Raw genomic sequence first — 40,938 nt, 5'->3', positions numbered from 1 at the left:
CCGGCCCGCGCATCCGGGGCGTAGCTCAGCTTGGCTAGAGCGCCCGCTTTGGGAGCGGGAGGTCGCAGGTTCGAATCCTGTCGCCCCGACCACGATTCTCATCGTGAAGACCTCGACCCGTGACGACCGGTTGCACGGCGCCGACACCAACCAGCACAGGAGATCCCCTCACGTGAAGACCACGGTAGAAAAGCTGAGCCCGACCCGCGTGAAGCTCGCGATTTCGGTCACCCCCGACGAGCTCGGCCCCAGCATCACGCACGCCTACGGCCACATCGCCGAGCAGATCAACGTCCCCGGCTTCCGCAAGGGCAAGGTCCCGCCGGCGATCGTCGACCAGCGCGTCGGCAAGGCCGCCGTGCTCGAGCACGCGGTCAACGAAGGCCTCGACGGCTTCTACCGCGAGGCCGTCCGCGAGACCGAGGTGCGCCCCCTGGGGCGCCCGCAGGCCGACATCGTGGCCTGGCCGAGCGACAAGGACTTCACCGGCGACCTCGAGCTCGCCATCGAGGTCGACGTCCGCCCCGAGGTCGACGTGCCCGACTACGAGGGCATCGAGCTCACGGTCGACGCGGCCGAGGTCACCGACGCCGACGTCGACGCCGAGCTGGACCGCCTGCGCAGCCGCTTCGGCACGCTCGTGACGGTCGACCGTCCCGCGAAGACGGGCGACTTCGCTCAGATCGACCTGATCGCGACCATCGACGGCGTCGAGGTCGACACCGCCAACGCGATCTCCTACGAGCTCGGCTCCGGCGAGCTGATCGAGGGCATCGACGAGGCGCTCGACTCGCTGACCGCCGGCGAGAGCACCACTTTCACCGCTCCTCTCCTGGGCGGCGACCACGCCGGCGAGCAGGCCGAGATCGCCGTCACCCTCACCGCCGTCAAGGAGCGCGAGCTCCCCGACGCCGACGACGACTTCGCGCAGATCGCCAGCGAGTTCGACACGATCGCGGAGCTCCGCGAGTCGCTCAAGGATCAGGCCGCTCAGCAGAAGACCTTCGGCCAGGGCGGCCAGGCGCGCGAGAAGCTCGTCGACGCCCTGCTCGCCCTCGTCGAGGTGCCGGTCCCCGCGTCGCTCGTCGAGGACGAGGTGCACCGCCACCTCGAGGGCGAGAACCGCCTCGAGGACGACGAGCACCGCGCCGAGGTCACCGAGGCGAGCGAGAAGACCTTCAAGACCCAGATCCTCCTCGACCACGTCGTCGAGCAGGAGAAGGTCCAGGTCAGCCAGGACGAGCTCACCCAGTACCTCATCCAGGGTGCTGCGCAGTACGGCATGGAGCCGAACGAGTTCATCAAGATCCTGTCCGAGAACAACCAGATCGGCCAGATGGTCGGCGAGGTCGCCCGCAACAAGGCGCTCGCCATCGTCCTGGGCAAGGCGAAGGTCGTCGACACCGACGGCAAGGCCGTCGACCTGACCGCCTTCACCGCCGTCCCCGGCGGCGAGGACGAGACGGACGACGCCGCCGTGGAGGCGCCCGCCGACGAGACCCCGGCGGCCGACGAGGCTCCCGTCGTCGACGAGGCCCCCGCCGCCGAGGACGCGCCCGTCGCCGACGAGCCCGCCGAGGAGCCCGCTCCGGCGCCCAAGAAGAAGCGCGCCCCCGCCAAGAAGAAGGTCGCCGCTCCCGCCGAGGAGACCCCGGCCGCCGAGTAGCACCCGCTGCAGCAGCACAGGAGCCGCCCCCGATCCGTCGGGGGCGGCTCCTGTCGTTCCCGGGGAGGCGCGCCGTCCGGTCCGCCCCCGGCGAACACCGCCCCCTCCCGCTCCGCCCCCGGCGAACACGGCGGAGTCGGCAGGGGAGCGTCCGATAGATTCGCCTCCGAAGCGACAACTGAAACGGAGCAATACATGGCCGACATGGTTATGCCCAACAGTGTTTTCGACCGCCTGCTCAAGGACCGGATCATCTGGCTCGGTTCCGAGGTGCGCGACGAGAACGCGAACGAGATCGCCGCGAAGCTCCTGCTCCTCGCGGCCGAGGACGCAGAGAAGGACATCTTCCTGTACATCAACTCGCCCGGCGGCTCCATCACCGCGGGCATGGCGATCTACGACACGATGCAGTTCGTCCCGAACGACATCGTGACCGTGGGCATCGGGATGGCGGCCTCCATGGGCCAGCTCCTCCTGACCGCCGGAACCCAGGGCAAGCGGTACATCACGCCGAACGCCCGCGTCCTCCTGCACCAGCCGCACGGCGGGTTCGGCGGCACCGCCTCCGACATCCAGACCCAGGCGCAGCTGATCCTCGACATGAAGAAGCGACTCGCCGAGATCACCGCCAAGGCGACCGGCAAGACGGTCGAGCAGGTCAACGAGGACGGCGACCGCGACCGCTGGTTCAGCGCCGAGGAGGCCCTGGCCTACGGCTTCGTCGACCACATCCGCGCCTCAGCGACGGACGTCGCCGGCGGCGGCGGAACCGCCACCGAGTGAGCCTTCCAGACGCGCCGAGAGATCAGGAACAGACAATGAACGCACCCACCTTCGGCGGAACGGCCTTCGGCTCCGGAGCCGCGCCGTCCTCGCGCTACATCCTCCCCACCTTCGAGGAGCGCACGGCCTACGGCTACAAGCGCCAGGACCCGTACGCGAAGCTCTTCGAGGACCGCATCATCTTCCTCGGCGTGCAGGTCGACGACGCCTCGGCGGACGACATCATGGCGCAGCTCCTTGTGCTCGAGAGCCAGGATCCGGACCGCGACATCGTCATGTACATCAACTCGCCCGGTGGCTCGTTCACCGCGATGACGGCGATCTACGACACGATGCAGTACATCCGCCCGCACATCCAGACCGTCGTGCTCGGTCAGGCGGCCTCCGCCGCCGCCGTGCTGACCGCTGCGGGCACGCCGGGCAAGCGCCTCGCGCTCCCCAACGCGCGCATCCTCATCCACCAGCCCGCCGTGCAGCAGGGCGGCGGACAGGCCTCGGACATCGAGATCCAGGCGGCCGAGATCATGCGCATGCGCGAGTGGCTGGAGGAGACGCTCTCGAAGCACTCCAACCGCTCCATCGAGCAGGTCAAGAAGGACATCGACCGCGACAAGATCCTCGGCGCGGACGATGCGCTCGAGTACGGGCTGATCGACCAGATCCTGACCAGCCGCAAGAGCCTCCCGGCTCTCACGGCCTGATCGACCCGGAGGGGCCGGAGCGGAGCAGTCCGCGTCCGGCCCTTCCGTGCATCCGGCTCCGGGCCGAGCCGATGCACGGCACCGGCTCGTAGCGGATCGACACGACCGGGACAACGGTGGCCAATCCCGGCCCGCCTGCCGGCCCCTTGCGGCGCAACGGCTAGGCTCGGGAGGGAGATCACCGGTCCCCGCACGGCCGCTCGTGATCTCGACCGGCGCCCGAGGGCGTCACGCGGACCCCTGCGGTCCGTGCGAACAGGCACCATCAGGCACGACACGACCGACGCACGACAAGGAAGTGGGGCATCCCCGTGGCACGTATTGGCGAAAGCGCCGACCTGCTCAAGTGCTCGTTCTGCGGCAAGAGCCAGAAGCAGGTCCAGCAGCTCATCGCCGGGCCCGGCGTCTACATCTGCGACGAGTGCGTGGAGCTCTGCAACGAGATCATCGAGGAGCGCCTCTCCGAGTCGAGCGAGGAGACGAGCCACGAGTTCGACCTGCCGAAGCCGAAGGAGATCTTCGGCTTCCTCGAGGAGTACGTCATCGGCCAGGAGCAGGCCAAGCGCGCCCTCGCGGTCGCGGTCTACAACCACTACAAGCGCGTGCGCGTGCGCAACACGATCACGTCTGCCGACGCGATCCACGACGAGATCGAGATCGCGAAGAGCAACATCCTGCTCATCGGGCCGACCGGCTGCGGCAAGACCTACCTCGCCCAGACCCTGGCGAAGCGCCTGAACGTCCCGTTCGCGGTCGCCGATGCGACGGCGCTCACCGAGGCGGGCTACGTCGGCGAGGACGTCGAGAACATCCTGCTCAAGCTGATCCAGGCCGCGGACTACGACGTCAAGCGGGCCGAGACCGGCATCATCTACATCGACGAGGTCGACAAGATCGCGCGCAAGGCCGAGAACCCCTCGATCACGCGCGACGTCTCGGGCGAGGGCGTGCAGCAGGCGCTGCTCAAGATCCTCGAGGGCACGGTCGCGTCGGTCCCGCCGCAGGGCGGCCGGAAGCACCCGCACCAGGAGTTCATCCAGATCGATACGACGAACGTGCTCTTCATCGTCGCGGGAGCGTTCGCCGGGCTCGAGGACATCATCTCGTCGCGCGCGGGCAAGCGCGGCATCGGCTTCGGCGCTCCGCTGCACAGCAAGGGCGACGAGATCAACATCTTCAGCGAGGTCCTCCCCGAGGATCTGCACAAGTTCGGGCTCATCCCCGAGTTCATCGGGCGCCTCCCCGTCGTGACCACGGTCACTCAGCTCGACCAGGACGCGCTGATGCAGATCCTGACGGAGCCGCGCAACGCCCTCGTGAAGCAGTACCAGCGCATGTTCGAGCTGGACGGCGTCGAGCTCGAGTTCGACCGCGGCGCCCTCGAGGCCATCGCCGACCTCGCTGTGCTCCGGCAGACCGGCGCCCGCGGGCTCCGGGCGATCCTCGAGGAGGTGCTCGGCCCGATCATGTTCGAGGTGCCCTCGTCCGACGAGGTCGCCCGGGTCGTGGTCACCCGGGCCGCCGTGCTCGACAACGCCGCTCCGACGATCGTGCCGCACGCTCCCCGTCGCCAGGAGAAGAGCGCCTGACACCGCCCTCCGCCCCCGTCGCGCCAGTTCAGCAGGATTGGCACGGCGGGGGCGTCGTCGTGCCCGCTCGCGTTCCCTAACCTGGCGGAGCGCGTCGTGGACGCGCCGCCCGGCTCGTCCCGGCGCCCGCGACCGGAGGAACCGTCATCGTCCAGCCTCTGCTCGCCGGGATCGTCGCCGCCCTGACCGGCTTCTCCAGCTCGTTCGCGATCGTCCTCGCCGGTGTCGTCGCCGTCGGAGCGACCGACAGGCAGGCCGCCTCGGGACTTCTTGCCGTGTGCGTGCTGCAGGGGCTGCTCTGCATCCTCCTCAGCCTCCGCTACCGGGTGCCCCTGACGTTCGCCTGGAGTACTCCGGGAGCGGCTCTGCTGGCGGCCACCGCCTCATCACCCGGCGGTTTCGACCGGGCGGTGGGCGCGTTCCTGGTCGCGTCGCTGCTGCTCGTGATCACCGGACTGTGGCCGGCGCTGGGGCGCCTCGTCTCCCGCATCCCGCGACCGCTCGCGAACGGGATGCTCGCCGGCATCCTGTTCCCGCTCGTCCTCGCACCTGTCCGCGCGGCGGTCGAGATCCCGGCGCTCGCCCTCCCGGTGATCCTCCTCTGGCTCCTGCTCGTGCGGCTGCTCCCGCGCTGGGCGGTGCCCGCGGCGATCGCACTGGCGATCGCGCTGCTGCTCGCGACCGACGGGGCGGCCCTCGCGGTCGCGCCGCTGCTGCCGACTCCGGAGTTCGTCGCGCCGGTGTTCGAGATCGGCGCCGTGGTCGGCATCGGGCTGCCTCTCTACGTGGTGACGATGGCGGGCCAGAACATCCCCGGCATCGCCGTGCTCTCCAGCTTCGGCTTCCCCTCGCACTCGCGACCGGCCATCGTCTCCTCCGGTGCGCTCTCGGGCGTCGCCGCCCTCTTCGGCGGCGTGCCGATCAACCTCGCGGCGCTGAGCGCGGCGCTGACCGCGGGTCCCGAGGCGTCCCCTCGGCCCGAGCGGCGCTGGATCGCCTCGGTGTCGGCCGGTGCGTCGTACCTGGTCCTCGGCCTCGTGGCGGGCGCGGCCGCCGCGCTCGTCTCCTCCGCGAGCCCGCTCCTGATCGAGGCCGTCGCGGGCCTGGCCCTGCTGGGAGTCTTCGTCTCGGCCGTCCAGGCGGTCGTGGAGGAGAGCCGGTTGAGGCTCCCCGCGGCAGCCACGCTGCTCGTGACGGCCTCCGGCACGAGTGTCGCCGGGATCGGCTCGGCCTTCTGGGGCCTGGTGGTCGGTCTCGTCGTGCTCGTGTGGCTGGTTCCACGGCGAGCGGTCCCTCCCGCTGACGCCGTGGCAGGGTCTCAGGCGCGGGGGAGCAGTCCTCGGCGACGCAGCAGCGGCTCGGTCCGCGCGTCCCGCCCTCGGAAGACGCGGTAGGCGTCGAGCGGGTCGCGCGACCCGCCGATCCCGAGGATCCCGCGCCGGAAGCGCTCTCCGGCTGCGCGGTCCAGGCCGCCGTTCTCGTCGAACCACTCGACGGTGTCGGCGTCGAGGATCTCGCTCCAGATGTAGGAGTAGTAGCCGGCCGAGTACCCGCCCGAGAAGACGTGAGCGAAGTAGGTGCTGCCGTACCGGGGCGGGATCGCGGTGATGAGGAGGCCGGCCCGGCGCAGGGTGTCCTGCTCGAAGGCGAGCACGTCCGTGCGCTCCGCCCCGTCCTCCCGCTCGTGCCAGGCGAGGTCGAGCAGCGCCGCCGCGAGGTACTCGGTCGTGGCGAAGCCCTCACCCCAGAGCGAGGACGCCTCGAGCCGCGCGAGGACCTCGGGAGCGAGCGGCTCACCGGTGTCCACGTGACGGGCGTACTCGGACAGGAGCTCGGGCCGCAGGACCCACATCTCGTTGACCTGGCTCGGGAACTCCACGAAGTCGCGGTAGACGCTCGTCCCACCGAACCGCGGGTAGCGGACCGCCGCCAGGAGGCCGTGCAGTGCGTGGCCGAACTCGTGGAAGAGCGTGCCGACCTCGTCCAGGCTCAGCAGGGCGGGCTCGTCCTCACCGGGTGCCGAGAGGTTCAGGTTGTTGACGACGACGGCGGAGTCGCCGAGCAGGCTCGTGCGCGCGGACAGCGAGTTCATCCAGGCGCCCCCGCGCTTGGAGTCGCGGGTGAAGGGGTCGAAGAGGAAGAGCCCGAGCGGCTGTCCGTCCTCCTCGAGGACCTCGAAGACGCGGACGTGGCGGCTGTAGCCGACCAGGTCGCTCCGCTCCTGGAAGCGCAGACCGTAGAGGCCCGTCGCCGCGGCGAAGACGCCGGAGTGCAGCACCCGCTCGAGCTCGAAGAAGGGGCGCAGTGCGCTCGCGTCGACGGCGTACGAGGCCGAGCGCACCCGCTCCTCGTAGTACGCGCGATCCCACGCCGCGAGGGTGAAACGGGGAGCGCCCGCCGCGTCCTGCTCCTCGTCCGCGAGGGTCTGCATGCGCGCCAGCTCCCGCCGGGCGTTCCGGGCCGCCGGCTCAGCGAGCTCCTCGAGGAGCGCACGGACGCGCGCGGGCGAGCCGGCCGTCTGACCCGACACGACGAAGTCCGCGTGCGAGGAGAAGCCGAGCAGCCGGGCGCGCTCGGCGCGCAGCGCGACGATGTCCTGCAGGACCTCGCGGTTGTCGTGCTCGCCTCCCTCGCTCGCACGACCGACGGAGGCGCGGAGGATCCGCTCGCGCACGCCGCGGTCCCGCAGGCGCGCGAGCCACGGGTGGCCCGAGTACAGCGGGAGCGTCACCAGAACGCCGTCGAGGCCGCGGTCCGCAGCGGCACGGGCGGCCGCGGAGACCTCGGAGGAGTCGAGACCGTCGAGCGCGGAGGCGTCGTCGAGCAGAACCGCGCGCGCGTTCGACTCGGCCAGCAGGTTCTTCTCGAACAGGGTGGTCAGCGTCGACAGGCGCTCGTTGAGCTCGCTCAGATGCTCCTTGCCGGCGTCGTCCAGCAGCGCTCCGGCGCGCTCGAAGCCCGACAGCACACGCTCGAGCAGGTACGCGGTCTCGTCGTCGAGGGCGAGCTCGCCGCGCCGCTCGCCCAGCTCGCGCAGGCGCGCGTACAGGCGGGGATCGAGGGTGACCGCATCGCTGTGGGCCGAGAGCAGTGGAGCGAGCTCCTGCTCGAGGGCATCGGTGAGCGGCGTCCGATCGGAGGCGCACACCGTGAAGAACACCGCGCTCACCCGGCGCAGCGCGCGACCGGAGCGCTCGAGCGCCACCAGGGTGTTCTCGACGCTCGGCGCCTCCTCCGAGGACGCGATCGCGTCGATCTCGGCGCGATGCCGACGCAGCGCCTCCTCGAACGCGGGGCGGTACGCCTCCGGATCGACGGCGGCGAAATCGGGCAGCCCGTGGGGGAGCGTGCTCGGCTCGAGGAGGACGGCGACGGGATCGGAGGCGCTCACCCTGCGAGCCTAGGCGCCGGGGAACCGGGTCAGCCCCAGTCGTCGTCCTCGCCCTCGACGCGTCCCTGCGGTTGCGTGATGTAGGCGGCGTCCTCGTCGGGACGGTAGGTGACGGTGGTGCCGTCGTCGAGCTCGAGCACCGGCTTCCCCTCGAGCCAGGTCAGCTGCCAGCGCCAGTCGGAAGTGTCCGTGCCGGCCGTGACGAGCTCCTGCTCGACGTCGCGCAGAGCGGTGACGACGATCTCCGGAAGGGTCTGCGGCGGTTCGCCGCCGAGGGCCCAGCGTGTTCCGAGCTGCATCCTGTGCGTCCTCTCGTCGGTGGTCCGGGAGGCGGGCGCCGGGGCTCCGGCGCCCGCCCGCGAGCTGCTACGCCTCGGTCTCGAGCTCGATGTCCACGGCCAGTGTGCCACCCTCGGCGAACTCGAGGGCGGCGATCCGGCCGACCGCGGCGATGTCGCCGGAGGCCAGGCGCAGGGCCGACACGAGCTCCGCCGGAGCCGTGACGACGGCGGAGCGGGCCGGGGTCTTCTGCGAGGCCTTCGCGTCGGTCTTGGCGCGTCGGATCGCGGTGAGGACCGTGCTGGCGGCGGTGAGGACCGCGGGGTCGCCGCCGAGACCGGACTGCTCGGGCCACGGCTGCGAGTGGATCGATCCGTCGTGCGACCACGACCAGGTCTCCTCTGTCGCGAAGGGGATGAACGGAGCGAACAGGCGCTGCAGAGCGTCGAGGGCGAGGTGCAGCGCGGCCGCGGCCGAGGCGCCGTCCTCACCGTAGGCGCGCTCCTTCACGAGCTCGAGGTAGTCGTCGCAGAACGTCCAGAAGAACGCCTCCGTCGTCTCGAGAGCCCGGGCGTGGTCGTAGTTCTCGAGCGCGGTCGTCGCCTCCGCCACCACGGCGTCGAGGGTCGCGAGCATGCTCAGATCGAGCGGGTCGGTCACCTCCGCACCCGGGGTCTGCGCGAAGCCGTGGATGAACTTGGCCGCGTTCAGCACCTTGATCGCGAGGCGTCGGCCGATCTTGATCTGCGTCGGGTTCTGCGGATCGAAGGCCGCGTCGGTGCCCAGGCGCGACGAGGCGGCCCAGTAGCGCACGGCGTCCGAGCCGTGCTGCTCGAGCATCCCGGCCGGAGTGACGACGTTGCCCTTGGACTTCGACATCTTCTTGCGGTCCGGATCGACGATGAAGCCCGAGATCGTCGCGTTGCCCCACGGCGCGCGCGAGTCCTCGAGCTGCGAGCGCAGCAGGGTCGAGAAGAGCCAGGTGCGGATGATGTCCTGGCCCTGGGGTCGCAGGTCGTAGGGCGCGACCAGCTGCCAGAGCTCGTCGTCCCGCTCCCAGCCGCCGGCGAGCTGCGGGGTGAGGGAGGAGGTCGCCCACGTGTCCATCACGTCGAGCTCGCCCTGGAATCCGCCCGGCACGCCGCGCTGGTCCTCCGAGTAGCCGGGTGCGGGGTCCGAGGACGGGTCGACCGGCAGCGCCGACTCCTCCGGCACCAGCGGCCGGTCGAAGACGGGGTTGCCGTCGCCGTCGAGCGGGTACCAGACGGGGATCGGCACGCCGAAGAAGCGCTGACGCGAGACCAGCCAGTCGCCCGAGAGGCCGTTCACCCAGTTCTCGTAGCGCACGCGCATGAACTCCGGCACGAAGCGGACGTCGCGCCCGAGCTCCAGGAGGCGCTCCTTCAGAGAGGCGTCCCGCGCCCCGTTGACGAGGTACCACTGCCGGGTCGAGACGATCTCGAGCGGCTTGTCGCCCTTCTCGAAGAACTTCACGGGGTGCGTGATGGGGCGCGGCTCGCCCGTCATCTCGCCCGACTCCGTGAGGAGCGCGACGACGGCCTGCTTGGCCGAGAAGACCGTCTTGCCCGCGAGCTGCGCGTACGCCTCGCGACCGGCGTCGCTGGTGATCGCCGCGGGCGCCTCCGACACGATGCGTCCGTCGAAGCCGATGATCGCGCGGTTGGGCAGATCGAGCTCGCGCCACCAGACGACGTCCGTGACGTCGCCGAAGGTGCAGATCATGGCGATGCCCGAGCCCTTGTCCTTCTGCGCGAGGTGGTGCGCGAGCACCGGCACCTCGACGTCGAAGAGCGGGGTGCGGACGGTCGTCCCGAAGAGCGGCTGGTACCGCTCGTCATCGGGGTGCGCGACGAGCGCGACGCAGGCCGGGAGGAGCTCGGGCCGGGTCGTCTCGATGAAGACGTCGTCTCCGCCGTCGCGGTGGAACCCGATCCGGTGGTAGGCGCCGGGCTGCTCCTTGTCCTCCAGCTCGGCCTGCGCGACCGCGGTTCGGAACGTGATGTCCCACAGGGTCGGGGCCTGGGCCTGGTACGCCTCGCCGCGCGCGAGGTTCCGGAGGAACGCGCGCTGCGACGCGGCCTGCGACTCCTCGCCGATGGTGCGGTAGCTCTGCGACCAGTCGACCGAGAGGCCGAGGGTGCGCCAGAGGTCCTCGAACTGCTTCTCGTCCTCGACGGTCAGGCGCTCGCAGAGCTCGATGAAGTTGCGTCGCGAGATCGGCTTCTGATCGGCCGCCTTGCTGCTCTTGTTGTCGCCCCCCTCGAACGGAGGCGTGAAGCCGGCCTCGTAGGGGAGCGTCGGGTCGCAGCGGACCCCGTAGTAGTTCTGCACGCGGCGCTCGGTGGGCAGGCCGTTGTCGTCCCAGCCCATCGGGTAGAAGACCTTGCGGCCGCGCATGCGCTGGAAGCGCGCGACGACGTCGGTGTGCGTGTACGAGAAGACGTGCCCGATGTGCAGCGAGCCGGAGGCGGTCGGGGGCGGGGTGTCGATCGAGTAGACGTCGGCGCGGGTGAGACCGGTGCGGTCGAACCGGTAGGTCCCGTCGGTCTGCCAGACGAGGCCCCACTTGCTCTCGAGGCCCTCGAGGGCAGGCTTCGCGGGGAGGCGGTCGGCGAAGGTCATGATTCTCCGGTTCGATATGGGCGGCACCGTGTCGGTGGTGATGATGCCTGGATGGCGGCGCTGGAGCGGATCGCTCACCGGCCGCGCCGATCCTACCGCGGTGTCGCGGTGCGGGAGCCGGGCGGGGTCAGTCGACGACGGGGGCGAAGCCCGCGCGGATCGGGGCGAGCGCCTCGTCGAGGTACGGCACCAGCTCGCCGCGTGTCGGACCCGCCGCGGCCCAGGCCTGCACCGCGGCCACGGCCGCTCCGACACTCGCGTAGGCGATCGCCCGGGTCAGGTGCGTGGGCAGCGGACGCGAGGCCCGCTGCTCGATGAACGCCGCCACGATCGCGGCCTGCCGGGCGAGGCGGGAGAGCGCGGACGCCTGGAGCTCGTGCACGCTGCCGATGAGAGCGCTCTGGGTGAGCGCCCACGGCACGGAGGAGGGGCCGAAGCCGGCGCCGACCGCCAGCAGCGCGTCGCGCAGTCCGTCCATCGCGGGCCGCTCGGGGTCGGTCGCGGCGAGCGCGGCGGGCAGCTCGGACAGGCGGTCGTCGACGAGCACCCAGAACACGTCGCTCTTGGACTCGAAGTAGTTGAAGAAGGTGTTCCGCGAGACCCCGGCCCGCTGGGCGATGTGCTCGACGGTCGTGCCGGCGTAGCTCTGCTCCAAAAACAGGTCGAGTGCGGCGTCCTCGAGCATCGAGCGCGACGAGGCCCTGGGGCGTCCTCTGCCCGTCGCACCCGCCATGATCGCTCCCGCTCCGCATCCGCTCGACGCGCTACGATATCCCTCAACGACTTCGACCCGGCCATCACCGGCGAGTCTCCGGAAGAACGGCGTCGGCTCAGGCCTGCGCCCAGTAGAACCGGACGGGTACGGCCCGTGACAGCCGATCGAGTGGGAACGTCTCCGAGGCTCGCGCCGAGGAGCGGTCCAAGCGAGGTGGTACCGCGACCCCGGCCCGGGCTGACAGATCCGGGCGGGCCGTCCTCGTGCAGCCCAGCATCACTGCCAGGAGATCGCACGTGACCTATCCCTTGACCCCGCCCACCCCCGGTGACGCCGACGCGTCCGGCTCCGCCTTCGGCCGCGGGGTGGCCGCTTCGCCGCGCTTCCCCGAGATCGAGGAGAAGGTGCTCGCCTACTGGAAGGCCGACGACACCTTCCAGGAGTCGATCCGCTCCCGCGAGGGCGCCCCTGAGTGGGTGTTCTACGACGGCCCTCCGTTCGCCAACGGGCTGCCGCACTACGGCCACCTGCTGACCGGGTACGCGAAGGACCTCTTCCCCCGCTTCCAGACGATGCGCGGCAAGCAGGTGCACCGCCGTTTCGGCTGGGACACCCACGGCCTGCCCGCCGAGCTCGAGGCGGAGCGCCAGCTCGGCATCACCGACAAGTCCCAGATCGAGGAGATGGGCATCGCCGCGTTCAACGCCGCGGCGAAGGAGTCGGTGCTGCGCTACACGGGGGAGTGGCAGGACTACGTCACCCGCCAGGCGCGCTGGGTCGACTTCGAGAACGACTACAAGACGCTCGACCCCTCCTTCATGGAGTCCGTCATCTGGGCGTTCAAGCAGCTCTACGACAAGGGCCTCGCCTACGAGGGCTACCGCGTCCTCCCGTACTGCTGGCGCGACCAGACCCCGCTCTCGAACCACGAGCTGCGGATGGACGACGACGTCTACAAGATGCGCCAGGACCAGACGGTGACGGTCACGTTCCCGCTGGTCGGCGAGACGGCGGAGGCGCTGAGCCTCACCGCCGTGCGCGCGCTCGCCTGGACGACCACCCCGTGGACCCTGCCGACCAACGCCGCGCTGGCCGTCGGCCCGGACATCGAGTACGCGGTGCTGGCCGCAGGCCCGAACGGTGCCGCCGACGGCAAGGGCGAGCCGGAGGAGCGCGAGCTCTCGGCCGAGTACCTCCTGGCGATCGATCAGGTCGGCGCCTACGCGAAGGACCTGGGCTACGACGACGCCGAGTCCGCCCGCGCCGCCGTCTCGCGCACCCTGCGCGGGCGCGAGCTCGAGGGCGTCAGCTACGACCGGCTCTGGGACCACTACGCCGACACCGAGGCCTGGGGCACGCAGAACGCGTGGCGCATCCTCGTCGCCGACTACGTCACCACGACCGAGGGCACGGGCATCGTGCACCAGGCGCCCGCCTACGGCGAGGACGACCAGAAGGTCTGCGAGGCGGCGGGCATCCCCGTCATCATCTCCGTCGACGACGGCGGCCGCTTCCTCCCGCAGATCGCGGAGGTCGCCGGCCTGCAGGTCTTCGAGGCGAACAAGCCGCTGACCCAGCTGCTCAAGGCGCAGCACCGGCTGCTGCGCCAGGCGAGCTACGAGCACTCGTACCCGCACTGCTGGCGCTGCCGGAACCCGCTGATCTACAAGGCCGTCTCGAGCTGGTTCGTGCGGGTGACCGCGTTCCGCGACCGCATGGAGGAGCTCAACCAGGACATCACCTGGGTCCCGGAGAACGTCAAGGACGGCCAGTTCGGCAAGTGGCTCTCGGGCGCGCGCGACTGGTCGATCAGCCGCAACCGTTACTTCGGCTCGCCGATCCCGGTGTGGAAGAGCGACGACCCCGAGTACCCGCGCATGGACGTCTACGGCTCGCTCGACGAGCTCGAGCGCGACTTCGGCGTGCGTCCGCAGGATCTGCACCGCCCCTTCATCGACGAGCTCACACGCCCGAATCCCGACGACCCGACGGGGCGCTCGACGATGCGCCGGATCACCGATGTCCTCGACGTCTGGTTCGACTCGGGCTCGATGCCCTTCGCGCAGGTGCACTACCCGTTCGAGAACGCCGACTGGTTCGACTCGCACAACCCGGCCGACTTCATCGTCGAGTACATCGGGCAGACGCGCGGCTGGTTCTACACGCTGCACGTGCTCTCGACGGCGCTCTTCGACCGTCCCGCCTTCCGCAACGTCGTCAGCCACGGGATCGTGCTCGGCAACGACGGCCAGAAGATGTCGAAGTCGCTGCGCAACTACCCCGACGTCGCCGAGGTCTTCGACCGCGACGGCTCCGACGCGATGCGCTGGTTCCTGATGTCGAGTCCGGTGCTGCGCGGCGGCAATCTGGTCGTCACCGAGGAGGGGATCCGCGAGGGCGTGCGCCAGGTCCTGCTGCCGCTCTGGAGCACCTGGTACTTCTTCTCGCTGTACGCGAACGCGTCCGGTGACGAGGGCTACTCGGCGACCCGCCGCACCGACTCCGAGGACGTCCTCGACCGCTATCTGCTCGCCAAGACGCACGACCTGATCGAGATGGTCACCGGTCACCTCGAGGCGCTCGACTCGACCCTCGCGGCCGCCGCGCTGCGCGACTTCGCCGACGTGCTGACCAACTGGTACGTCCGCCGGTCCCGCGACCGGTTCTGGCAGGGCGTCGACGCCGAGGGCGGGGGAGCGGAGGCGTTCGACACGCTCTTCACCGTCCTCGAGACCGTGACCCGGGTCGCCGCTCCGCTGCTCCCGCTGGTCTCCGAGGAGATCTGGCAGGGCCTGACGGGCGGCCGCAGCGTCCACCTCACCGACTGGCCGAGCGCGGACGAGTTCCCCGTCGACGAGTCCCTCGTCCACGCGATGGACGCCGTCCGCGGGATCTCGTCCACGGCGCTCTCGCTCCGCAAGCAGGCCGGGCTCCGCGTGCGCCTGCCGCTCGCGCGCCTGACCGTCGTCGTCGCCGACGCCGCCGAGCTGGCGCCCTTCGAGGCGATCCTGCGCGACGAGCTGAACGTGAAGGAGGTCGCGCTCGTGCCGCTGGTCGACTCGAGCGCCGCCGACTACGGAGTCACCTCCCGGCTGTCGGTGAACGCGCGGGCCGCGGGTCCCCGCCTGGGCCGCGGCGTCCAGACCGTCATCAGGGCCGCCAAGGCCGGTGACTGGAGCGAGATCGACGGCGTCGTCACCGCCGGCGGCGTCGAGCTCGTCGAGGGCGAGTACGAGCTGACCCTCGAGGTCGCGGGATCCGGAGCGGACGACCGCGCCATCGCCCTGCTGCCCCGCGGCGGATTCGTCCTGCTCGACACGGCGACCACGCCGGAGCTCGAGGCCGAGGGCCTGGCCCGCGACCTCATCCGCGCGGTGCAGGACGCCCGCAAGTCGGCCGGGCTCGACGTCAGCGACCGCATCGTCCTCGACGTCATGCTCGACGAGGTCAGCCTCGCCGCGCTCGCGCCGCACGGCACCTGGATCGCCGAGGAGACGCTCGCGACCGGGTCCGCCTTCACCCCCTTGACGGTCGCCCTCGAGGGCGGAGAGGGCGCGGTCGCCTTCGGACCGGCCGGCACCGCCATCATCCGCGTCGAGAAGGTCGAGGCCGCCGATGTCTGATCCGTTCGGGAACGACTCCGACCGCGTCGCCGCTGAGGCGGTCTACAGCGCCCTGCTCGAGCGGCTCGGCGAGGCGAACGTGCGTCCGCGGCTCGCGCCGACGCGGCGGGCCGTCGAGATCCTCGGCGACCCCCAGCGCGCGTACCCGGTGATCCAGATCGCGGGCACCAACGGCAAGACCTCCACCAGCCGGATGATCGAGAGCCTGCTGCGCGCGCACGGACTGCGGGTGGGGCTGTTCACCAGCCCGCACCTCGAGCGCTTCAACGAGCGCATCGTCATCGACGGGGAGCCGATCTCGGACGAGAGCCTCGTCGCGAACTGGCAGGACGTCGAGCCCTACATCCGCATGACCGACGCCGAGCTGGCCGAGCAGGACGAGCCCCCGCTGTCGTTCTTCGAGGCGATCACGGTGCTCGCCTACGCGGCCTTCGCCGACGCTCCGGTCGATGTCGCGGTCGTCGAGGTCGGGATGGGCGGCGAGTGGGACTCGACCAACGTCGCCGACGCGCAGGTGGCCGTGTTCACCCCCATCGCACTCGATCACACGGAACGTCTCGGCTCGAGCATCGAGGAGATCGCGCGGACCAAGTCGGGCATCGTGAAGCCCCTCGCCTCGGTCGTCTCGGCACGTCAGACGCCCGAGGCCGAGGCCGTCCTGCGGCACGCCGCCGAGGCCACCGAGTCCTCGATCGCTTTCGAGGGCGCCGAGTTCGACGTCGTCTCGACCACTGTCGCGGTCGGCGGGCAGCTCGTCTCGGTGCGCGGACTCGCCACGACCTACGACCAGCTCCTGCTGCCGTTCTTCGGCGACCACCAGGCCGAGAACGCGGCCGTCGCGATCGCCGCCGTCGAGACGTTCATCGGCGGGGGCTCGCAGGAGCTCACCGGCGACGTGCTCGACGAGGGGCTCGCAGCGGCGACCTCGCCCGGACGTCTCCAGATCGTCGGAGCGTCGCCCCGTACCGTCGTCGACGCCGCGCACAACCCGCACGGCGCCGCCTCCCTCGCCGCCGCTCTGGGCCGCTACTTCGACTTCGACCGGGTCACGGCGGTGCTCGGCGTCCTGGCCGAGAAGGACGCCGAGGGCATCCTGCAGGCTCTGCGCCCGGTCGTCGACGAGCTCATCGTCACCCGGGCTCCGAGCGACAGGGCGCTGGCGGCCGACGACCTCGCCGCAGTCGCGCGCACCGTCTTCCCGGCGGAGTCGGTGCGCGTGGCGGAGGATCCGGACGCGGCGCTCACCGCTGGTCGCCTCCTCGCCGCCCGCACCGAGAAGGGCGCCCTCGTGATCACGGGCTCGCTCACCCTCGTCGGCCGGGCGCTCACGGTCGCCCGCGACGAGAACTGGCAGGGCTCGTGAGGGCCGGGCGGCCGCGCCGCAGCAGGACGGTCCGCGAGAGCCTCGCCTCGATCGTGCTCGGCTTCGAGGTCGTCATCGTGTTCCTCGCGACCCTGGTCGCGTTCGGGCTCAAGGTCGGCGATCCGGTCGTGGTCCTGGTGGGCGGCGGAGTCGTCTGCCTCGCCATGCTCGCGACGCTCCGGCTCCTCGACCGCCCGCTCGGCATCAGGATCGGCTGGGTGCTGCAGTTCGTTATCGTTGCCTCGGGTCTGCTCGTCCCGATCATGTTCGTCATCGGCGCGGCCTTCGTGGCGCTCTGGACCTACTGCATCGTGACAGGCACCCGCCTCGACGCCCAGGCGCGCCCTCCGGCGGCCGGGACCACCGACCCCACCGAAGGAGACCGCTGAATCATGGCCATCCAGGAGACCCTCGTCCTCGTCAAGCCCGACGGAGTCGCGCGCAACCTCACCGGAGAGATCCTCCGCCGCATCGAGGCGAAGGGCTACTCGCTCGTCGACATCAAGCTCGTGGAGGCCGACCGCGACCTGCTCGGCGCGCACTACGCGGAGCACGAGGGCAAGCCGTTCTACGAGCCGCTCGTGGAGTTCATGGAGAGCGGTCCGATCGTCGCCATCCGCATCGCCGGCGACCGCGTCATCGAGGGCTTCCGCTCCCTCGCCGGCACGACCGACCCGACCACCGCGGCTCCCGGCACCATCCGCGGCGACCTCGGCCGGGACTGGGGCCTGAAGGTCCAGCAGAACGTGGTGCACGGCTCGGACAGTGTGGAATCCGCGGAGCGCGAGCTCTCGCTCTGGTTCGGCTGACGCCGAACCGCCGCGAGAGCTCGCGCTCCGCGGTGTTCCGCGGTGATCCGCGGAACCGCGGTCGGTTCTCGGAGGCGGTCCCGATACGCAGAGCGTCGCGCCTCCGGCGACGGGAAAGCGCTCGGACGCGCTTTCCCGGATACGCCTCGCGCTGCTCGGCGATCCGGGGACGGGCACCTCGGATTCGTCCGGGGTGCCCTTCGTCGTTTCCGCGATACTGCGGAGCCGGGCAGCGGACGGCGTGCAGAGATGCCGTCCACCGACTCGCCCCCGCGCCGCCCCTTGGTGATCGAGTAGCCCGCGCAACGGGCGTCTCGAGATCCACGGGACGCACGCCCCTCCGCGGCTCAGAGGTACGAGAGGACGTCCAGGCGGAGCTGGGCGATGACGGCGATCGCGAGGTAGCAGAGGATCGTGATGAACGGGACCCAGCCGTAGGCGGCCCCGGCGAAGCGGCGGACGGGCGCCGGAACCGGGAAGACGCCCTCACGGAGGTTCCGGAGGGTCACGAGCCAGAAGCCCGGGATGACCACCGACCAGGTGAGCATGCACCACGGGCACAGCGTGCCGAGCAGGAAGACGCTCTGCGAGATCAGCCAGATCACGAATCCGAGCGCGAAGACGAAGCCCAGGTTGAACACCGCCCAGAACCAGCGGTCGAACCGTGCGCCCGCGAGCAGGCCCGCACCGACCACGACCGGCGCGATCCAGGCCGCGACCCCGATGAGCGGATTCGGGAAGCCGAAGACGGCGCCCTGCGGCGAGTCGAGATTCGCACTGCACTGCACCAGGATGCTGAAGTCGCACCCGAGCTCGGTCGACGGATCGGTCAGCGCAGCGAACTTGTCGAGTGTCAGTGCGAACGCCGCGATCCAGCCCACGATCCCCAGCACGATGAGCAGTGCGGCGAACAGGATCGGGCGTCGAGTGGTGGGGGCGTCGGACATCGGGGGATTATCGCACGGGCCGAATCGGCGCCTCTGGGAATGCGTGCGATAATCGGAGCCGTCGGTCCGGAACATCCCGCACCGGCACCAGAAGGTTTACCGGGCGAACACCGGGCCACAGGAGATCGACCGCGTTCCGCGAATGGACGCGACGGGTCACCCGCTCCACCACGACGCGACCGACGGTCGCAGCGAGACGGAGCACGTGTCGGATAGTCAGTTCCGAGAGTGAAGCTGCACCCAGAGTCCTGCGCCACGTGAGCGACCGGACCGGGGGAGCGGAAGGATTCGCGACGGGCCCCAGGCGGCCCCTCGCACGAGGAGAGATCCGGGTAGGAAGGCGCGGCGGACGACCCGGCCGAGGAGTGCACCAGCAATGGTGGAAGACAAGAGTTCGAGCGGATCCGATCCGGACCGCGACGAGCCCCGCAGCGGGGCCAAGAAGATCAGCCGCCTCTTCGGTGGCCGCCGGGCGACCCGGCGGACCGAGTCGAGCGCGCCAGCGACAGGGGGAACGATCATCGATACCGACGAGACCGACACGACCGGCCAGGAGACGCCCGACGAGGCGACGAGCGAGGCGCAGGGACCGGCGTTCTTCAACGCCGTCCCCGTCACGCCCGCCGCGCAGGAGGAGTCGCGCCCGACGCGTCCCGCGCTGCCGAGCACGTCGCTCCTGTTCCAGGCTCCCGACCTGCCCGACTACGTCGAGCTCGCCCCTCTCCCTCCGCGCGGAGCGCCGCTCGGGGTCCGGGAGGAGCGCGAGGCGCCGGCCGAGGAGCAGGGGTCCGTCCGGCGGCGCTCGCGCCGTCGCAGCGGCGAGAGCGACCGCGGAGGGTCGGACGACCCCGAGAACACCGTCGTCCGGGTCCGTCAGCCCCGCGAGCAGCGGGAGCAGCGCGAGCCCGAGCTCATCACCGAGCCCCAGCGCATCAAGGGCTCCACCCGTCTCGAGGCCAAGAAGCAGCGCCGCCGCGACGGCCGCGACGCCGGCCGACGCCGTACCGTCGTCACCGAGTCCGAGTTCCTCGCCCGCCGCGAAGCCGTCGATCGCGTGATGGTCGTCCGCTCGAAGCAGGACAGCATCCGCATCGGCGTCCTCGAGGACGGCGTCCTCGCCGAGCACTACGTCGCCCGCTCGCAGGAGGCGTCCCTCATCGGCAACGTCTACCTCGGCCGCGTGCAGAACGTCCTCCCCAGCATGGAGGCGGCGTTCGTCGACATCGGACGCGGACGCAACGCCGTCCTCTACTCCGGCGAGGTCGACTGGGACGCCGCGGCGAACCCCGGCGGCCCCCGCCGCATCGAGCTGGCCCTCAAGCCCGGCGACCGCGTCCTCGTCCAGGTCACGAAGGACCCCGTCGGCCACAAGGGCGCCCGCCTCACGAGCCAGATCTCGCTCCCGGGCCGCTACCTCGTCTACGTGCCCAACGGCTCGATGAACGGCATCTCGCGCAAGCTCCCCGACACCGAGCGCGCGCGCCTGAAGAAGATCCTCAAGGAGGTCCTCCCCGAGAACGTCGGCGTCATCGTGCGCACGGCGGCCGAGGGCGCCACCGAGGAGCAGCTGACCGTCGACGTCGAGCGCCTCACCGCGCAGTGGACGGCGCTCAGCGAGAAGGCCGCGACGGGGCAGGCGCCGGCGCTCCTGCACAGCGAGCCCGATCTGCTGATCAAGATCGTCCGCGACGTCTTCAACGAGGACTTCGAGAAGATGGTCATCGCCGGGGACGACGCCCGCGAGACCATCGAGCTCTACCTCAGCCAGGTCGCCCCCGACCTGCTCGAGCGGGTCGAAATCTACTCCGGCGAGCAGGACGCCTTCGACGAGTTCCGCATCACCGAGCAGATCGAGAAGGCGCTCGAGCGCAAGGTGTGGCTGCCCAGCGGCGGCTCGCTGGTCATCGACCGCACGGAGGCCATGACGGTCGTCGACGTCAACACCGGCAAGTTCGTCGGCTCCGGCGGAAACCTCGAGGAGACGGTCACCAAGAACAACCTCGAGGCCGCCGAGGAGATCGTGCGCCAGCTCCGGCTGCGCGACATCGGCGGCATCATCGTCGTCGACTTCATCGACATGGTCCTGGAGTCCAACCGCGACCTCGTGCTGCGCCGTCTGGTCGAGTGCCTCAGCCGCGACCGCACCAAGCACCAGGTGGCCGAGGTGACCTCGCTCGGCCTCGTGCAGATGACCCGCAAGAAGCTCGGTCTCGGCCTGCTCGAGACCTTCAGCGAGAACTGCGAGGTCTGCGCCGGCCGCGGAGTGATCGTGCAGCACGATCCCGTGGTCAAGCACCGCTCCACCGCCGCACCGCAGCAGGAGCGCCGCCGCGGCGGCCGCTCGGGGGAGGGCGCGCCCGGCGGCTCGCCCCGTCAGAACGGCTCCTCGGGGTCGAACGGCCAGAACGGCCAGGGCGCCGCCGCGAAGCCCGTCAGCACCCACGCCATCACCGACGACGCCAAGAACGCCCTCGCGCAGATCGCTGCGAGCACCATCCACCCGGCGAACGTGCGCCAGGCGGCGGAGGAGGCTGCAGCACTGGTCGACGAGGCCTCCGCCGAGTCGGCGCTCGTCGAGGCGTCGGCACCGGAGACGGAGCCGTCCGAGCAGTCCGCTCCCCGCGAGTCCTCGCGACGGTCGGAGCGTCCCGCTCGGGGCGAGCGCCGCCGCAGGGGACGCGACCGGGAGCCGCGCCAGGAGAGCGCCGACGCGCCCGCTGACGCGCCGTCGACGGAGGCCGCAGCTCCGGCCGTGGTCGAAGCGCCGGTCGTGCCGATCCTCGACATCCCGATCCCGCCCGCCCCGGCGGCCGCGGGCCGTCGTGTCCGCAGCGAGGTCGCCGAGCACCTGCTCGACTCCGTGCTCGACGCGCTCCCCGCGCCGAAGGAGCCCGGTCAGGGCCGCGCCAAGAGCCGCCGGGTGACCACCGCGGCCCTGACGGGCGTCGCGGTCATCCCGGAGCAGACTCCGCGCCGCGCCGAGCAGCAGTAGCTCGCGCGGACGACGTCATCGGGGCCCGGTGCCCGGCGAGAGCCGGCGCCGGGCCCTCTCGGTCTCGCGGTCCCGGCCCTTCACGCGCAGTCCGCTGCTCCGGAGCCGCTCGACGAGCTCGCGGGCTGCGACGGGGGTCGCGCCGGCCGCGATCAGCTCGGCCCGCCGCTCCTCGGGCACGTCGTAGTGGTCGAGGTCGAAGCTGCGCTCCGGCACTCCGTTCCGACGCGCGAACGCGTGGAGCTCCTCGAGCGACTCGTCGCTGACGAGATGCGCCCAGAACGTGTCGTGGGCCGGCCACCGCGCCGCATCCAGGAGGATCGTCATCCGTCGATCGTAGGCGGCGCGCCTGCGCCCCGGCCGACGCGCTGTCCACTATCGTGACGGGGTCGTCGGATCGTGGACGCCGGGCTCGCAGGAGCACGGACCCCGCGGACACGCGCTCACCCGAGTGTCCGTTTGACCGCCGACCTCCCATCCCGTACTCTTGACCGTTGGTGTGGCGCGAACCATGCGCTCACGCAGATTTCCGTTGTCGTCCGACTCCTCACGGAGAGCGGGACGCGGTACCGGTTCCCTCGTTCGGTGTGGGAGACGGGAAAGAAACGGGGCCCCGCCCCGTCCATACAAGCCCCGGTCGGCGCAGTGCTGACGAGCATCCGCTCCACGAGCACTGCCCCGCCCAGACGAGAAAACAGGTACGAGAAGTGGTTTACGCAGTTGTGCGCGCCGGCGGTCGGCAGGAGAAGGTCGAGGTCGGCACCATCGTGACGATGGACCGCGTCAAGGCCGACGAGAACGGCACCGTGCAGCTGGCTGCCGTGCTGCTCGTCGACGGCGACTCGATCACCTCGGACGCCTCGGCGCTCGAGAAGGTCTCGGTCACCGCGGAGGTGCTCGAAGAGCTCCGCGGTCCGAAGATCGTCATCCAGAAGTTCAAGAACAAGACCGGCTACAAGAAGCGCCAGGGGCACCGTCAGGAGCTCACGCGCGTGAAGGTCACTGGCATCAAGTAACCGCTGACCGCGGAGCGAGCCATCGCACCGCGGATCGTCAGCACGGGGCTGCGGCCCCCCCGGTCTCGAGGAGATGAGAAATGGCACACAAGAAGGGCGCGAGCTCCACTCGCAACGGTCGTGACTCGAACGCGCAGCGTCTCGGCGTCAAGCGCTTCGGCGGTCAGGTCGTGAACGCAGGCGAGATCATCGTCCGCCAGCGCGGCACCCACTTCCACCCCGGCGCGAACGTCGGACGCGGTGGCGACGACACCCTGTTCGCCCTGTCGGCCGGAGCGGTCGAGTTCGGCACGAAGGGCGGCCGCAAGGTCGTCAACATCGTGGCGGCCGCCCAGTAGGGTCGGCCTCCTCGGCCGAGCAGGCACAGGACGCAAGGGGCGGGCTTCGGCTCGCCCCTTGCGCGTTGCAGCGGCACTCGCTGCTCGGCACCCGGCGCACGGTCCCACCGGCGCCTCCACTCCCGATCGGACGGACAGAACAACCATGGTCACCTTCGTCGACAACGTCACGCTGCACCTGCGTGCCGGCCACGGCGGGAACGGCTGCGTCTCCGTCCGCCGCGAGAAGTTCAAGCCGCTCGCCGGCCCCGACGGAGGCAACGGCGGTCACGGCGGCGACATCGTCCTCGTCGCGGACCCGCAGGTCACGACGCTCCTCGCCTACCACCGCCACCCGCACCAGTCCTCGCCGAACGGCGGTCCCGGCATGGGCGATCACCGCGCGGGCGGCAACGGCGATCTCCTCGAACTGCCGGTGCCCGTGGGAACGGTCGTGAAGTCGCCCGAGGGCGAGCAGCTCATCGACATGGACGAGCCCGGACTGCGGTTCGTGATCGCCCCCGGCGGTCAGGGCGGTCTCGGCAACGCCTCGCTCGCGACGACGAAGCGCAAGGCCCCCGGATTCGCGCTGCTCGGCACCCCCGGCTGGGAGGGCGACATCGTCCTCGAGCTGAAGACGGTCGCCGATGTGGCACTGGTCGGCTTCCCCTCCGCGGGCAAGTCGAGCCTCGTCGCCGCGATCTCGGCCGCGAAGCCCAAGATCGCCGACTACCCCTTCACCACTCTGGCGCCCAACCTGGGCGTCGTGCAGGCGGGGGAGTCGCGGTACACCGTCGCCGACGTCCCCGGCCTCATCGAGGGCGCCAGCGAGGGCAAGGGGCTCGGCCTCGAGTTCCTCCGGCACGTCGAGCGGTGCACGGCCCTCGTGCACGTCCTCGACTGCGCCACGCTCGAGCCCGGTCGCGACCCGCTCACCGACCTCGACATCATCCTCGGCGAGCTCGCGGCCTACCCGGTCGGCGAGGGCCAGGTCCCGCTGCTCGAGCGCCCCCAGCTCGTCGCCCTGAACAAGGTCGACGTCCCCGAGGCCCAGGAGCTCGCCGCCTTCGTCCGTGCCGACCTCGAGGCTCGCGGCTACCGCGTCTTCGAGATCTCCACGGTCAGCCACGCGGGGCTGCGCCAGCTGACGTTCGCCCTGGCCGAGATCGTCGAGCAGCACCGGGCGGAGCTCGCCGCCGCGCCCCAGGTCGAGCGCATCACCATCCGTCCGCGGGCGGTCGACGAGAAGGACTTCGAGATCCGCGTCGAGGGCGGCTCGTACGGCAACGTCTACCGCGTCCTCGGCACGAAGCCGGTGCGCTGGGTCGCCCAGACCGATTTCACGAACGACGAGGCCGTCGGGTTCCTGGCCGACCGGCTCGCCAAGCTCGGCGTCGAGAACGGCCTGTTCGCAGCGGGCGCCGTCGCCGGCTCCACCGTCGTGATCGGCAGGGGCGACGGAGTCGTCTTCGACTGGGAGCCGACGCTCACCTCGACAGCCGAGTTGATGACGGCCCCCCGCGGGACCGACATGCGGCTCGACGAGAACCAGCGCAAGACGCGCAACGAGCGCCGCGACGAGTACTTCGAGCGGATGGACGCCAAGGCCGCGGCCCGGGCAGAGCTCGAGCGGGAGCGCCAGGGCGGGGTGTGGCGCGTCTCCGACGAGGAGGACGGCGTCGAACCCGACCGCGAGGACTGACCTCGGGCCCCGGCACCCACCAGGGTGCCGGGGCCCCGTCCGTCCGCCTCCCACCCGCACTACACTGTGCGGATGCCGCAGACGACCCTCGACCGCACCGCGCTGACCGACCGCTTCGCCGCGTCCCGCGCCGCCTCCCGCTCCCTCCGCAGCGCCACGACCGACCTCAAGAACCGCGCGCTCCTCGCGATCGCGGACGCCGTCCGCGAGGGTGCGGCGCGGATCGTCCCCGCCAACGCGCTCGACCTCGCGAACGGTCGCGAGAACGGCATGAGCACCGGCCTGCAGGACAGGCTGCGCCTGGACGAGGCGCGGCTCGGATCCCTCGCCGATGCGGTCGTCGCCGTCGCGGGGCTCGTCGACCCCGTCGGCCAGACCGTGCGCGGGTCCGCCCTGCCCAACGGCGCCTCGCTGACGCAGGTCCGCGTGCCGTTCGGCGTCGTCGGGGCGATCTACGAGGCCCGGCCGAACGTGACCATCGACATCGCGGCCCTCGCCCTGAAGAGCGGCAACGCGGTGATCCTCCGGGGCGGAACGGCCGCAGAGAACACCAACCGCGTCCTCGTCGAGCTGCTGCAGGAGGCGATCGCCTCGGTCGGACTGCCGCGCGAGCTCGTGCAGACGGTCGACGACCACGGTCGCGAGGGCGCGAAGGCGCTGATGCGCGCGCGCGGCTACGTCGACGTCCTGGTGCCGCGGGGCAGCGCAGGGCTGATCGAGTCCGTCGTCACGGAGTCCACGGTCCCGGTCATCGAGACGGGCGCCGGAGTGGTCCACGTCTTCCTCGACGCCTCCGCCGACGAGCAGTGGGCCGTCGACATCGTGCACAACGCGAAGACCCAGCGCCCGAGCACCTGCAACGCCCTCGAGACCCTGCTGGTGCACCGGGACGCCGCCGAGCGGCTCCTCCCCGCGGTGCTCGGACGCCTCGAGCGCGCCGGGGTCACCGTGCACGGCGACGAGCGGGTCGTGGCCCTGCATCCGGGGGCGGTCGCCGCGACCGAGGAGGACTGGTCGGCCGAGTACTACTCTCTCGACATCGCGGTCGCGATCGTCGACGACCTGGACGCGGCGATGGAGCACATCGTCCGCTACTCGACGCACCACACCGAGTCCATCGTCACGAACGACCTCGCGAGCGCCGAGCGCTTCCTCGCGGAGGTCGACTCCGCCGTCGTCATGGTCAACGCGTCGACCCGCTTCACCGACGGCGGCGAGTTCGGCTTCGGCGCCGAGGTCGGGATCTCGACCCAGAAGCTCCACGCCCGCGGTCCCATGGGACTGCCCGAGCTGACGAGCACGAAGTGGCTCCTGCGCGGGGCCGGTCAGGTCCGCGCCTAGCCCGAGTGGCGTCCGGGTAGACTCGACAGCGCCCGCGCGGGCACCCCGAACTTCAAGGAGCACCGAATGTCCCTGGTGACGACCGTCCTGGCAGAAGCATCGACCCACGTCGAGCTGCCGTTCCCGTCGATCGTGTTCGGCCTCATCGCCGCCGTCGCGTTCGTCGGTCTCGGCTTCGTGACGTGGAGCTACCGCGACGTCGCCAACCGGCACTCGCACAAGACCACCGGGCAGGCCGACCAGCACGGCCACGGCCACTAGTCCGGAGGCCCCGCGCTCGTGACGTCCGCCGCCAGCGGAGACCCCCGGCGTCCCCGCATCGGCGTGATGGGCGGAACGTTCGACCCGATCCACCACGGGCACCTCGTGGCGGCCTCCGAGGTCGCCCAGTCGTTCGACCTCGACGAGGTGGTCTTCGTGCCCACCGGTCAGCCGTGGCACAAGAAGACGGTCACCTCGGCCGAGCACCGGTACCTCATGACGGTGATCGCCACGGCCTCCAATCCGAGGTTCACGGTGAGCCGGGTCGACGTCGACCGGATCGGGACGACGTACACGATCGACACCCTGCGCGACATCCACGCCGCGCACCCGGACGCCGAGCTCTTTTTCATCACCGGAGCCGACGCCGTCGCGCAGATCCTGAGCTGGAAGGACTACGACGAGCTCTGGGAGCTCGCGCACTTCGTCGCGGTGAGCCGGCCCGGCCATGTGCTCAACGTTTCGGGATTGCCGGCGCAGGACGTATCCTTGTTGGAAATTCCGGCGCTAGCGATTTCCTCGACGGATTGTCGGAGCCGCGTGAACCGGGGTCATCCGGTCTGGTACCTGGTTCCCGACGGTGTCGTCCAGTACATCTCGAAGCACCACCTGTATCGGAGCACGCCATGACAGTCCAGCCCGAGGAGAAGCCGCTCACCCGGCGCGAGATCCGCGAGCGCGAACGCCGCGAGGCCGGGGTCGCCCCCGCTGCAGCGGCGCCGACGACATCGCGTCGAGCCGCCACCGCCTCCGTGACCGCCGCGGGCGACATGCCCGTGCTCACTCCCACGCAGACCCTGCGGATCGCCGCCCCCGAGGCCGAGCCCGCCCGCGAGCCCGACCTCCGCACCTCGGCCCTCGAGGTCGTCCTGCCGGAGGGCGTCGAGCGCTCGAGCCTGACCCGGCGCGAGCTGCGTGCCCTGCACGCCCAGCAGCAGGCCGAGAAGCTCGCCGCCGCGCCCGCCATCGACGTCCCGGCCGGCTCCGGGCCAGCCGCCGCTGACGAGCCGTCCGCTGCTGACGACGGCCCGGGGGAGGGCGAGCAGTCCCGCGCTTCCACCCCCGGTGAGTCGTCCGCCGTCGAGCCGTCCGGCGTCGAGTCGTCCGACGTCGAGTCGTCCGACGTCGAAGGAGCCGTCGATCGGGCCGCGGCACTGCCCGCGGTCGACGACTCCGATGAGGAGCCGCGGCCTGTCGAGCCGAAGCTCAACACCGCCCTCTTCGCCACCGTCGGCGGCTCGATCGACCTCGGCGAGGAGAAGGCGACCGAGATCACGGGCAGCTTCCAGCCGCCGATCGAGCACCTCGCCATCACCGAGGAGCTCGACAGCAAGTCCAAGGAGGAGGTCGACGCCTCTTTCGACGAGCTCATCGCCCGCGGAGTCGCCTCGACGGGCGCGGTCACGACCACCAACGCGCTGATCCTGCCCACCACGGGTGCGGGCGCCGTCGTCGAGGGCCGCGCCGACACCGGCGAGGTCATCGTCACCGGCACCTTCGAGCTCCCGCGCAGCCTCGGCTCGACGGGTCAGCACCCCAACCTCTACGACTCGCCCGATGTGGACCGCTACGTCGACCGCATCGACCGCGAGCAGCCCGCTGCCGACTCCGAGCCCGTCCGGGCGTCGAGCGCCGTCTCGACGCACGCCGCCGGCACCGCCATGATCGCGCCGCAGAAGAAGCGCGGCATCAGCGCTCCCGTGGTGCTCGCCATCACGGCGGCCGTGCTCCTCGTGGCCTCCATCGCGCTGTTCATCGGCGGCTTCGTCCTCAACATCTTCTGATCCGCTCTCCCGACACTGAAGGCTTCATGACTGCGACCGATTCCGCCCGCGCCCTGCTCGACATCGCGGCCACCGCCGCCGACTCCAAGGGCGGGGAGGACCTGGTCGCGCTCGACGTGTCCGGTCCGCTGCCGCTCGTCGACATCTTCCTGCTCGTGACCGGGCGCTCCGAGCGCAACGTCGTCGCGATCGCCAACGAGGTCGAGGATCGGCTGATCGCCTCCGGGCGGAAGCCCCTGCGCCGCGAGGGCCGCTCGGAGGGCCGCTGGATCCTGATCGACTTCGGCGACCTCGTCGTCCACGTCTTCCACGAGGAGGACCGCATGTACTACTCCCTCGAGCGCCTCTGGAAGGACTGCCCGACGGTTCCGTTCACCCTCGACCAGCCCGTCGTGGCGGAGTCCTCGACCGCCTCCAGTTGAGGAACACGCCCGGTGGCGGCTCTCGATTTCGTCTGACGCACTTCGTGTTGTAGATTATTCGAGTTGCTTCCGCCGGGCGGAGGGAACAGAACAGGCAAGACGAACGGGTCCGTGGCGCAGCTGGTAGCGCACCTGCATGGCATGCAGGGGGTCAGGGGTTCGAATCCCCTCGGATCCACCGAGACAGAAGAGCCGCCCTCCGGGGCGGCTCTTCTGCGTTGAAGCCATCGCGGCGGATCACCGAGACTTTTCGATGATCCGCTCCCCCTCCGGAGCTCAGGCCGTCGCCGGCACGAACAGGGGCCAGGGCACCCCGTCCCGCTCCGCCAGACTGTGGGCATGCCCGCATCGACCGCCTCTCGCGGCCTCATCACGCAGTTCTCCCTGGTCGACGCTCTGCTGGCCGGTCTCTTCGACGGCGTCGTGTCCCGCTCCGAGGTCGATCTCGCGGGCGACTTCGGCCTGGGCTGCGGCGATCGGATGGACGGGGAGCTCGTCGTCCTCGACGGCGTCCACCGGCTGTTCCGCGGGGACGGGTCGGTCCTGGTGCTCGAGCCCGACGACCGCGTCGCCTTCGTCGAGGTCTCGCACTTCCGCGCCGACGTCGTGGTGCCGCTGCACGATGTCCCGTCGCTCGACGCCCTGCTCGCGGCGGTGCGCGGCCTGGTCGCCAGCCACAACGTGTTCCTGGGCGTCCGCGTGCGGGGACGCTTCGATCGGCTGACGCTCCGCCAGCCGATCGCGCAGACGAAGCCCTACCTGCGCCTCGCCGACGCCATGCACGACCAGCGGGAGCTGCACCTGGAGTCCGTCGAGGGCACGCTGGTCGGCTTCGTCGCGCCCAAGCCGTTCCAGGGCATCAGCGTCGCGGGGCTGCACACCCACTTCGTCGACACCACCGGGACCGTGGGCGGCCACGTCCTCGCGGCCTCCGGTCTGCACGGCGCCCTCGAGGTGGAGCAGTACGGGGGCATCACCGTCCGGCTGCCGGAGTCCGAGGACTACCTCGCGGCGGACCTCGACGACGACGCATCCGTGTCGGACGCCGCCATCCGCGCGGTCGAATCCGACCACGCGCACTGACGCGGCCCGACCGCTCCGCACCCTAGCCTTGTGGCATGCCCTCCCTGCGCGACGTCCACGCCGTCATCGACCGACTCTGGCCAGAGGCCGCGGCCGAGAGCTGGGACGCACCCGGTCTCGTCACAGGCGACCCCGACTCGTCGATCGAGCGCATCCTCCTCACCGTGGACGTCGTCTCGGACACCGTGCAGGAGGGCGTCGACGGCGGGTACCAGCTCCTCGTGGCGCACCACCCCCTGCTCCTGCGCGGGGTGACCTCCATCGCCGAGGACGGCTACAAGGGCCGCCTGCTCGCCGACCTGATCCGCGGAGGCTGCGCGCTGGTGTCGGCGCACACGAACGCGGACATCGTGGCGGACGGGGTCTCGGACGTCATCGCCTCCCGCCTCGGCCTCACGGGGACCACGCCGATCGTGCCCGGCGCCGATCCGGAGGTCGGGCTCGGTCGCGTCGGCGACCTGCCCGAGGAGGTGACGCTGGGCCGTCTCGCCTCCGCGGTGGCGGATCTGCTCCCCGCCACGGCCGGAGGAGTGCGCGCGGCCGGGCTCTACGACACGCCGGTCCGCCGAGTCTCGCTCTGCGGGGGAGCGGGGGACTCCCTCCTCGACGCCCCCGGCGTCCGCACGAGCGACGTGTACATCACGGCCGACCTCCGGCACCACCCGGCCTCGGAGGCGCGCGAGAAGGCCCTGCACGGCACCGGCCCCGCGCTGCTGGACGTCTCGCACTGGGCGAGCGAGTGGCTCTGGCTGGACGTGGCCGCCGAGGCGCTCCGCCGGGCGCTGCCGACGCTCGCCGTCGACGTGAGCGAGACCCGCACCGATCCCTGGGATTTCGCGATCGTCCACTGAGCGGCGCTCGACACGCGAGAATGGACGCGGCACGACGACCCCTGTGCCGGGAACGAGGACCGCGACGTGAAAGCCAGCCCCGCCGACCAGCGCGAGCTACTGACCCTGCAGACGCTCGACACGCGAGCAGCCCAGCTGCGCCACGCCGTCGCCACGCTGCCGCAGATCGCGAAGATCCAGGCCATGCAGGCGCGCAACGACCAGACCCGGCGCACCCTCGCCGAGCGGCTCGGACGCCTCGAGGACGCCCGTACGGAGCTCGGACGCATCGAGTCCGATGTGAGCGTCGTCGAGAAGCGGCTCGCCCGCGACCGGGAGCGACTGCAGGTCTCCTCCTCCGCGAAGGACATCGCGGCCCTCGAGGGCGAGATCGCATCGCTGCTCAAGCGCCGCGGCGACCTGGAGGAGATCGAGCTGACCCTGATGGAGCGCATCGAGGGCATCGACGCCGAGGTGGCGACCGCCCGGGCCGAGCGCGACGAGGTCGTCGCGGCCCTGGACACCCTCGCCGACGAGAAGGCGGCCCTGGCCGAGAAGCTCGCCGGCAAGCAGGAGTCGCTCGCTCGCGATCGCGCCTCGCTGGTCGAGACGATCCCGTCCGACCTGGTCGAGCTCTACGAGAAGCAGCGGGCGCGCTACGGCGTCGGCGCGGCGCTCCTGCGCGGCAAGGTGTCCGAGGGCAGCGGAGTCGCCCTCACCGAGTCGGACCTCTCCTGGATCCGCGCCAGCGCTCCGGACGAGGTCGTCCTCTGCCCCGACAGCGGCGCCGTCCTCGTCCGAGGGGACGAGTCGACGCTCGCCTGAGCACCGTCCTACACTGGACGGGCGAACGGGTCGGCAAGACGGCCGCGTCGCCGGGGCGAGAGCTCCGGCGCCGAGGAACGTCCGGGCTCCGCAGAGCAGGGCGGTGGGCAACACCCACCCGGGGTGACCCGCGAGACAGTGCCACAGAGAACAGACCGCCACGGGCTCCGGCCCGCGGTAAGGGTGAAACGGTGGTGTAAGAGACCACCAGGGGCCGGAGTGATCCGGTCCGCTCGGTAAACCTCGCCCGGAGCAAGGTCAGACAGAGGACGATGCGGCTGCTCGTCGGGTCCTCGGGTAGACCGCTGGAGGGCCGTGGCGACACGGCTCCGAGAGAGATGGCCGTCCAGCGCCCGCCGAGAGGCGCGGCGTGAACAGAACCCGGCGTATCAGCCGGCCCCTTCGCACGAGGACCCCGCAGCGTTCGACGCTGCGGGGTCCTCGTGGTTCAGGGCGGGGTGCTCAGGAGTGGACCCCTCCACCCGCGAGAGCGGCGGCGCCGAGGATCCCCGCGTTGTTCCGCAGCTCGGCCGGGACGATCGGGGTCCGCAGGTCCAGCAGCGGCAGGAACTCCTTGTAGTGCTTCGAGATCCCGCCTCCCACGATGATCAGGTCGGGCCACAGCAGGGCCTCGAGGTGGGAGTAGTAGCGCTGGAGCCGCTTCGCCCACTGCTTGTAGTCGAGGTCCTCGCGCTCCTTCGCGGCGAACGACGCCTTCTTCTCGTAGTCGCCGCCGTGGATCTCGAGGTGGCCGAGCTCGGCGTTCGGGATCAGCACGCCGTTGTAGATCTGCGCGGTTCCGATGCCGGTGCCCAGCGTGGTCATGAGGACGAGTCCCGGCTTGTCCTTCGCGGCGCCGAAGCGCGCCTCCGCATAGCCCGCGGCATCCGCGTCGTTGACGAAGAAGATGTCGCGTCCGATCGCGTCCTCGAACAGCTTCTCGGCCTCGAGGCCGATCCACTCGTCCGAGACGTTCGCGGCCGACATCGTGCGCCCGTGCACGACGGCGGCCGGGAAGCAGATGCCCACGGGAGTGTCGGCGGCCACGTCGGGGAGCGCGTCGATGATCTGGGTGACGACCGCGATGATGTCCTTCGGTCGTCCGCCCTCGGGGGTCGCGAGCTTCACGCGGTCGCTGAGGAGCGCTCCCGCGTCGAGGTCGACGAACGCCCCCTTGATCCCGGTTCCCCCGATGTCGATGCCGATGGCGGTCGTCGAAGCAGTCATACCGGTCATGCTAGCGAAGCGCGAGGAGCAGCTCCCCGGTGCCCGAGCGTAGGATCGGCCCCATGGCTGACGGCGACGAGACCTCCTGGTGGTACAACTCCAAGACCGGTGCGGTGGAGCAGGGGTTCCAGTCCCCGTCCGTGGACCGCGTCGGCCCCTTCGCCTCGCGCGAGGCGGCGGCGGCGGCGCCCGAGCGGCTCCGGGAGAACAGCCGCAGGTGGGCCGAGGAGGAAGCGGCCGAGGACCGCTGACGGCCTTCTACTCGTAGCTGTGCTCGGGGGCCGGGTACTCGCCCGACTCCACGTCCTCGCGGTACGCCGTGACGGCCCCGGTCAGCACCCCGCGCAGGTCCGCGTACTGCTTGACGAAGCGGGGGACGCGACCGGTGGTGAAGCCGGCGAAGTCGGTCCACACGAGCAGCTGGCCGTCCACGTGGGGGCCGGCTCCGACGCCGATCGTCGGGATGCGCAGCTCCTCGGTGACCCGGCGCGCGGCTTCGCTGGGCACCATCTCGAGCACGACCGCGAAGGCGCCCGCCTCCTGGACGGCGCGGGCGTCCGCGAGGAGCTGCTCGAGACCTTCGCCGCGGCCCTGGACGATGTGGCCGCCGAGGCCGTGCTCGCTCTGAGGAGTGAAGCCGATGTGCGCCATGACCGGTATGCCCGCGTCGACGATCCGGCGGATCTGCTCCGCGGAGCGCACCCCGCCCTCGAGCTTCACGGCGTGCGCGTGCGTCTCCTTCATGAAGCGGAAGGCGGTGTGCAGCGCGTCGTCCGGACCGGACTCGTAGGAGCCGAAGGGCATGTCCGCGACCACGAAGGCCCGCTCGACGGCTCCGGCGACCGCCCTGGCGAAGGGGATGAGCTCGTCGACGGTGACGGGGAGCGTCGTGTCGTAGCCCAGCACGTTGTTGCCGGCGGAGTCTCCCACGAGGAGGAAGTCGATCCCCGCCTCGTCGAAGATCCGCGCGGTGAGCTGGTCGTAGCTCGTCAGACCCGTGATGCGCACACCCGAGTCCTTCGCGGTCTGGAAGTGGCGGGTTCGAACGCGTTTCACGGGCTGCGCTGACATGGACCCAGTCTACGGGCGGCGGTCCGGGCGGCACCGGGCGGGCCGCCGTCGGCGGTCGGCGGAGCCGCTAGCCTTAGGGACGAGCAGGAAGGGCCTCGATGGACAAGCAAAGGGACTTCGTTCTTCGCACCATTGAAGAGCGAGGGATCAAATTCGTTCGCCTCTGGTTCACCGACGTCGTCGGCACGCTGAAGTCGGTCGCGATCGCGCCGGCGGAGGTCGAAGGGGCGTTCGCCGAGGGCCTGGGCTTCGACGGCTCGGCGATCGAGGGCCTCACCCGCTCCTTCGAGGCGGACGTGCTCGCGCATCCGGATCCGTCGACGTTCCAGATCCTCCCGTGGCGCGGTGAGATCGACCCCACGGCCCGGATGTTCTGCGACATCACGACGCCCGACGGTCAGCCGGCCGTCGCCGACCCGCGCAACGTCCTCAAGCGGACGCTCGCCAAGGCCGCCGAGCGCGGGTTCACGTTCTACACGCACCCCGAGATCGAGTTCTACCTGCTGAAGTCGTCGACGTTCGGCGCCGAGGGGCCCGAGCCCGTCGACTCCGCCGGGTACTTCGACAACGTCCCGGGAGGCACGGCGCACGACTTCCGCCGCCGTTCCGTCCGCATGCTCGAGGATCTCGGCATCTCGGTCGAGTTCAGCCACCACGAGGCCGGGCCCGGTCAGAACGAGATCGACCTCCGCTACGCGGACGCGCTGACCACGGCCGACAACATCATGACGTTCCGCACGGTCATCAAGGAGGTGGCGATCGAGCAGGGCGTCTACGCGACCTTCATGCCCAAGCCGCTCTCGGGCCACCCCGGATCCGGCATGCACACGCACCTCTCGCTGTTCGAAGGCGACGTCAACGTCTTCTACGAGCAGGGCGCGCAGTACCAGCTCTCCAAGCTCGGCCGCCAGTTCATCGCCGGCCTGCTGAAGCACGCGCCCGAGATCACCGCCGTCACGAACCAGTTCGTGAACTCCTACAAGCGGCTCTGGGGCGGCGACGAGGCGCCGAGCTACGTCTCGTGGGGCCACAACAACCGCTCCGCACTCGTGCGGGTGCCGCTGTACAAGCCCAACAAGGGCCAGTCCTCGCGCATCGAGTACCGCGCGCTCGATTCGGCGGCGAACCCGTACCTCGCGTACTCGCTGCTCCTGGCCGCAGGGCTCAAGGGCATCGAGGAGGGCTACGAGCTCCCGGCCGAGGCCGAGGACAACGTGTGGTCGCTGACCGACGCCGAGCGCCGCGCGCTGGGCTACAGCCCGTTGCCCGCGAGCCTGGACCGCGCGATCTCGCTGATGGAGGAGTCGGAGCTGGTCGCCGAGACGCTCGGGGAGCAGGTCTTCAACTTCGTGCTGCTGAACAAGCGGAAGGACTGGGCCGAGTACCGCGCCCAGGTCACTCCGTACGAGCTGCGCAGCAACCTCGAGATGCTCTGATCCTCTCGCCCCATGGCCCGCGAACGCACTCTCAGTGACATCGCGCGCCTCGGTTTCGCCGAACTCGGCGAGACCGGGGCGCGCATCGCCGAGGCGGAGCAGCTCGCGGACCGTTCGCTGGGATCGGTCGTGCCGGCCTTCGCCTCGGTCGCCGATCCGGATGCAGCGCTGCTGGCGCTCATCGATCTGCTGCGCAGTCACCGCGATCGGATGGACGCCGTCCTGGCGGACGACGACGCGCTCACGCGGCTCCTGAAGGTCACGGGAGCGTCCTCCGGCATCGCGGACTTCCTGCAGCGGCGTCCGGACGAGCTCGCGAGCCTCCTCGATCCGGTGGTCTCGCTGCCCGGACGCGCCGAGTTGCGCGACGACATGCTCGACTCCGTCGGAGCCGTCGACGGCTTCGCCGCACTCGGGGAGGAAGCGGGATGGACGGCGCTGCGCGTGCGCTACCGCCGGCTGCTCACCCGCATCGTCGTGCACGACCTCACGCAGGCCGACCCCGTCACCGCGATCGACCGGGTGACCCGCACGCTGGCCGACCTCGCGGGTGCCGCGCTCGAGGCGTCCCTGGCCGTCGCGCGGGCCGATCTGGTCGCCGGCGTCGGCCCGGGGCGGTTCACGCGGGACGAGGTCGCGGCGACGAGACTCGCCGTCATCGGCATGGGCAAGGCGGGCGCCTCCGAGCTCAACTACGTGAGCGACGTCGATGTGATCTTCGTCGCCGAGGGGGATCCTGAGCGCGAGCTCTCGAACGCCCGGGCGATCGACGTCGCGACGCGCCTCGCGGTCCTGCTGATGCGCGGCACGTCCGCCCTGGCGCTCGAGCCGGAGCTGTGGGAGGTGGACCCGAACCTGCGTCCGGAGGGCAAGCAGGGCGCCCTCGTCCGGACGCTCGAGTCGCACGTCACCTATTACGACCGGTGGGCCAAGAGCTGGGAGTTCCAGGCGCTGCTGAAGGCGAGGCCGCTCGCCGGCGATGCGAGGCTCGGGCAGGCGTACGTCGACGCCGTCGCTCCGAAGGTCTGGTCGAGCGCCTCGCGCGAGAACTTCGTCGAATCCGTGCAGCGGATGCGCGAGCGGGTCACCGAGCACATCCCGCAGAACGACGTGCACTACCAGATCAAGCTCGGCCCGGGCGGGCTGCGCGACATCGAGTTCACGGTGCAGCTCCTCCAGCTCGTGCACGGCCAGACGGACGACGAGATCCACATGCCGGGCACGCTGCTCGCCCTGGGCGCGCTCGCCGACCGGGGCTACATCGGGCGATCGGCGGCGGACGAGTTCTCGAAGGACTACCGAGCACTGCGCCTGCTCGAGCACCGGCTCCAGCTGCGCCGGCTCCGCCGCACCCACCTCATGCCCCGCGACGAGCACGAGCTGCGGACCCTCGCGCGATCGACCGGGCTCGCCCGCTCGGCCGAGGAGCTGCTCGTCGTGTGGAACGGGATCAAGCACCGCGTGCGCGGCCTGCACGAACGCCTCTTCTACCGTCCGCTGCTGTCGGCGGTCGCCTCGCTGCCCGACGGAGGAGCGGAGCTCTCGACCGGTCAGGCCGAGGCGCGCCTCGCGGCCATCGGCTTCACCGACGCCCGGGGCGCCCTCGGGCACATCGCCGCCATGACCTCGGGAGTGTCGCGGCGCGCGAGCATCCAGCGGCACCTCGTGCCGGTGATGCTCCAGTGGTTCGCCGACGGCGCCGACCCCGACTACGGACTCCTCGCGTTCCGCCGGCTCAGCGACACCCTCGGCGGCACGCCGTGGTTCCTGCGCATGCTGCGCGACTCCTCCGGCGCGGCGAAGCGGCTCACGACGGTGCTGTCCGGCTCCCGCTACGTCGGGGAGCTGCTCGACCGGATCCCGGAGTCGGCCGCCTGGCTCGAGGACGACGACGATCTCCGTCCCCGGACGGCCGCGCAGCTGAACGAGGAGGTGCGCGCCGTCCTGGCCCGACACGACACCCCCGAGGCGGTCGCCGCCGTGCTGCGCGCGATGCGCCGGCGCGAAGTGCTGCGCACCGCGATCGGGGGAGTGCTGGGTCTGAGCACGATCGAGGAGATCGCCCGCAGCCTGACCGACATCATCTCGGCTCTGCTGAGCGGAGTCCTCGCGGCCGTGCGGCGCTCGAGCGCCCATCGACCGGGCTCCGACCTCCAGTTCGCCGTGATCGGCATGGGTCGCTACGGGGGAGCGGAACTCGGCTTCGGCTCGGACGCCGATGTCGTCTACGTCCAGCGCCCGGGCTCGGGCGAGCCGCGGGACGCCCAGCTCTACGCGCAGCACCTGGTCGCCGAGCTCGTACGCCTGACCGAGGACTCCCGGCTGCCGCTCGACCTCGACGCCGATCTGCGCCCCGAGGGCAAGAACGGGCCCCTCGTGCGCTCCCTCGACTCCTACCGCGCCTACTACGCCCGCTGGTCCCTGACCTGGGAGGCGCAGGCGCTGCTCCGCGCCCGCGGAGTGGCCGGTGATGCGCCCCTGATCGCCGACTTCGCCGCTCTCGCCGACGGCGTGCGCTACCCCGCCGAGATCTCCGACCGCGACATCCGAGAGGTGAAGCGGATCAAGGCCCGCGTCGAGAACGAGCGTCTGCCCCAGGGCGCGGACCCGAGACGCCACCTCAAGCTCGGCCGCGGCTCGCTCAGCGACGTCGAGTGGCTCGTGCAGCTCCTGCAGCTCGAGCACGCGCACACGATCCCGGAGCTGCGGACCACCTCGACGCTCACCGCCCTGCAGGTCGCGGAGCAGGCCGAGCTGCTGACGCCCACCGACGCCGAGCGTCTGCGCGCGGCGTGGCTCCTGTCGTCCCGGGTCCGCTCCGCCATGACGCTGTGGTCGAACCGCACGAGCGACGTCCTGCCGACGGATCGGATGCAGCTCGAGGGCGTCGCCCGACTGCTCGAGTACCCGGCCGGATCGGCCACGCAGCTCGAGGACGACTACCTCGGCGTCACGCGCCGCGCACGCGCGGTCTTCGAGCGCTGCTTCTACGGGCCCGCCGACGGCGAGCCGACGACGCGCTGACCGGCGACCGCCGCGGCCGAGCGCGCCCTCGTGCAACGACGGAGGGCCGCCCTCCCGAAGGAGAGCGGCCCTCTGCGATCCGGTCGGACCGGTCCTGATCGGACCGGGCCTCGACGGATCAGACGCCGTAGTAGAGCTCGAACTCGAAGGGGTGCGGGCGCTGCGCGAGCGGCTTGATCTCCTTCTCGCGCTTGTACTCGATCCAGGTGTCGATGAGCTCCTGCGTGAACACGCCGCCCTGGAGGAGGAAGTCGTGGTCGGCCTCGAGGGCGTCGAGCGCCTCGCCGAGGGTCGCGGGGACCTGCGGGATGAGCTTCGCCTCCTCGGGGGGCAGCTCGTAGAGGTCCTTGTCGACCGGCTCGTGCGGCTCGACGCGGTTCTTGATGCCGTCGAGGCCCGCCATGAGCTGCGCGGCGAACGCGAGGTACGGGTTGCCCGAGGCGTCGGGCGCACGGAACTCGATGCGCTTGGCCTTGGGGTTGGTGCCCGTGATCGGGATGCGGATCGACGCGGAGCGGTTGCCGGCCGAGTAGACCAGGTTGACCGGAGCCTCGAAGCCCGGGATCAGGCGGTGGTACGAGTTGACGGTCGGGTTCGTGAACGCGAGCACGGCCGGAGCGTGCTTGAGCAGGCCTCCGATGTACCAGCGGGCGAGGTCCGAGAGTCCGCCGTAGCCGTTCTCGTCGTAGAAGAGCGGCGTGCCGTCGTTCCACAGCGACTGGTGGGTGTGCATGCCCGACCCGTTGTCGCCGAAGAGCGGCTTCGGCATGAACGTGGCGGTCTTGCCCCACTGCTCGGCCGTGTTCTTCACGATGTACTTGAACTTCAGGATGTCGTCCGCCGCGTGCACCATGGTGTCGAAGCGGTAGTTGATCTCGGCCTGGCCGCCCGTGCCCACCTCGTGGTGCGAGCGCTCGAGGATGAGACCGGCGTCGATCAGCTTGAGGCAGATGTCGTCGCGCAGGTCGGCCTGCTTGTCGACGGGGCTCACGGGGAAGTAGCCGCCCTTGTAGGGCGTCTTGTTGCCGAGGTTGCCGCCCTCCTCGACGCGTCCCGAGTTCCAGGCGCCCTCGACCGAGTCCACCGAGTGGAAGGCCGAGTTCTGCGTGATCTCGTAGCGGACGTCGTCGAAGATGTAGAACTCCGCCTCGGGGGCGAAGAACGCGGTGTCGGCGATGCCGGTGGAGGCGAGGTACTTCTCGGCCTTCTTGGCGACCTGGCGCGGGTCCTTCGAGTAGATCTCCCCGTTGCGCGGGTTGTAGATGTCGAAGACCAGGATCAGCGTGCGCTCGACGCGGAACGGGTCCACGTAGGCGGTGGTCACGTCGGGGATCAGCTGCATGTCCGATTCGTGGATGTTCGCGAATCCGCGGATCGAGGACCCGTCGAAGAGCTGGCCGACGGAGAAGAACTCCTCGTCGACAGTCGAGGCGGGGATGTTGAAGTGCTGCTGGACACCGGGGAGATCGGTGAACCGGATGTCGAGGAACTTGACGTCCGTGTCCTTGATGAACTTGAGCACCTCGGAAGAATCTTTAAACATGCAAAGGTCTCCAATGGCGTAACGGGTGACTGCGGAGCGCAGCCGTCCCAGGCTAGTGACAGGGTGTGTCCCTGCCGTGTCCCCTCTGTTTCGGGCGTGTTACGTGAACCTGACTCGACGGCCCGTCATCGGCTCGCGGCCGCCTCCGAGACACCGTGGATAGCATGGGGCGCATGCCCGAACGCAGGACCTTCGCCGATGTCGCGCCGAGCAGCTGGCCGGGGGAGCGCCTCGGACTCCCGCGCGAGGGACGGATGTCGATCGCCCGCCCCGGACGCCGGATCGCGGCCCTCGTGGTCGACTTCGCGATCGCCGCGCTCCTGTCGCTGGCGTTCTTCCAGTACGACCGGTGGGCCAGCCTGATCCTGTTCGTCGTTCTGCAGGCGGTGTTCATCCCCACCATCGGCGGTAGCATCGGCCACCGTCTGCTGCGGATGCGCGTGGTGCGCCTGGGCGGCGGCTGGGTCGGGGCGTGGCGCCCCCTCGTCCGCTCGGTCCTGCTGGCGGTGCTCGTGCCGGCCCTCGTCTGGGACTCGGACCAGCGCGGCTTCCACGACAAGGTCGCCGGAACGGTGCTCGTCCGCTACTGACCGCTCGGCCGCACCCCGCCCGCCCGATCGTACGCGTCCGGGAACCGGTTCAGGCCGGGGAGAACACCGGGGCCGTGCGCCTCGACGGCGAACGGCCCCGGTGGGGGAGTGATCAGCGCGAGCGCTGCGGGCGGACCTTGAACGGATCCACTCCCTTGGGGATCGGCAGCGAGGTGTTCAGCGACGCGAGACGGTTCTTGACGGCGAGGACCTCGGCCTTGGTGAGGGTCTTCTTCGTCTTGGCGAGGGTCCGGGGGATGCGGTGCAGCGGCACCGAATCGGCGTCCGGCCCGACGTGCACGAACGTGACGGGGACGTTCGGCAGGATCCGGGTGACCTTGCGGCGCTCGTCGTCGAGCATCCGCTTCGTGCGCCCGGACGGTCCCTCGGCGATCAGCACGACACCACCGCGTCCGATGGCGCGGTAGACCGCGTCCTGCGTCTTGCCGTTCACGGCCACCGGCATCTCGGTGCCGGTCCAGCTGCCGCGGAGTCCGCTGCGGAGCACCGCGCCCACGGCGCCCGGCTGACCGGCGATCTGTCCGTACGCCGCACGCTCGGCGCGGCGCGAGAGCACCGCCAGACCGGCGACCATGCCGGCGAGGAGGCCCACGAGGATCCACAGGGCGATGACGAATCCGTTGCCGTCGCCCAGGAGGATCCCGAGGAGCACGCCGAGCAGGACGGGGAGCAGAGCGGCGAGGAGGATGATCCACACAGCACTGCTGTCGTAGCGGCGGGTCATCTGGAACACCTGCCACATCTGCTTGAGACGTCCGGGTTCCTTGACCGCCTTCGTCGACGGTTCCGTGCTGCGTGCCATGGGGTCAAGGATACCGAGCCGACCCGGGGATCGGGACCGATCGCGTCGGAACCCGGGGCGGGGCGCCTCCCCAGCCCGCCGTGCGGGCCTTCCCTCCACCGATCGCTCGGGGCCGGGCGCCGGCGGCTCTCGCCGACGTCAC

35 protein-coding genes, 2 tRNA genes and 1 other RNA gene are annotated in these 40,938 nt (G+C 70.8%); 28 read left to right on the top strand and 10 right to left on the bottom strand.

Annotated features, from left to right (window positions below; all coding sequences use genetic code 11):
• Positions 1–14 precede the first annotated feature (14 nt).
• The 6 genes from IOC53_RS13370 (at position 15) to IOC53_RS13345 (ending at position 6,133) form a co-directional block, all read left to right on the top strand.
• Positions 15–92 (top strand) — tRNA-Pro (locus IOC53_RS13370).
• 80 nt (positions 93–172) lie between these two features.
• Positions 173–1,666, top strand: a complete 1,494-nt coding sequence (gene tig, locus IOC53_RS13365; RefSeq protein WP_207406435.1) for a trigger factor — start codon at positions 173–175, stop codon at positions 1,664–1,666.
• 195 nt (positions 1,667–1,861) lie between these two features.
• Entirely contained in the window at positions 1,862–2,449 is a 588-nt protein-coding gene (locus tag IOC53_RS13360; RefSeq protein WP_207406431.1) for an ATP-dependent Clp protease proteolytic subunit, read from the top strand.
• A 35-nt stretch (positions 2,450–2,484) separates the two neighbouring features.
• Positions 2,485–3,150, top strand: a complete 666-nt coding sequence (locus IOC53_RS13355; protein ID WP_055792392.1) for an ATP-dependent Clp protease proteolytic subunit — start codon at positions 2,485–2,487, stop codon at positions 3,148–3,150.
• Positions 3,151–3,461: 311 nt separating this feature from the next.
• Complete coding sequence (clpX, locus tag IOC53_RS13350; RefSeq protein ID WP_207406430.1) at positions 3,462–4,739, top strand: ATP-dependent Clp protease ATP-binding subunit ClpX; 1,278 nt, start codon at positions 3,462–3,464, stop codon at positions 4,737–4,739.
• A 146-nt stretch (positions 4,740–4,885) separates the two neighbouring features.
• On the top strand, positions 4,886–6,133 hold the full coding sequence (locus tag IOC53_RS13345) for a benzoate/H(+) symporter BenE family transporter (RefSeq protein ID WP_307786195.1): 1,248 nt from the start codon (positions 4,886–4,888) through the stop codon (positions 6,131–6,133).
• On the opposite strand, the gene IOC53_RS13340 is transcribed toward IOC53_RS13345, so the two are convergent.
• The 4 genes from IOC53_RS13340 to IOC53_RS13325 all read right to left on the bottom strand — a co-directional run bounded on the left by IOC53_RS13340 (position 6,058) and on the right by IOC53_RS13325 (position 11,737).
• A complete protein-coding gene (locus tag IOC53_RS13340) occupies positions 6,058–8,130 on the bottom strand; it encodes a M3 family metallopeptidase (protein ID WP_207406428.1) in 2,073 nt (690 codons plus the stop codon). The two genes, IOC53_RS13345 and IOC53_RS13340, sit on opposite strands and share 76 nt — an antisense overlap.
• A 29-nt stretch (positions 8,131–8,159) precedes the next feature.
• Positions 8,160–8,429 (bottom strand): hypothetical protein, encoded by a 270-nt coding sequence (locus tag IOC53_RS13335; RefSeq protein ID WP_207406427.1) that lies wholly within the window; start codon positions 8,427–8,429, stop codon positions 8,160–8,162.
• Between the two features lie 67 nt (positions 8,430–8,496).
• The gene (valS, locus tag IOC53_RS13330) at positions 8,497–11,052 is read right to left on the bottom strand and encodes a valine--tRNA ligase (protein WP_207406433.1); all 2,556 of its coding nucleotides are present in this window, start codon (positions 11,050–11,052) and stop codon (positions 8,497–8,499) included.
• 127 nt (positions 11,053–11,179) lie between these two features.
• Positions 11,180–11,737, bottom strand: coding sequence for a TetR/AcrR family transcriptional regulator (locus tag IOC53_RS13325; RefSeq protein ID WP_242683314.1), 558 nt, complete (start codon positions 11,735–11,737; stop codon positions 11,180–11,182).
• Between the two features lie 326 nt (positions 11,738–12,063).
• On the opposite strand from IOC53_RS13325, the gene ileS reads away from it, so the two are divergent.
• From ileS to ndk, 4 genes are read left to right on the top strand one after another with little or no spacing between them, the layout of a single operon-like run.
• Complete coding sequence (ileS, locus tag IOC53_RS13320; RefSeq protein ID WP_207406425.1) at positions 12,064–15,390, top strand: isoleucine--tRNA ligase; 3,327 nt, start codon at positions 12,064–12,066, stop codon at positions 15,388–15,390.
• Positions 15,383–16,753, top strand: coding sequence for a folylpolyglutamate synthase/dihydrofolate synthase family protein (locus tag IOC53_RS13315; RefSeq protein WP_207406424.1), 1,371 nt, complete (start codon positions 15,383–15,385; stop codon positions 16,751–16,753). Before ileS ends, IOC53_RS13315 begins: the two co-directional genes overlap by 8 nt.
• On the top strand, positions 16,750–17,142 hold the full coding sequence (locus tag IOC53_RS13310; protein WP_307786193.1) for a DUF4233 domain-containing protein: 393 nt from the start codon (positions 16,750–16,752) through the stop codon (positions 17,140–17,142). Before IOC53_RS13315 ends, IOC53_RS13310 begins: the two co-directional genes overlap by 4 nt.
• Positions 17,143–17,145: 3 nt before the next feature.
• Positions 17,146–17,562 (top strand): nucleoside-diphosphate kinase, encoded by a 417-nt coding sequence (gene ndk / locus IOC53_RS13305; RefSeq protein WP_207406423.1) that lies wholly within the window; start codon positions 17,146–17,148, stop codon positions 17,560–17,562.
• Positions 17,563–17,909: 347 nt separating this feature from the next.
• On the opposite strand, the gene IOC53_RS13300 is transcribed toward ndk, so the two are convergent.
• A complete protein-coding gene (locus IOC53_RS13300; RefSeq protein WP_207406422.1) occupies positions 17,910–18,509 on the bottom strand; it encodes a vitamin K epoxide reductase family protein in 600 nt (199 codons plus the stop codon).
• 376 nt (positions 18,510–18,885) lie between these two features.
• Between IOC53_RS13300 and IOC53_RS13295 the strand changes: the two genes are divergently transcribed.
• Positions 18,886–21,501, top strand: a complete 2,616-nt coding sequence (locus tag IOC53_RS13295; RefSeq protein ID WP_207406420.1) for an Rne/Rng family ribonuclease — start codon at positions 18,886–18,888, stop codon at positions 21,499–21,501.
• Positions 21,502–21,516: 15 nt separating this feature from the next.
• Here the strand turns inward: IOC53_RS13295 and IOC53_RS13290 are convergent, their stop codons facing one another.
• The gene (locus IOC53_RS13290) at positions 21,517–21,828 is read right to left on the bottom strand and encodes a DUF4031 domain-containing protein (protein ID WP_207406419.1); all 312 of its coding nucleotides are present in this window, start codon (positions 21,826–21,828) and stop codon (positions 21,517–21,519) included.
• Positions 21,829–22,208: 380 nt separating this feature from the next.
• Between IOC53_RS13290 and rplU the strand changes: the two genes are divergently transcribed.
• The 13 genes from rplU to rnpB all read left to right on the top strand — a co-directional run bounded on the left by rplU (position 22,209) and on the right by rnpB (position 31,487).
• Positions 22,209–22,517 (top strand): 50S ribosomal protein L21, encoded by a 309-nt coding sequence (gene rplU, locus IOC53_RS13285; protein WP_077223659.1) that lies wholly within the window; start codon positions 22,209–22,211, stop codon positions 22,515–22,517.
• Between the two features lie 80 nt (positions 22,518–22,597).
• Positions 22,598–22,855, top strand: coding sequence for a 50S ribosomal protein L27 (gene rpmA, locus IOC53_RS13280; protein ID WP_055792356.1), 258 nt, complete (start codon positions 22,598–22,600; stop codon positions 22,853–22,855).
• Positions 22,856–23,000: 145 nt separating this feature from the next.
• Positions 23,001–24,536: a GTPase ObgE gene (gene obgE / locus IOC53_RS13275; protein WP_207406418.1), complete on the top strand. Its 1,536-nt coding sequence runs from the start codon at positions 23,001–23,003 to the stop codon at positions 24,534–24,536.
• 72 nt (positions 24,537–24,608) lie between these two features.
• Positions 24,609–25,877: a glutamate-5-semialdehyde dehydrogenase gene (locus IOC53_RS13270; protein WP_207406417.1), complete on the top strand. Its 1,269-nt coding sequence runs from the start codon at positions 24,609–24,611 to the stop codon at positions 25,875–25,877.
• 66 nt (positions 25,878–25,943) lie between these two features.
• A complete protein-coding gene (locus IOC53_RS13265) occupies positions 25,944–26,138 on the top strand; it encodes a hypothetical protein (RefSeq protein WP_207406416.1) in 195 nt (64 codons plus the stop codon).
• 18 nt (positions 26,139–26,156) lie between these two features.
• On the top strand, positions 26,157–26,768 hold the full coding sequence (nadD, locus tag IOC53_RS13260) for a nicotinate-nucleotide adenylyltransferase (protein WP_207406415.1): 612 nt from the start codon (positions 26,157–26,159) through the stop codon (positions 26,766–26,768).
• Positions 26,765–27,922, top strand: coding sequence for a hypothetical protein (locus IOC53_RS13255; protein WP_207406414.1), 1,158 nt, complete (start codon positions 26,765–26,767; stop codon positions 27,920–27,922). The genes nadD and IOC53_RS13255 overlap by 4 nt, the downstream gene beginning before the upstream one ends.
• A 26-nt stretch (positions 27,923–27,948) precedes the next feature.
• Positions 27,949–28,344 carry a ribosome silencing factor gene (rsfS, locus tag IOC53_RS13250; protein WP_207406412.1) on the top strand — a complete coding sequence of 132 codons (396 nt, stop codon included), beginning with the start codon at positions 27,949–27,951 and terminating at the stop codon, positions 28,342–28,344.
• 105 nt (positions 28,345–28,449) lie between these two features.
• Positions 28,450–28,522: transfer RNA gene (locus tag IOC53_RS13245), tRNA-Ala, on the top strand.
• A 161-nt stretch (positions 28,523–28,683) separates the two neighbouring features.
• Positions 28,684–29,427, top strand: coding sequence for an acetolactate decarboxylase (locus tag IOC53_RS13240; protein WP_207406409.1), 744 nt, complete (start codon positions 28,684–28,686; stop codon positions 29,425–29,427).
• Positions 29,428–29,462: 35 nt separating this feature from the next.
• Positions 29,463–30,278 carry a Nif3-like dinuclear metal center hexameric protein gene (locus tag IOC53_RS13235; RefSeq protein ID WP_207406408.1) on the top strand — a complete coding sequence of 272 codons (816 nt, stop codon included), beginning with the start codon at positions 29,463–29,465 and terminating at the stop codon, positions 30,276–30,278.
• Between the two features lie 66 nt (positions 30,279–30,344).
• The gene (locus IOC53_RS13230; protein WP_207406398.1) at positions 30,345–31,082 is read left to right on the top strand and encodes a zinc ribbon domain-containing protein; all 738 of its coding nucleotides are present in this window, start codon (positions 30,345–30,347) and stop codon (positions 31,080–31,082) included.
• A gap of 26 nt (positions 31,083–31,108) precedes the next feature.
• Positions 31,109–31,487: RNase P RNA component class A (gene rnpB / locus IOC53_RS13225), an RNA gene on the top strand.
• 57 nt (positions 31,488–31,544) lie between these two features.
• On the opposite strand, the gene ppgK is transcribed toward rnpB, so the two are convergent.
• The gene (gene ppgK, locus IOC53_RS13220) at positions 31,545–32,309 is read right to left on the bottom strand and encodes a polyphosphate--glucose phosphotransferase (protein ID WP_207406396.1); all 765 of its coding nucleotides are present in this window, start codon (positions 32,307–32,309) and stop codon (positions 31,545–31,547) included.
• A 62-nt stretch (positions 32,310–32,371) separates the two neighbouring features.
• On the opposite strand from ppgK, the gene IOC53_RS13215 reads away from it, so the two are divergent.
• Complete coding sequence (locus IOC53_RS13215) at positions 32,372–32,560, top strand: SPOR domain-containing protein (protein WP_207406394.1); 189 nt, start codon at positions 32,372–32,374, stop codon at positions 32,558–32,560.
• A gap of 7 nt (positions 32,561–32,567) precedes the next feature.
• Here IOC53_RS13215 and panB read toward each other — a convergent pair whose 3' ends face one another.
• A complete protein-coding gene (panB, locus tag IOC53_RS13210) occupies positions 32,568–33,380 on the bottom strand; it encodes a 3-methyl-2-oxobutanoate hydroxymethyltransferase (protein WP_207406393.1) in 813 nt (270 codons plus the stop codon).
• A 98-nt stretch (positions 33,381–33,478) separates the two neighbouring features.
• On the opposite strand from panB, the gene IOC53_RS13205 reads away from it, so the two are divergent.
• Together IOC53_RS13205 and IOC53_RS13200 are read left to right on the top strand one after the other, a co-directional pair.
• On the top strand, positions 33,479–34,816 hold the full coding sequence (locus IOC53_RS13205) for a glutamine synthetase family protein (protein ID WP_055792319.1): 1,338 nt from the start codon (positions 33,479–33,481) through the stop codon (positions 34,814–34,816).
• Positions 34,817–34,828: 12 nt separating this feature from the next.
• Complete coding sequence (locus IOC53_RS13200) at positions 34,829–37,840, top strand: bifunctional [glutamine synthetase] adenylyltransferase/[glutamine synthetase]-adenylyl-L-tyrosine phosphorylase (RefSeq protein WP_207406392.1); 3,012 nt, start codon at positions 34,829–34,831, stop codon at positions 37,838–37,840.
• 118 nt (positions 37,841–37,958) lie between these two features.
• Here IOC53_RS13200 and glnA read toward each other — a convergent pair whose 3' ends face one another.
• A complete protein-coding gene (gene glnA, locus IOC53_RS13195; protein WP_207406391.1) occupies positions 37,959–39,383 on the bottom strand; it encodes a type I glutamate--ammonia ligase in 1,425 nt (474 codons plus the stop codon).
• A 173-nt stretch (positions 39,384–39,556) separates the two neighbouring features.
• On the opposite strand from glnA, the gene IOC53_RS13190 reads away from it, so the two are divergent.
• On the top strand, positions 39,557–39,973 hold the full coding sequence (locus IOC53_RS13190) for an RDD family protein (protein WP_207406390.1): 417 nt from the start codon (positions 39,557–39,559) through the stop codon (positions 39,971–39,973).
• A 112-nt stretch (positions 39,974–40,085) separates the two neighbouring features.
• Here the strand turns inward: IOC53_RS13190 and IOC53_RS13185 are convergent, their stop codons facing one another.
• Entirely contained in the window at positions 40,086–40,796 is a 711-nt protein-coding gene (locus IOC53_RS13185; RefSeq protein ID WP_207406389.1) for a DUF4191 domain-containing protein, read from the bottom strand.
• Between the last annotated feature and the right edge of the window lie 142 nt (positions 40,797–40,938).

This window comes from Rathayibacter sp. SD072, assembly GCF_017355185.1.
Lineage (GTDB): Bacteria > Actinomycetota > Actinomycetes > Actinomycetales > Microbacteriaceae > Rathayibacter.
This window is presented reverse-complemented; position numbering and strand designations above follow the sequence as displayed.

What these genes read in the sequence shown, in the direction of transcription:
- IOC53_RS13300 (WP_207406422.1), bottom strand. Translation starts at nt 18,509, where the DNA reads ATGTCCGACGCCCCCACCACTCGACGCCCGATCCTGTTCGCCGCACTG.
- IOC53_RS13355 (WP_055792392.1), top strand. Translation starts at nt 2,485, where the DNA reads ATGAACGCACCCACCTTCGGCGGAACGGCCTTCGGCTCCGGAGCCGCG.
- IOC53_RS13240 (WP_207406409.1), top strand. Translation starts at nt 28,684, where the DNA reads ATGCCCGCATCGACCGCCTCTCGCGGCCTCATCACGCAGTTCTCCCTG.
- IOC53_RS13360 (WP_207406431.1), top strand. Translation starts at nt 1,862, where the DNA reads ATGGCCGACATGGTTATGCCCAACAGTGTTTTCGACCGCCTGCTCAAG.
- IOC53_RS13190 (WP_207406390.1), top strand. Translation starts at nt 39,557, where the DNA reads ATGCCCGAACGCAGGACCTTCGCCGATGTCGCGCCGAGCAGCTGGCCG.
- IOC53_RS13290 (WP_207406419.1), bottom strand. Translation starts at nt 21,828, where the DNA reads ATGACGATCCTCCTGGATGCGGCGCGGTGGCCGGCCCACGACACGTTC.
- IOC53_RS13295 (WP_207406420.1), top strand. Translation starts at nt 18,886, where the DNA reads ATGGTGGAAGACAAGAGTTCGAGCGGATCCGATCCGGACCGCGACGAG.
- rsfS (WP_207406412.1), top strand. Translation starts at nt 27,949, where the DNA reads ATGACTGCGACCGATTCCGCCCGCGCCCTGCTCGACATCGCGGCCACC.
- IOC53_RS13270 (WP_207406417.1), top strand. Translation starts at nt 24,609, where the DNA reads ATGCCGCAGACGACCCTCGACCGCACCGCGCTGACCGACCGCTTCGCC.
- IOC53_RS13200 (WP_207406392.1), top strand. Translation starts at nt 34,829, where the DNA reads ATGGCCCGCGAACGCACTCTCAGTGACATCGCGCGCCTCGGTTTCGCC.
- valS (WP_207406433.1), bottom strand. Translation starts at nt 11,052, where the DNA reads ATGACCTTCGCCGACCGCCTCCCCGCGAAGCCTGCCCTCGAGGGCCTC.
- IOC53_RS13215 (WP_207406394.1), top strand. Translation starts at nt 32,372, where the DNA reads ATGGCTGACGGCGACGAGACCTCCTGGTGGTACAACTCCAAGACCGGT.
- IOC53_RS13265 (WP_207406416.1), top strand. Translation starts at nt 25,944, where the DNA reads ATGTCCCTGGTGACGACCGTCCTGGCAGAAGCATCGACCCACGTCGAG.
- IOC53_RS13255 (WP_207406414.1), top strand. Translation starts at nt 26,765, where the DNA reads ATGACAGTCCAGCCCGAGGAGAAGCCGCTCACCCGGCGCGAGATCCGC.
- glnA (WP_207406391.1), bottom strand. Translation starts at nt 39,383, where the DNA reads ATGTTTAAAGATTCTTCCGAGGTGCTCAAGTTCATCAAGGACACGGAC.
- IOC53_RS13235 (WP_207406408.1), top strand. Translation starts at nt 29,463, where the DNA reads ATGCCCTCCCTGCGCGACGTCCACGCCGTCATCGACCGACTCTGGCCA.
- ppgK (WP_207406396.1), bottom strand. Translation starts at nt 32,309, where the DNA reads ATGACTGCTTCGACGACCGCCATCGGCATCGACATCGGGGGAACCGGG.
- IOC53_RS13315 (WP_207406424.1), top strand. Translation starts at nt 15,383, where the DNA reads ATGTCTGATCCGTTCGGGAACGACTCCGACCGCGTCGCCGCTGAGGCG.
- rpmA (WP_055792356.1), top strand. Translation starts at nt 22,598, where the DNA reads ATGGCACACAAGAAGGGCGCGAGCTCCACTCGCAACGGTCGTGACTCG.
- panB (WP_207406393.1), bottom strand. Translation starts at nt 33,380, where the DNA reads ATGTCAGCGCAGCCCGTGAAACGCGTTCGAACCCGCCACTTCCAGACC.
- IOC53_RS13205 (WP_055792319.1), top strand. Translation starts at nt 33,479, where the DNA reads ATGGACAAGCAAAGGGACTTCGTTCTTCGCACCATTGAAGAGCGAGGG.
- obgE (WP_207406418.1), top strand. Translation starts at nt 23,001, where the DNA reads ATGGTCACCTTCGTCGACAACGTCACGCTGCACCTGCGTGCCGGCCAC.
- IOC53_RS13185 (WP_207406389.1), bottom strand. Translation starts at nt 40,796, where the DNA reads ATGGCACGCAGCACGGAACCGTCGACGAAGGCGGTCAAGGAACCCGGA.
- IOC53_RS13325 (WP_242683314.1), bottom strand. Translation starts at nt 11,737, where the DNA reads ATGCTCGAGGACGCCGCACTCGACCTGTTTTTGGAGCAGAGCTACGCC.
- IOC53_RS13335 (WP_207406427.1), bottom strand. Translation starts at nt 8,429, where the DNA reads ATGCAGCTCGGAACACGCTGGGCCCTCGGCGGCGAACCGCCGCAGACC.
- ndk (WP_207406423.1), top strand. Translation starts at nt 17,146, where the DNA reads ATGGCCATCCAGGAGACCCTCGTCCTCGTCAAGCCCGACGGAGTCGCG.